The organism is Pontibacter populi (assembly GCF_040278685.1).
GTDB classification, from domain to species: Bacteria; Bacteroidota; Bacteroidia; order Cytophagales; family Hymenobacteraceae; genus Pontibacter; species Pontibacter populi.
Genome location: NZ_JBEOKT010000008.1, coordinates 115,343 through 173,013 on the forward strand (window position 1 = coordinate 115,343; position 57,671 = coordinate 173,013).

Sequence of the window (57,671 nt, forward strand, 5' to 3'; positions counted from 1 at the left end):
AACAGACTGTGAAGTGCCAAAAGGAAACGTGTTGGGTGAGATCGGTAAAGGTCACCTCATCGCTTTCAACATCCTGAACATTGGCCGTATCAAGCTTTGCGCTGCTACGCTGGGTGCATCAAAAAGTGTTGCAAGCCTGTCGGTGAAGTATGCAAACGAGCGTCACCAATTTAAACTGCCAATCTCTAAGTTCGGTGCTATCCGTTATAAATTAGCTGAGCAGGCGATCAGGATTTATGCTGTAGAGTCGGCACAGTACCGTGCCGGTATGGATATTTACCGCATGGAGCAGGAACTGATGGCAGCCGGCAAAGATGAGAACGAAGCCTTGCTTGGTGCTGCCCGCGAGTTTGCCGTAGAGTGTGCAATGTTAAAAGTAGAAGGCTCTGAAGTTCTGGATTATGTGGTAGACGAAGGGGTGCAGATCTATGGCGGTTATGGTTTCTCAGCCGATTACCCAATGGACCGTGCTTACCGTGATTCACGAATCAACCGCATTTTTGAAGGTACTAACGAGATCAACCGCATGCTTACCGTGGATATGATCCTGAAGAAAGCGATGAACGGTGAGCTTGACCTGATGGGACCTGCGCAGAACGTGCAGAATGAACTGATGGCTATTCCGGATTTCGGAGCGGAAGAAGAAGGCGGCCTTTTTGCTGCTGAGTATAAAGCGATCCGTAACCTGAAAAAGGCGATACTGCTAGTAGCCGGAACAGCGGTGCAGAAATATATGCAGTCGCTGGCGAAAGAGCAGGAAGTACTGATGAACATTGCCGATATGGCAATCAAAACTTATGTAGCAGAGTCTACTTTGCTACGTGTAGAGAAACTGGTAACCAATAAAGGCGAAGAAGCTGTAGCGAACCAGATCGATATTGCCCGTGTGGTAGTAAATGATGCGGTTGATACTTCGTTTATAGCTGGTAAAGAAGCCATTGCATCTATGGCCGAAGGCGATGAGCAGCGTCTGTTGTTCATGGGTTTAAAACGCTTCACCAAAAAAGACCTCTTTAACACAAAAGAAGCGCGCCGCCGTATAGCTGCTGCACTTATCGAGGCAAACGAATACGTTTATTAATTTCTGACCATTTATAGTTAGAAAGGCTTTCTCCTGAGGGGAAAGCCTTTTTTGTTTTATATGTTTAATTTAATATAATAAAAATAATATTTATATTGAAAAAATGTAAATACTGGAACAGGTTTTACGTATGAGTAGCAGCGCCTAAACTATTAACCTATAGTACCTAATGAAAGTAAGCTGCCTTATACCTTGTTACAACGAACGTGAGCGAATTGCGCGGGTGCTCAACATCATTGTCAGCACAAAATATATACAGCAGGTCATTTGTGTAGATGATGGATCTACAGACGGAACTGCAGAATATATTGAGAGGAATTGGCCCACCGTAGAAGTTATAAGATTGCTGCATAACCAGGGCAAAACCAAAGCTATAAAGCAGGGATTACAATATGTGGAATATGCCACACTGCTCATGATGGATGCTGACTTACAGGGTTTGCAAAAAGAAGAACTTGAAGCTGCCCTGGATGCCTACAAGGAATGCCATGAAGTGGACATGGTAATCCTGCGACGCATAAACTCCCCGTGGTTCGTAAAATGGTACCGCAGTGATGTATTGCTTTCAGGTGAACGTATTCTGCAAACAGCTGATCTGAAGCAAATATTGAAGCAACGACTAAAGTGTTACCAACTCGAGGTTGCCATTAACCGCTATATGCTGCGCCATAAAAAAGTAGTACGCTGGATGCCATGGTCTGCCATGAATACCTACAAAGTAGACAAACTGGGCGTGCTGCATGGCTCACGTAAAGAATTTAACATGTATGTGGATATCGTGAACTATGTAGGTTTCTCGCACATGTGCCTGCAGCTGACATCTTTTACCAAAAAGCTACATTACAAAGCAACCGCTACCACACCAATCAAAGAGCCACAACAACTATATCTCAGGCACTATTTCAGCTGAATATGGTATAGTTTAAGGCCTGCTTCACGCTTTTTAGGACGAACTACAACCGCAACATCTTTATCAGAGAACCAGGCCGTGAAATCTTTTACATAAGCCAGTTCTTTATCGTTAGCCACATTCAGGCGTACTCCTTTTGCCTCGCTTATCTGGCCAGTTTTAGTATCAATCTGGCGCAGGTAAAGGTCATTTTTGCCATCAAGTTCTTCCAGCGTTAGCAGGTTCAGGGTATTGCCGTTTAAATAAGCTGTGTACGATATACCCGAGAAAGCATCTTCGGCGGGTGACTGCTGGTGTTTCATTAAAACAGAGTTCCAGGCCGTATTCATGTACTCATCATAGGCGAACAGCAGCATCTCTTTGGCAAAGTATGGCGATGTTTTACCGCCCATTGTGTACTTCTTCTCTGCCAGCACGATCAGCTTATCATCCGCAGACTTCAACAGGTCTGTGATGTAGATGTCTTCGAAGCGCTTTGGCTTGTTTGTGTCTATTTTGTTTAAGCCATTTATTTTTGCCAGGTAAGTAGGCGTGAATTTAAACTCTTCGGCAAATACCATGTCCTCCGCCTCAAAGTTAAACCGGACTGCTTTCAGGCTATAGTATAAACCAGAGGCTTCCTCAGCTGTAATTACGGCTCCGTATAGTTGGCCATCGTTCATCAGCTTAAACCGGGAATCCATGATGTAAACTTTTTTGCCTCCAAACACACCGCCTACCAGCACACTCATCACTTTAGCTTTCAGGTCTTTCAAATTATACTGGCGCACTGTCAGGCGGTTCATGTTATCCGAGATCATACTCAGATACTGCTCTCCGGTATTACTTACCTGCACATCCACCGACAATATATCGCGTACATCGTTCAAGCTATAGTTGGAGTCTTTTATTTTAGCCAGTTTCTCGTCGTACAACGAGCCGCTCATACTCCTGATCTTATAGTTATTGTCGGCCTGGAAATGAAAAACAAGCAGTTTAGAACCGTCCTGTGAGTAGGCAATACCGGGCTCGCGGTTCGAAACAGGACTTTCCAGCAGCAGCTGCTTGTCTTTTATGGCACCACTTTGCAAGTCTATAAAATACCCGTGCAGCTGTTGGGTAGCGCCTGTTTTAGTGTGTGCTACAACTATAGCTGCATCTTTGTTAATGTAAAAACCATACACTGTCTGGTCTGTGGTAAGCGGGATAGTTGCATCCCACTGTTTTTCCAGGCCCGCTTCGTATTTCTGTACGCCATAGTTGCCATTTGCCTTGCGGCTGAGAATTACAAACTGTTCCGGCCCTGTAGCTATCGTTTTATTTGTGATCCGCTGGTTATACCTGTCCTCCGATAAGTTAGGATGATACTCGAAAGGCACATCTCCTTTTTTCCTGGACTGACCAAATGCGGCTACCGAAAGCGCAACAAAAACAAAAATGAATAGCAGGTTTTTCACGGGTATAAACTTTTACAGAACTCAAACTTAAGGCTTAGCACATCATTAGTCAAATTTTAATTGCGGCTTGCTTTAACAAAGTATAATCTTTAGGGATGGATAGGAAATAAATAGGATTTTGGAAAGAAGTATCGGTTGTGGAATATGCAGCTATAGTTTAATATTTTCATCTGTTAGATGTCAATTACATCCAAAAAAGTGATCATCACCTCTTGTTTTAATAACTCTACCCAATACAGATTACTTGCTGAAACTTGCAGCTTTGGTAGTAGTACACCTTATCAGGAATATTAAAATGAGGTTTATACTTAAGATACTAGCATTTACAGCACTTTTACTGATAAGCAAATTTACCAAAGAAGACAAACTGATAACTAGCCCTGCTGAAAACCCTCAGGTTATAGTTAGTGCGGCGCAAAGCAACGTAGTAAAGCCGATACCGATACTTACAAGTAGCGGTACGGAGCATCACGAAACTGACTTGCCCGTTGAGCCTGTAAAAACACTTGTAGCAACACAGGCAACTATAGAATAAAGGTTTTAACTGATACGGCTCCAGTTTACAGTATTAGCGCTCAACGACTGAATGTGCCTGCGTATGTTCTGATGTGCAGCATGTTCGAGCTGTGGGTCTTCGTGTAAAATGTTTTGAGCAGCAGCACGTGCTTCCTGAAGTATAGGAGCATCTTTGGCAAGGTCTGAAATAAGCAGATCAAGTACGCCACTTTGCTGTGTGCCCATAAGGTCGCCGGGGCCGCGCAATTTTAGGTCTATGTCAGCTATCTCAAAGCCGTTATTAGTTCGCACCATGGTTTCCAGGCGGGTTTTGCTGTCTTTGCTGAGTTTATAGCCGGTCATTAGTATACAGTAGCTTTGCTCTGCGCCACGACCAACACGCCCGCGTAGTTGGTGCAGCTGTGATAAGCCAAACCGCTCGGCACTTTCTATGATCATTACCGAAGCATTCGGTACGTTCACGCCCACTTCTATAACCGTAGTAGCTACCATTATCTGGGTCTCGTGTTTTACAAAGCGCTGCATCTCGTAATCTTTGTCCTGCGCTTTCAGTTTGCCGTGCACCATACTTACCTGGTACTCCGGGAAAGCCCGCCGTATACTTTCGTAGCCATCCATCAGATCTTTATACTGTTCCATCTGCTCCGATTCTTCAATCAGCGGATAAACTATGTATACCTGGCGGCCCAACTTTATCTGGTCTCTCACAAACTGGAAAACACGCAAACGATGAGAATCGAAACGGTGAACGGTTACGATCTCTTTACGGCCGGCCGGCATCTCATCTATCACCGATACATCCAGGTCGCCATACAAGGTCATGGCCAGGGTGCGCGGAATAGGAGTAGCCGTCATCACCAATACATGCGGAATTATGCGCGGATTTTTGCGCCATAGTTTGGAGCGCTGCTCCACGCCAAAGCGGTGCTGCTCATCCACTATACACAAGCCCAGGTTATGGAACTGTACCACATCTTCCAGCAAAGCATGTGTGCCCACAATCATCTTCATTTCGCCGGAGCGGAGTTGTTCGTGCAGTTCGCGTCGTTCTTTGGTTTTGCTGGAGCCTGTCAGTTTGCCAATCTTTATACCCAAGCGATCTGCAAATTCCTTAAGGCCAGTGTAGTGCTGGTCTGCTAAAATCTCGGTTGGCGCCATTAATACCGACTGTGCCCCGTTATCTGCAGCTATAAGCATAGTGATGAAGGCAACTATAGTTTTACCGGAGCCCACATCGCCCTGCAGCAGGCGGTTCATTTGTTTGCCCGAGGTCAGGTCTTTGTGAATCTCTTTTATAACCCGCTTCTGTGCCCCGGTCAGGTCGAAGGACATGTGGTTTTTGTAGAACTCCGTTACAGTAGGCACCTGTGTAAATACCTGCCCGGCCAGGTCGGCGCGGCGCACTACTTTCTGGCGCAACAGGCGAAGCTGTATGTAAAAAAGCTCTTCGAACTTAAGCCTGAACTTAGCTGCATTGTACTTTTCTACCGACTCGGGAAAGTGGATGTTCTGCAAAGCACTGCGTTTGTCAGTCAGTCGGTAATGATCTATCAGGTCTGGCGAAAGGGTTTCCTGTATGTTAGGTGCCGCGATTTTCAGTAACGACTCGATATACTTCGAGATTACTTTACTGTCGATGCGGTGGGCTTTAAGCTTTTCGGTAGTATGATAAACCGGCTGCAGAAAAGCTGTGGTTTGCTTTTCTTCGGCCAGTTCTTCCAGCTCCGGGTGAGCCATATTATACTTGCCATTAAACTCAGTTGGCTTCCCGAAAACAATATAGTCAGTGTGGTTCTTCAGGCTTTTCTCCATCCACTTCACCCCCTTAAACCAAACCAGCTCCATCTCGTCGCCGGCTTCATCTACTAAGGTAGCAGCCAGGCGTTGCTTACGGCCTTCGCCTAAAAGTTGCTTCCCACGCACGCGTCCGCGCACCTGCACATACGGCATGCTTTCATCGAGTTCGGCAATGCGGTAAAACTGGGTGCGGTCTAAGTAACGGAAAGGGTAATGCTGGATCAGGTCGCCGTAGGTGTACATGTTGAGCTCCTTCTGCAACAATTCGGCGCGCATCGGACCTATCCCTTTCAGAAACTCGATCTTAGTATGGAAGAAGTTGCTCAAAACCTACGGGTGAATTAAGAATTATGAATGAGATAAAGATACTGATTTTGTCTGATTGAGGATTTACAGGAGTGGAAAGTATAGACAGGATTAGGAAGAAAGTTTCACCTTTGCTTCCCATTCTTCTTTTGTAAAGCCTTTTGAGCCCATTAGTTGGCCAGCTCCATAATCACTATCCCTTACATCAATTAACTGGCCATCAAGTTTGTTACTGAATGTGAATTTTGCGGATAGGCCAAAAGATGTATTCACCTCAAGTACTTTGCTTTCTGGGTTAAAAGTGAGCTCATTGATAAAATGGTTATCTGTAAACATTTCGTCAATTCCTTCGAATTCAACTTTACTTACTCCTAATAATCTGATTAACGATGTTTTACCGCCAAAACTTGTAGTTGTCCAGAATAGAAAGTGTTTCCTGTTTACATCTTCAAGGCATCTTCGCTCTATTTCAAACTCAATAGGTTTATCTATAGTTAGCTTCTTAAGGTCATCCGATTGAACACTGGCATCGAAAACCAAATGATTTATGATATCTAAGTTTGATTCGTTGATTCTATAAATCATAAAGAAATCCTGAATGAAGAGAACCTAAAGCAATTAGCTACTATAGTTAATTAACAGATTTAAGGTTTTTATCAAGAATAATCACCTTAGGCGCTGGCTGACTGTTTTCAAAATACTTAGTAAGAACGAAAAGGACTGAGCCAATAACTAATGTGCCTATTATTAAATTTCTATGGCGTTTGTGAGAAGACAGATCATATGGGCCTACCATCTCGTCGTTGAATTTGCCTTTAAAACCTTTAAAGGCCCAGCAAATAAAAGCGCCAGTAGCAATAACTATAAATCCGAAGACAGTTGGCATCCGTTATCAACTATAGTTATAGTTCCTTAAAACAAGCGACAAGCAACACTTACTTCCCTTCCTGCCACTTAAGTGTGTTCAGCATGTGAATCACATCTCTTTTAATAAACTCGATTACAGGAGCCAATGAATCGTTCTGGGTAGCTGTACGGAAATATAAAGCGCCGCGCAGGAAATGCTTGGTAGAGTCGGTTACATAGAACTGGAACTGGCTTGGGACTTCGCCTTCGAGCTCAAAAACCGAGGCCATATCGCCGGTTGGGGTTTTTACTTCCGTCTCTTCAATAGAGTAGGCTTTTATCTGGTGTTTGCCGGTTAGTTTGCGGGCATCTTCTACCAGGTTGTTCAGTATTTTATCGCTTCCTTGTATGTCTTTGTACGTCAGCTGCACGTCGGCACCCAGGCTCGGGTAAATAATGTGTAGCCAGTGGGGCTGCGCTATCCGCGACGAATCAGGACGCACCTTGGCGTGGCTCGAATATTCAAAGCTATAAGGATGCTGCGCGTTAAGGGGCTGGTATGTTTGTGCCGGAAGATCGATTCGGTTATAGCCTTTGGGTTTAGGGGTGTATTCTGTTCCACAGGAAACAACGGCAAGCGCCAAGGCAAACCATAGGCCCATTTGTAACTTAGCTGACTTTGTGGTAACGTTTCTTTTTACTTCCGACATTTATTTTTACTCGTTTTACGCGTTTGCTGTCCGCAGATTCTATCGTGAAATGGAAATAGCCATAGTTTATAGTTTCGCCGGCCCTCGGAATTCTGGAGAAGAGCGACAGCATCAGCCCGGCCACAGATTCAGATTCACCTTTTACTTCATCAAAAGCATCAAAAGGCACTTCGGTTATTTTACAAAAGTCGTGCAGCGATGTCTTTGCATCAAAGATAAAGGTATTTTTATCTAACTGGGAGTAGATGATCTCATCGTCGTCAAACTCGTCGTTTATTTCACCTACAATCTCCTCCACTATATCTTCCAGGGTAAGCAAACCGGTGGTGGTACCAAATTCATTCAGAACGATGGCCATGTGTACATGCTTGTCCTTAAAATCCTGGAAAAGGTCTGCGATTCGTTTGCTATCCGGTACAAAAAAAGGCTCCCGTATCAGTTTTTGCCAGTCAAAGTCAGGTCCTTTGTCTATGTGCAGTAACAGGTCTTTAACGTAAAGTATACCTTCTATCTTATCCGTAGTATCACTATAAACCGGTACGCGCGAATAACCCCATTTCGTGATCTCAGGCAGCAGTTCAGGTAAGGTAAGGGTAGTTTTAAAAGCAACTATATCCACACGCGGCCGCATGATCTGCCTGACCGTGATAGAACCAAAGTTAACCACACCACGCAGAATCCGGCGTTCTTCCGGAGAGGTATCTTCGTTGGTAAGAGCTACATCAAGGCTATGTTTAAGCTCCTGCATGGTATGCTTATAGCTGCGTGTACCGTATCGGGTTTCTATAGTATTGCCAATACCCATTAGTACGCTTGCAAGTGGCTGCAAAAAAGGCTTTAAAACGGATAAACCAACAGCAGCGCGCCTGGCTATAGTTAGCGGTCTTTTGTTAGCATAAACTTTAGGCAGCACTTCGCCGAAGAAAACGATCAGGAACGTGGCAAAAAGCATACAAACTGCAAACTCAACTACATTTAACATACCGAATAGCAGCCAGGCAATATAAGCGAACAGGGTAATGATACTTACATTAATGGCATTGTTGATGATAAGTATATGCGTGAGCAGCTGGCGCGGATCCTCCAGTAAAGTGGTAATGCGCTTATCGGTAGGGTTGGTGCTTGTTTTAAGCTTTTCCAGGTCCTGGTCCTGCAAAGAAAAAAATGCTGCTTCTGCCCCTGAAGCAAGGGCAGAAAGCAGCAAAAGGATGATACAGCCAAGGATAGCTGTTATGTATTCTATCCTGAGTAAAGCAGATGTGTTTTGAAATAACTGCAGTAAACTATAACTCAGGGGGTCTCCAGGATCTATACTTCCCAAAATTCAATTGTTAGGTTAAACAAGGATTAGAACGGCAGGTCGTCTGGCTCGTCGTTCTGTGCCACACCGGCTGGGGCCGTTGCAGCTCCGGCATTATAGTTAGTACCAGCCGAAGAAGTTGAGGCACTTCCCTGGAAGCTGTTTCCACCTTCCGAAGAGCCACCCTCGCCACGCGTAAGCATGGTCATGTTATCAGCTACAATTTCTGTGGAGTAACGCTGGTTTCCTTCTTTGTCCTGGTATTGGCTTGTCCGGATCTTGCCTTCGATAAAAACAGACTGACCTTTTCGCAGATACTTTTCTGCTACCTCAGCCAGGCCACGCCATAACACGATGTTGTGCCATTCGGTTTTTTCCTGCTTTTGGCCGCTTTTGTCCTTAAAGGTTTCGGAGGTTGCTAAAGGGAAGCGGGCCACAGCCACACCGCCTTCTAAATGACGTACTTCAGGGTCTTTGCCCAGGTTTCCGATCAGGATTACTTTGTTTACACTTGCCATGTCTTTTTTAGTTTAAATAGTTAATTAATTGGGCTACTCCGGCAACCAAGCCGGAGGCAAATATGGCTTACTGAACTACAAACTTAATAAAGAAAAAGTTCAGTCTATAAATGTACTAAAATCTTAGCATCTTTCAAATAATTACTGATCAAAACCGGCTTCGGTAATTCATCTATTTTTTCGGAGCTATACAAGCCTAGTCTTGTTTCCTGTTCTACTATGTCTTTTAGCCTGTTGCTCAGCTTTATAAGGTGAAATTTGGCCGTTATTTTTTGATGGCTCAGGATGTGTTTGAACTCTTTTTTGGGGATTAAAAGCTGGTCGGGTTGCACAGGTATTCCGGCTGCATTCAGTTCATTCAGTATCGCCTCCGTTTCAAGGGTTTTGTCAGGGCTTTCGTGCAGGTAAAAGTCGTAAAGGCCCTGCCAGATGTCACCTTCCAGTCTTTTGCGCATATAATACTGTCCCTGCCACTCAAAAACCAGGTAATGGAAGTAGCGCGGGCGCGCTGCTTTGGCTTTCGATTTTACGGGTAGTTCCTGCACCAGGCCATGTGTAAAGGCAGAACAAGTCTGCTGAAACGGACAAAACAGGCAATCGGGCATAATGGGAGTGCATTGTATGGCCCCAAACTCCATTATCGCCTGGTTGTAAGTGTCCGGCTCATCAGCGGGCACCAACTGGTCGGCCTGCAGTTGGAAAACTTTGCGGGAAGAGGGAACTGCAATGTCATCAGAAATACCAAACACACGGGAAAGTACTCTGAATACGTTACCATCCAGCACGGCTACCTGTTCTTTAAAAGCAAAAGCAGCAATGGCAGCGGCCGTATAGTTGCCAACTCCCTTTAGTTTCAGTAGTTCGCTGTAGCTACCCGGAAAGTTGCCGCCATACTCCTGCACAATCTGTTTGGCCGTATGGTGCATGTTGCGTGCCCGCGAGTAGTAGCCTAGTCCCTGCCATAGTCTTAGAACTTCATCATCGGGCGCTGCGGCAAGGGTCTGTACGGTGGGGTAAGCTTCTGTAAATTTCAGGTAATAAGGTAGCCCCTGGTTTACGCGCGTCTGTTGTAGTATAACTTCTGATAACCAGATGTGATAAGGGTTAGTAGTAGCTCGCCACGGTAAATTTCTTTTGTTCCGGTTATACCAGTTTATCAGCGTCTGAGAGAAATAGGAGGGGTTATTTGACATATACAATTATGCAATGCGTGGTAAAGTAGAACTGATAAAGTTATAGTTTTGTTCTGATACCTGTGCAAATAGCTGAGGATCAGAATACCTGCAGTTGTGCAAGGCGGGTCAGGAAAAATTATGCAATGGGTTTGTAACAGGCTGAGTAGATGAGCTTAAGAATTAGGAATTTATAGTTAATAATTTAAGCATAAAACTTTTACATCTCGAAAAGTAAAATTACCTTTGTGCCCCGAAAATGACGGACTTGGTACAATTGCCGCCTCCTAATATTGGAAATTTATCATATTTTATAATTCATAAAACTTAAGAAAGTGACTAAAGCAGAAGTAATATCAGAAATTGCTGATAAAACAGGGATTGATAAGGCTGATGTTCAATCTACCATCGAGGCTTTTTTCAAAGTAGTGAAAGACTCAATGGCAGATGGTAACAACATCTACGTGAGAGGTTTTGGTAGCTTTGTAAATAAGAAGCGCGCCAAAAAAGTAGCTCGTAATATCTCTAAAAATACGTCTATTATTATTGATGAGCACTTTATTCCTAGCTTCAAGCCTTCTAAAACCTTCATCGCGAAGATTAAGAACAGCAAAAAGATCAAAGAACTGGCTCATTCTTAATTCTTTCGTATCTTTGCCGTCTGATTTTGCTATTCTTTAATTAACAGCTACTCAATTTTTAAGCATGACACGTAACCAGATTATATTAGTTATTGTGGCGATTGCCCTGGTAGCAGGTATATTCTTCCTGCCTAAAGTAGTTGTTAACGAAGATGATAAGGATAATCTGGCGAAAGGCGATACAGAAACTGCTATGCCGGAAGGCCACTCAGCTGATGATGGCCACGGGCATGGCGAAGAAGCTGCTACCAGTGCTGACCCGCATGCTACTACTGCAACACCGGAGCAAATGATGGAGCTGGCTACTGTTAGAGCCCGTTACAACAAAGCAACCGACAAGCAGCAGCGCACTTTGCTGGCAACTGAACTGGCTGAAGCCTATACAGCTGTGGCTAAATTTGACAGTGCAGGTTATTATTTCGAGACAGTAGCGGAGGCCAGACCAGGCGAGCGCATTTTCAAGAAAGCCGGCGATAGCTACTTTAGTGCTTTTACGTACGCTGCAACACAGGAACGTGCTGCTGAGATGGGTGTTAAAGCCCGTACCATGTACGAGAAAGTGCTGAAGAATAACCCATCTGATCTGGATGCGAAAACGAACGTAGCTATGACCTACATTGCAAGCGCAAGCCCAATGCAGGGAATCACGATGCTGCGTGAAGTGATTGCAGCCGACCCGGACAACGAGAAGGCGCTCTTTAACTTAGGCATCCTTTCAGTGCAGACCAAGCAGTACGATAAGGCGCTTGGCCACTTTGAGAAGCTGGTTGAAGTAAACCCTGAGCACGTGGAAGGTAACTTCTACTTGGCAGTATCGCTGGCTGAGACCGGGCAGAATGAAAGAGCAAAGGCCTTGTTTAACAAGGTAAAAACAATGAAAGATGATCCGGCGCTGGCAGCCTCAGTTGATGAGTATCTGGCCCGACTTAATTAGTATTAAAGAAATTATTCACAAATACAAAACTTCAAGACTATGCCTTGCGGAAAGAAAAGAAAAAGACATAAGATCGCTACACACAAAAGAAAGAAGCGCCTAAGAAAAAACAGACACAAGAAGAAGTAATTTCTTCTGCGTTTTAGGGAGCCCACTTTGCTACCGCATTGTGGGCTTTGGTCTATACATCCACCTAATCTTTGAGAGAAATTGAGTAATGAACTAATTATCAATTCTACTCAGGATGGAGAACGCATTGCACTCTTACAGGACAAACGCCTTGTAGAATACCACTACGAGAAGAAAGATACCAACTATATAGTTGGCGATATCTTTCTGGGTACTGTTAAGAAAGTAATGCCAGGCCTAAATGCTGCCTTTATTGATATTGGTTACCAGAAAGATGCTTTCCTGCATTATCATGATCTGGGAGCCAACATCAAAACACTTAACAAATTTGTTAAGGTAGCACAGACTCAGAAGAACGCGTCGCCTAAACTAAACCAGTTAAAATTTGAGCCTGAAATAGACAAGCTGGGCAAAATAGCTGATGTTCTTAAAAAAGGACAGCAGCTGTTAGTGCAGATTGTGAAAGAACCTATTTCAACGAAAGGTCCACGCTTATCCTGCGAAATTTCTCTTGCAGGGCGATACTTAGTACTCGTGCCGTTCTCAAACACGGTAAGTGTATCCAAAAAGATCGTGAGCAAGGATGAGCGCACCCGTTTAAAACGTTTGATCACGTCGATCAAGCCGGAAAATTTTGGTGTTATCATCCGTACAGTGGCCGAAGGGCGTGATGTGGCAGAACTCGACAGAGACATGCGCAACATGCTTACTAACTGGGACGAAGGTTTTACAACGCTGAAAACAGCGAAACCTTGCGATAAAGTTATAGGTGAACTCGGTCGTTCTTCTTCCATTTTGAGGGATTTGCTGAACGAAAGTTTTGACAACATAATAGTGGACGATGTCCAGCTATATGACGAGATCAAGACATACATCGGAAGTATTGCACCGGATAAATTAAAGATCCTGAAGCAGTACTCCGGCAAAACCAAAACCTTTGAACACTTCCACATCGAGAAACAGCTGAAGGCTGCTTTCGGCAAAACGGTAACTATACCAGGCGGCGGATACCTGGTAATTGAACACACCGAAGCGCTGCATGTAATTGATGTGAACAGTGGGAATAAATCTAATACCGAAACCGATCAGGAGGCCACGGCTCTGAACGTGAACATGATGGCAGCCCGCGAAGTGGCACGCCAGTTACGTCTCCGGGATATAGGTGGTATCATTGTAATTGACTTCATCGACATGAAGTCGCCGGAAAACCGCCAGAAAGTATACGAGGTTGTAAAAGAAGAACTAAGAACAGACCGTTCGAAGTCTACAGTTCTGCCAATCTCTAAATTCGGCCTGATGCAAATAACGCGTCAGCGTGTGAGGCCGGAGCAAAACATTATAACCGGCGAGGTTTGCCCTACCTGTGGCGGAACCGGTAAAATAACAGCCAGTATACTGGTTACCGATGAAATTGAAGCAGCTGTAGAAGACCTGCTTGTAAGCCACAACCAGAAAGGCCTGACCATTTATGTGCATCCGTTTGTGTATGATTATTACACAAAAGGCATTGTATCAAAGCAAATGAAATGGTTCTTTAAATATTTCAGGTGGGTGAGCTTAGTGAAAGATACTTCGTTAGGCATTACAGACTTTAAAGTGCTGGATGACCGTGGTGAAGACATCGAATTACGCACTGCCTTCGCAGAGGAACTGGAAGTGTCGGAAAAAGAAGATTAATTTATAAGTAAAGAGCCGCCCCGATTTTTTCGGGGCGGCTCTTTTGTTTTTATAGTTTGGTAACTATAGTTTAGAACTTCACGCCCACATCTATCGATACACCATTGTTCTTTAATGAAATGTTCTTGTCTCCAAGCTTCTCGCTATAGTATTTGTTATCTATATCGGACAAGCCGCGGTGGTAGGTTAAGCCGGCAAACAATTTAGTGCTCTCCCCAAACTGGAACTCTGTACCGCCACCCAGCATAACGTCTGCTTCAAAAACGTTAAAGCGCTTAGCTGTTTTCTCGCTGTCTATTACCTTTTTATCATTTACTTTAGCAGCCACTTTAGTATTAAGCGAACCTCCTACCTGGAAGTATAAAATAGTGGCCGGAGCAATTTCGTTGGTAAAGAGCTTTAGGGTTAGCGGTAATTCAATGTATTGTATCGCAATATCATCCTGGCCAGCTATAGTTGTAGATGTGCCGCCATTGTCGATTCGGGTATAGTTGTAGCTTATTTCGCTGCCTTTGCTGCGGTAAACCAAACCGGTACTGAAAGCATAGTTCTGAGCGAAAAAGTAGTCAGCAATAACTCCCACACCCAGGCGCAGTTTGTTGCTCTCTCTTTCAAAATTATACTTGTCTTCAGCAATAAAACGATTGCTTGATATGGTAGGTGACACCATTAATCCGATCTCGATCTGTGCGGAAGCACCGTAGCCAAAACCCAGAAAAAGCAATAAAAGTGTTAGTTTCTTCATTTGAATAAGTGGTTTGTAATATTCGTGTTACCTTAGTACGTAGGAACCTTCTATTTTTGTACAAAAATAAACAGTTATGTCATATAGATTAGTATATATAGCCATAGTTCTTTTTTTAGCCAGCTGCAGCAAGAAGGGTTGCGACTTACCAAACGAGATCGAACGCATACCAATGGAGGTGAAAATCGACCGTTTGGAGAAAGGTTTCTTTGCTTTTGATAACGAAGAACAGGTAAGAGGTTTCCTGAAAGAGCAGTCTCTTTTTGCTGATAAATTTTTGCAGCAGAACCAGTACCCGCACGATTCTATATTGGTGAACTCATTGGTAGGGCTGGCTACAAACCCTTCGTTAGACTCTTTGGCGCAGCAAGCTATCAAAAAGTTTGGTGACATGAGCGAAGAAGAGAAGCAGCTTGAATCGGCCTTTAAGGTTATTAAATTTAATTACCCGGATTTTGAGGCGCCACAGGTAAAAACGTTTGTATCGGGCCTGGGCCAGGACCTGATGGTTTCGGATAGCCTGATAGTTTTCGGGATAGATTATTTTATTGGTAAGGACGCCCTGTACCGCCCGGATACTTACGATTATATTCTGAAACGTTATGAGCGGCCTAACATGGTTCCGGCTGCTTTGCTGCTGTTATCTAACCGGTACAACAAAGCCGATTTCTTAGACAGGTCGATGCTTTCGGAGATGATAAATGCCGGCAAAGCCTATTACTTTGTAGAAACGATAATGCCCTGTACTCCTGATTCAACTATAATCGGTTACAGCGGGCAGCAGCTGGCAGACGTGCATCATAACGAAGGCCGCATCTGGGCACATTTTATAGAGAAAAGCCTGCTTTATGAAAAGAACCCGTTCCAGGTGCAAAAGTATATTGGCGAGCGCCCCAACACTCCTGAAATTGATGGAAATGCTCCTGGTCGTTTGGGTACATGGGTTGGCTGGCAGATTGTGCGCAAGTACATGGAGCGTAACCCGAAAGTAACATTGCCCGAGCTAATGGCCGACACAGACTTTAAAAAGATATTCGCCGAATCGAAATATAAACCCGAAAAGCGCTAACTGCTTTACCTGCCCTTTTAATGCACATCACCATTTTACACCAGCACCACGCCAGCCCGGATTGCCCGGCTACGTGCAGGCAATATTCTTTTATGGAGAAGCTTGCCAGGCGGCATGAAATTACGCTGGTGGCCACCAATGCCTGGCGCAAGCTGCAGGTAACGCATAGCTATAGTTGGGTGCCAAAAAGAGTGGAACTGAAAGAGTGTAAGGTACCATATGCCAACAAAATGGGCGTAGTAATGCGGATGCTCTCGTTTGTAGGGTTTGCAGCCTGTGCATTTTATAAACTGATGCGCCTGAAAAAGCCTGATGTACTATGGGCGGTCTCGGTGCCGTTGTCGGTGCCATTTGTAGTGGCGCAGGTTGCCAGGTTGCGCAATGTGCCGTGGGTTTTTGAGGTGCAGGACCTGTGGCCAAGCTTCCCGATAGAGATGGGTGCGGTGAAGTATAAATGGATGCAGCGCCTGCTCTATAAAATGGAATACAGCCTGTATAAAAGCGCTTCTCACATTATCACGCTCTCCCCGGACATGACGGCCTATGTAGTAGCGCAAGGCATAGATCCGGCAAAAGTTACCACCATACTTAACGGGACCGATATTGAGAAAGCAGATGCTGTAACCGAAGCGGATATTGAAAAGCTCAGAACCAACTATAAGCTACATGGCAAACAGGTGGTGTTGTATGCAGGTACGTATGGCCGTGCCAACGATATACCAACTATAATGCAAACTATAGAGTTACTGGCCACTGACCCAACTATAGTTTTTGTGTTAACCGGAACAGGCTATTACGAAGCGCTGTTGCAGGAACTGGCGCAGCGTGTACCAAATTTACTGTTGCTGCCACCGCAATCCCGCGACCAGGTATTCGGGTTGTTTAAATTAGCTGATCTGTCGTTGGTTACTTTTAATGATCTTCCTGTTTTAGCATCTAATTCGCCGGCCAAGTTTTATGATAGTTTAGCTTGTGGTACTCCGGTTATAGTTACCAACCCCGGCTGGACCAAAACTTTTGTTGAGAACTATAGTTGCGGCTGGTACACCCCGGCCGAACAACCTGCTAAACTCGCACAAACTATAAAACAGGTATTGAATAATAAGCAAACCTTAATCGAAGCTGGTAACAGAGGACAACAAGTTGCAGCAACATTATTTGACAGACAGCAACTGGTGAAAGACCTTGAAGCTAAATTGCTTGAAGTAGTAAGCAAGCACGAGGCTGTTACCAGGTAATTATCCCATAAAAAGAATAAAATATTCAGTTAAGTATATATTTATTTGATCTTTATCACTTAACTTGAGGTGTTAATATTATCTGTGTAAGGCACTTTGCCAAAAGCCTATGAAAACAAGCTGGGTGTGCGCTTACTTCCACCTAATCATTTACAAGTATGTTTAAATCTTTACTATGTGGCAGTTATTCCAGATACCTGCTCTTATCTCTTCTATTTTCCTTATTAGCACCTTCTCTAGCTTATTCCCAAAACAGTGCGTCGCTGGATAGTGCCTGGAAAAGCTTTTACAGCAATGACCGCCAGCAGGCAAGAGAATTGTTTACAAAAGCTACAAAGGATGTATCTACAAAGGCGGAAGCATTTCTGGGACTTTCATTGCTGGCAACTATAGATAAAACAAATTCAGAAGCATTTGCAGAGTATACCCGCTTTGTGGCTGCCAACCCGGCACATTACCCTTATACTTTCGCACTTTGGAGTACACCCGCTGTAACAGCTGGTGGTGGCAAAAAATCTCAGGCCCAACTGGCGTATCTACAGAATCTGGCGAATGATACGCGGGCTAATGGTACCTTACGGGCAATGGCACAAAGTATAACTGGCAGCCATTACGAAGCCATAAATAATCAAAAGCAGGCAGAAGCGTCTTACAGCCAAATAGGAGCCATAACAGACTGGCAGATTGTAGGTGAATTTGAGAACATATCAGCAAGCGGATTTAATAAGGCATATGGCCCTATAAAACAAGGCGGAAGTGATGCTGTTTTTACAAACAAGGCTGGTGCAAAAGTAAAATGGTTCAACCTGCCGGCTTTCCGTTCGGATAGATGGATAGATTTTACATACCATTTTTATACACACAACTCCGTAATTTATGCTCAGACGTTTGTAAACAGCCCTGCAGAACAGGAAGTTGAGCTGCGTATGGGTGTTTCAGGCTCGTTAAAAGCCTGGGTAAATGATAAGCTAGTACTTGCTGAGCAGGAGGAACGCAACAACGACCTTGATACATACCTGACAACTGTAAAACTCAACAAAGGATATAACCGCCTGCTTGTACAGGTAGCTGAAAGTTATGCAGACCGCTCTAATTTTATGGCGCGTCTCACAGATAATACTGGCAAGCCTATTACAGGTCTTGGCTTTTCGAAAGAGCCACAGGTTTATACGCCTGAGAATAGTTATGTAGCGAAAGCAGTACCTATGTTTGCTGAAGTGTACTTTGAAGATCTTGTAAAAAAGGAACCAACAAAAGCATTAAACCATATCCTGTTGGGCCACACATACCTGCGAAACGAGAAAAAGTATGAGGCACGCAAGGCATTTATGGCCGCTCAGAAACTAGCCCCTGAATCGAGCTACATCATGAGCTTACTCATTGAGCTTTACCAGCGTGAAGATAACAGAACACAGCTGGCAACAGCCTTGGAATGGCTAAAAGACAACGATCCTGAAAATCCTTTTTCTCTGAACCTGCTCTTTAATGATGAAGTTGACAAAGAGAATTACGACAATGCAGCAGCTATCTTATCAAAAATAGAAAAGGCATCTGGCATAGATGAAAATGTATATATCAAAAGACTGAAGCTTTCTTATTTAAACAAGAAAGAAGCGGATATGATAAAGATAGCAGAAGAAGCGTATGCCGCTTTTCCTGAAAATGCTGAATTTGTAAGAATAAAGTACATAATAGAGAAGTCTGTCAGAAAGAACAGTAAGTCTTCTATTGCGATACTTAAAAACTACCTGAAGGAAAATAACCATTACGAACATTCAGAACTTTTGGCAAGTGATTATTTCCAGAAAGGAAATGTGGCGGACGGACTGAAAATATACGAAGCAGCTGTTGCAAGAATACCGGTAGCAGTTGGATATCAATACAAGCTTGGAACAGTATACGCCGGACTGCAGGATTATAAAAATGCAGAAATAGCTTACCGCAAAGCCATTAACATATCGCCTTATATTGGCATGTACTGGGCGGAATTAGGAAAAACACTGAACAACGTTGGTAACAAAACAGAAGCTATTGCATCTTACAGGAAAGCTGTTGAATACGAGCCTACCGATTTCAGCAGTATTAAGGAGCTTCGCAAACTGGAGAACAAGAAAGATGTTTTCGATTACTTCCCGGCAGTAGATGTGTATGCTTTATTTAAAGCTGCTCCCGGAGTTGATGCCTATCCTGAAGACCGTAGCCTTGTTGTGCACGATGAAGTACAGCGTGTTGTTTATAAAAGCGGTGCATCTGAAGAAAAACACATTTTTGTGTTGAAGGTATTGGATGAGCAAGGTGTTGATAACTGGAAGGAGTATAACATAGGCTATAACAGTGATCAGCGTTTAGTTGTAGAGAAAGCCGAAGTAATAAAACGGAACGGCACAAAAGTACCTGCTGAAACAAATGACAACCAACTGGTATTTACCAACCTGGAAGCAGGTGATGCGATACATTTTACCTATAAGCTTGAAAACTATAACAAAGGTCGTTTAGCGTCTCATTTCTGGCATAAATATTACTTCCAGCATTCTCTGCCTTACCTTAGAACCAAGTATAGCCTGCTTATTTCTCCGGATGTAAAGTTCCAGTATAAGATGAGCCAGGAGCCCTTAGAGCCTGTTACATCTAAACCAGACGCTGATTTTGATTTTTATGTATGGGAGAAAACAAACCAGAAAGGGCTGAATTACGAGGATAAGATGCCAGCATTAGCTGACGTGGGCCAGGCACTGCATTTATCATCTATACCTGACTGGAACTATGTAAGCAACTGGTACTCTGACCTTGCATCTGAGAAAGCAAAAGCTGACTTTGAAGTAAAAGAAGTAGTAGCTGAACTGTTTAAAGATAAAACTAAGCTAACCGCAGAAGCTAAGATAAAAATCATATACGATTACATTATCAATAACATCAGGTATAGTTCTGTGTCATTCCGCCAAAGTGGTCTTATCCCACAGAAAGCTTCTACAGTTTTAAATACACGCATCGGCGATTGCAAAGACGTATCTACCTTGTTTGTATCAATGTGTAAAGAAGTTGGCGTAGAAGCAGGACTTGTACTGGTGAATACCCGTGAGAATGGTTTAAATGACCTGGATCTCCCTTCGATAGAGTTTAACCACTGTATTGCAAAAGTAGACCTGAATGGAAAAACGCATTACATGGAGCTAACATCTAACTATCTGCCGTTCGGGAGTTTGTATAGTAGCGCGCTTAACTCAAGAACTTTAGAAATTAAAGATGAAAAGCATACGCAGCCATTAGCGCTTGGCTATTTGAACCCAACTGTTCGCAAGCCAAATAACATTGACCGCAAAACAACTATAACTATAAAAGACAGAAGCCTGGAGGTAAGTGAGACGAACTATAATACTGCCTCTATGGCTGCATCCAACAAAGCGCGTTACCGCCATTTGAGCAACAAAGAACGCGAGAAAGAAATACAGGATGGCCTTAAGTCTTACTATACTAACGCCAGTATCAAGAAGCTTGAGTTTACCGGCCTGGAAGATGTAGCAGATACAGTAGGCAGTAAAATAGAGTATACCTTACAGGATATTATTACTCAGGTAGGTGGAATGTCGTTGTTCTCTTTACCGTGGAGCAGCAAAGCTTCTTCCAGCGATTTTGTTGTGAACGAAGACCGAATGTTCCCGATCGATCTTTCGCAGGTAAAATATGCGGATATGGACAGAGAGACTATCACTATCAATATTCCGACAAACAAGACGCTGGTAGAGGTGCCTAAAACTATAAACTACTCCTGTGCTTATGCAGACTATACCTTATCATGCAAAAAGGTGAATAATACGCTGCAGTTTACACGAGAGCTAAAGTATAAAGGCGACGTAATTCCGACAGCGAGTGTACCTGAGTTCAGTGCTTTCTATAAGAAAGTGATCGAGGCAGATGCTAAACAAATCGGTATTAAGTAAGCCATCATGGTTTTTAAAATAAAAAAGGGAGAAGCGATTCTCCCTTTTTTATTTATAGTTAGTGATAAGTTATAGCTCTGAGTAGGGCTACACTTACTTTCTTAACATATCTTTAAAAGTTTCTTTACCGAGTGGCAGTTGTTTCAGGTTATTGATCAGCATTAGAGCCCGATCGACGCGGAGTTGGCTGCTTTTGACCTGGGATACATAGTAGATGATATAACGCAGCTTTCCTGGCGGAAGCAATTCAAACCTGCGCTTGCCTTCATCATCCTGGCTTAGCAATTCAGTTAGTTCCTCAGGCATTTCGATGCCAAATTCACTTTCATCTTTTTGTAAACTGACCTGAACTTCACTTCCAGCTGACAAGCCAAGTTGTTTTAGCCGCACATTGTTAATACTGATATAACCGCTGCCGCCACCCAATGCCACCAAGCCACCCTGAAACGTTAGCTTGTCATTAATGGTGCACAGTAAGCGAGCTTTAAAACTACCTCCCAGCTGCTGCACTACTTCAGGAGGCACTTCTATGTAATGGCCCGGTAGGTGAGGTAGCTTATTAATGTACGTTTTATAGTTTATAGTTGACATAACCTTAAACAGCCGGCGCTATAGTTGGTGCCGAACTATAGTTTATAGTTTCACGGTTGCGGTCGGCCCAGTATGCCCAGATGATGAGCAGCCACTGCATTTGTCCGCCCCAGGCTACAGCCTCCATACTTGGCGGCACCGGCCCGAACAGGTTCATGAAATGTATAACTACTAAAAATGTGATCAGTGCCCAGAAACTATAAATGCCAGTTTTGTTCTTTGCTTTAGTAGTTCTCAGGTACAGCCACAGGCAAACTATAAACAGAAGCCCTTCCACAACTATAGTTGCTATAGTGGAAGTCCATAAACCAAGGCCCAGCTTAGGAGCATCGCCAGGGTAAAGGGGCAGGTCGGGTACATGAACGATAAGATCTAAAAGCCAGTGGCTGACAACCAGCAGACCAAGTACAACCGCCGAACGCGTATCTTTTTTGATAAGCCAGTAAACTAACCCGAACAGTAACCCCCAGCCCAGCACCAGCAGCAAACTATGGGAGATTGGATAGCTTGTAAACTTGAGCGGCACCAGTACGTCCGGGTTTGGTGAGATCATGGCCTGCTCCAGGTTCAGCATCAGCAACGTAGGCCAAAGCAGATCCAGGAACTGCGCAGCCAGGAACAAAGTGCCTAAAGATGGTTTTGGCGCTGCGGCCTTACCTGCCAGACCTACAGCAAAATGACCTAGAAACATGGGAGTGATTATAGTTTAGTTGATAATCGCTTTTATAAATGTTAGCGTGGGTTTACTTTTCGTACTATAGAGAATTTGTAATGTTAGCTAATTTATGGTCTTTCCGTGACAATAGAACCACTAGGGATACAAGTATGCCAAATGCAATAGCTCCATAAGGGTTGTACTGATCATTAAAAGTTAACAGACTGATAGCTGAACCAATCATTAGTGCGCCAGCGAGGCCAGAAAGAAAGCCTTTTTTTAGTGAAAGCACTCCTACTAATGCCCAGGAAATAATAAACGCTAAAAACCCTAACGGCATAAACGGCTCCCATCCGGTACCCTGTAAAAAAAGATGCCTGATAGCTACACCCACTGCATACGTCAGGCTACTGAACACAACTGCCAGGCAAACTGCTTTAAATAATCTGCCACCTGCTTTTTCGAAAGCTAACATTTTAAGGCCAAAAGGGGCGCCCACCAATACTAAGCCCAGCGCCAGGAAAGGAATCAGGTCTGCGCTTGTGCGGAAGAAGTGAGGTGGGTTGCCCGCAGGACGTAGCGACAAAATTAATCCTGCTGCAAGCCAAAGCATAGCACCCAAAAGGGTAACCCAATTACTATACCTATTCGAGGACATCGTTTTGTATGTGATCATATCAAATAAGGAAGGTAAAAGCTTCGCTTAATGTTAGTTAGTAATGATGTTTCCCCTGCCAGACCAACAGCAAAATGACTTGGGATCATAGGGTTGAGATTGTTTGGGTAGATGGCCGCTTTTTATATACTCGTTCGAGCTATCGTATTAGTTGTTAATTTAAAAGTTATCTAATGGTATATTTTATTTTCTCTACTATCCTGGGTCGTTTTAACTCCGTATCATCAATTGAATAAAATCTAATTTCTGAGGGTAAATAAAAATCACCGGCCTTCTCAAAATCAGCAATATAAATTTCATCATATGTATAATCTCCATCAGATAAACTGCTAGCATGAATGATTAATTTGCCTTCTATTCTATCTACTTGATTGTAGTTTTTGTTGAACCTCAAAATCAAATCTTTAAGATAATAATTGATGCGTTCATCTTGAGTGACAACTGAATAATATATGTATTGATCATTTTCAAATTTTTTTGACAATGAATCACTGGCTGAAAAAAACGGGAAAGTAGTCACACTCCAAAGCTTACTGGATTTTAAGCTTTTTTTAAAATTATCATCTATCTGCTCATAATGGAATTCACGAGTTATACTATTCAGTGAATCGTATTCAAATATGCCTTTATGAAATTCCCTTCGCTTAATGTGCTTAAGTGCATATTCCTGATAATCAAATAAAGACTTATCTATTTGAATGGGATTAACCTGAGAGAATGATTGTATATACAAACTAGCGATTAGTATAACTGTCAATAGATATTTCATGCTCAGGTTTAGTTTAAACTATTTAAAAGTTGATATAGAGAGCTAAGCTATAAGTAAAGCTATCTAATATAGCCTAAAAACTATACACCAACAAAAAAGCCAACCGCAGCTATAGTTGCAGCAGGCTTTTATAATTTACAGATTTTAGCTTCTTAAATTCCTCCCAGTTTATTTTCCGGGTCGTCTGGTATATTCGGGAAGTTTTTCTGGAAGAAGGCGCAGAAATGAGTGAGGGGGCATTCTTCGCATTTCGGTCGGCGGGCTATGCAGATGTAGCGGCCATGAAGTATAAGCCAGTGGTGTGCTTTGGCAATCAGTTCTTCGGGCAAATTACTTACCAGTTCGCGTTCAACTTCCAGTGGCGTCTTCGCTTTCTTATCTACTAACCCCAGGCGCTTACTAACCCGGAACACGTGCGTATCTACGGCCATGGCAGGCTGGTTCCAGATAACCGAAACGATGACGTTAGCTGTTTTGCGACCTACGCCGGGCAGTTTTACCAGTTCCTCTACAGTGCTGGGTACTTCGGAGTTAAATTGCTCTACCAGCATGCGGCCTAAACCTGCCAGGTGCTTTGCCTTGTTGTTCGGGTACGATATACTTCTGATGTACTCAAATATCTCTTCCGGCGCGGCAGCAGCAAGTGCCTCCGGTGTGGGGTAAGCTTCGAAAAGGGCAGGCGTAACCATGTTTACGCGCTTATCGGTGCACTGCGCACTCAGCACAACGGCAAGTATAAGCTCGTAGGGGTTAGTATAAGCCAGTTCGGTTTCAGGCTCCGGAAAGTTATTCGTGAAATAATCGATCAGGAGCTTGTAGCGTTCTTTTTTGCGCATAAAAAAAGTTTGCAGTCGGTTAAGACTGCAAACTTAAGCTTTTTGAGTAATTCAGGATGTTATTTATAGCGCGGTTGCTCGGGCTTTTCGTAGCGCCGTCTAATAGTCTTTGGATCAGCAGGAGATCGGAGCAGTCGTCGGCCAACTCGTTGTCGTGCATAAGTGCTACCTCCAGCTGCTTGCGGGCATCATCTGCCAACTCATTGTATACATACTGGATAAGCTCATTCTGAGTAGATGTTTTTATCATAAGCAATATTACCGTTTAGCATCTTCTTCCTGAGATTGATAAGCGCATAGCGCATACGGCCCAGGGCTGTGTTAATGCTCACACCGGTAGCGTCTGCTATCTCCTGAAAGCTCATGTCGGCGTAATGGCGCATCATAAGCACTTCCCGCTGCGTTTGTGGCAGCGTCTGGATAAGCTCGCGTAAACGAACGCAGGTGTCTTCTTTTATCTGCAGCGACTCGGCAGAGTCGGCGGCAAATGCAAGCGTGTTAAACACATTGCTTCCGTCTTCCAGCGTGATCATCGGGCTGCGTTTCTCTTTCCTGAAAAAGTCGATTGCCAGGTTATGGGCAATACGACATATCCAGGACGAAAACTTGCCTTCTTCATTATACCGTCCGCTCTTCATGGTGTGGATCGCTTTAATAAAAGCATCCTGCATTAGGTCTTCGGCCGTGTACGTGTCCTTAACGATCAAAACGATCGTTGTAAATACTTTGTTCTTGTGTCGGTTTACTAACTGTTCGAACGCATTCTCATTACCTGAGATGTAGAGCGAGACTAAAGCAGAGTCGCTCATCTGGGTAGTTGTATTCATCGTAAAGCTACATTAGTTTAACGTAGAGCTTTATATCATATTGTGCGTTTTAGGGTTTTTGAACAGTTTTATTTAAGAATGGTAAATCAAATATATGTAATGCTTTTTGTTTGTGCAACAGGTGCCGGAGCTTAAGTCATAAAAAACTTACCTAACCTTCCCCTGATCGTTCCTTTGCAAACAAAGGCAATCTATTTTTAGTAAAGATGTATACGTTGGTAAAGTATAAAAGAGTATGCTTTTAATTTAATTTATTTATCCACATATAGTAAATTGCTGTATAGTAACATATTAGATTTCATATAAACTATAAAAAGGAAGGGCAGCAAACTATAGTTCCTAATTGGTAGACGTATAAAAAAAGCCTGCGAAGCTATAGTGATGGTTGCAGCTTCGCAGGCTTTTTAAGTCCTGTTATTTTTCTGAAAAATTAGATCGCCTGGTAGTCCATAATCCCTAAACGCATCTGGAAAACCTGAGCTATGCTTAATGCTTTCTGTTTAATCTCTTCTGCTCTGGGGCCTTCAAAAAGTTCATCAACAGTCTTTACAAATAGCTCTATCCAGCGGGTAAAATGCTCTTTGTATATAGGTAGCTTCATGTGTTTCGGAAAAGGTTGCCCTTTGTAAGTCATGTTCCCAAAAAGCACCGTGCTCCAGAAGTTATACATCAGTGGCAAATGGTGTTCCCAGTCGATTTTGGCAAAGCCGTTAAAGATCGGATCCAGCAGGTCGTCTTTATTTACGTGACCATAAAACGTATCTACCAGCACCTTTATATCTTCTTCGTTTTCTATGTCCCGCTTCATTGCAGCTATTTTTCTATGTAAATACTTTTCTACGATGCAAGTATAGACTATAAGCTGTGCTCATAAAATGACATTGGTCAGTATCAGGAAATTAGTAAGTTATAGTTTTACAATTGTCATTTCGACGCAAGTAGAAATCTGGGTTCTATAGGTGGATATCTTCCAACTTGAACCAAGCCATCGTTTCAAATTCCCTCTAATCCTAGGAGCTTTACTTACTAATTGTTTCAAACCAGCTTTGGTGCCCTCACGGCCGGGAGGCCCCGTCTTTGGGCATCGCGCTGTGCGAATCTCTTTTGCTCGTACCTCGCAATGCCTTTCGGCACCAGATATTCACAAGGCGCTCAACCCAAAGACTGCGATCTCTCTCATAGCCACCGCCTATCTATAGTTTGAACTGATAAGCTCCGAGTTTTATCGTGGCTATATTTCCGTAGGGACAGGTCGCGACCTGTCCGCTCCATATCGTGAACTATAGAACTACAACTCCAACTATAGCAAAGGTAGAAAGTCCCCCTTTGAAGGGGGCAAAGGGGGATGTTAAACTGGACCAGATCTCTCACGCTGTTCGAGATGACAAATTGAAGAGGAATAGTAGAAAAAATCCCTCTCCTGTTTTGGGGGTAGGGGGCCCTCTTCAAAAGGAGAGGGCTGGGGTGAGGTAAACCTTAACTATAGAACAACAAAAAACCTTCGCTGAGCTTTACTGGGCCTGGCGAAGGTTTCCTGAAATAATCGGTATGTAAAAGTTTTATCCTCTGTCGTATTTCTTTAAACGGTTGAGTATAAGTAAAATGCGTCGGTTAATCTCTCGTTCTTCCACTGGTTTGCACTGCGCCGAAATATCGCATGGCTTCTGCAGTTTTTGTTCCAGGGCTTTCAGGTGGTCCAGGTAGCACTCTAAGGTGGTGCACGATACGTTCTTTAATGAGGCTTCTTTGGTGTTTGCTATGCCGTTCTTTAAGTTTATAGCTTTGGCAATCTCTGCATTTATCAGCTTAGTTACGTCTGTACTTGTCGTAATTTCCTGCTGGTACACCTTCTTCTCAATGTTTCCCAATAAACTCTTGATGTCCAGTAATTCCATAGTGTCAATATCTAATAGTAAAAAAAATCTTTAAAGCGTATGCTTCCGCGCTCCACAAGGTACCAAACCGGAGCATACCATTTAAACCGTAAAGGCAATGTTTATAATAAGATAACTTGTGTGCGCTATTCTTTACACAACTATAACAGAAATGCAGTGCAGGCGCACAGATTAAAGAACGGTGGGGATCTGCTGAGGAAAAAATACCCCGTCCTCTAAAAAGTTATACTTCTAAGCTAACTACTGTGTTGCAGTATTGTTAATAAAAAAGCAAAAAAGTAAATATATTTATTGCAAGATGCTGTAAGTCAGTGATGTGTGTTGATTTTGCGTTTCTGTATTAGCTGACAGGAGATAAAGTTGTGTGAGCTATAGTTAAAATATGGCTCGCGGAATTAATAAAACTATAGCCCGAAGTTAAATACATTGCCCTGCTGCTTACCTTTGCAGTTTGCTATAGGCCGGCAACTATAACGCTGGGTATAGTACAACGATTTTACAAGGTGCAAAATGAAAGGTAAGAAGGGGTTAGGAGCTATAAAACACGACCCGTACGCCGTGCTTCGGTTGCCGGAGTTCAGGCTATATATATCTGCGCGTTTGTGCATTACGCTGGCCATGCAGATACAGGCCGTTATAGTTGGCTGGCAGATCTACGATATCACCAAAGACCCGCTTTCGCTTGGCCTTATCGGCTTAGCCGAAGCGATACCATCTATCGTTGTGTCGTTGTATGCCGGTTATTTAGCTGATATGGTACCGCGCAAAAAGATCATCATGGTCGTGATATCGTTGCTGATGTTATGCTCTGTGGCGCTGCTTTACTTTACCCTGGATATTAGTAATACAATTGCGCTGTTTGGAGTGTTGCCAATTTACGTGATCATTTTTATAAGCGGTATTGCCCGGGGTTTTATGAACCCGGCCGTGTTTTCGTTTATGCCGCAGCTGGTATCGGGCAAGCAACTATACGCTAACGCTATAACCTGGAGCAGCACTACCTGGCAGGCAGCCTCGTTGGTTGGTCCTGCTATTGGTGGTTTGGTGTATGGTTTTTATGGCATTACGGCTGCCTACGCTACCGATGCTGTACTGGTGTTTCTGTCCCTGGTATCTTTTGCCTTGATCGGGGCGAAGCCGTTGCCGGAGAATATCAACCCGCAGAACATGAAGGAGAGTCTGAAATCAGGTGTAAGATTCGTGTTCGGAAACCAGGTTATACTTAATGCTATTTCGCTGGATATGTTTGCCGTGCTGTTTGGTGGGGCTGTAGCGCTGCTGCCTATTTTTGCTTCGGATATTTTAAAGATCGGTCCGGAAGGGTTAGGCTTTTTGCGCGCCGCGCCGGCGGTAGGCTCAGTGGTTATGGCAATCTGGATGGCTTACCACCCGATAACCGTGCAGGCGGGCAAAAAGATGCTGTGGTGCGTAGCTGGTTTTGGGGTGAGCCTGATTTTGTTCGGTTTCTCTACTAACTTCTGGTTCTCATTGGTCATGCTCATATTAAGCGGCGCTTTCGATAGTATCAGTGTCATTATCCGCTCTACGCTTATCCATACGCTTACTCCGGAATACATGAAAGGACGCGTATCATCAGTTAACAGTATTTTTGTGGGGTCTTCTAATGAGATAGGGGCTTTCAGGGCTGGTGCTATGGCCAAATTGCTGGGTGCGGTTCCGTCGGTAGTGCTAGGCGGATTAATAACGCTGGGTGTGGTAGGTGTTACAGCCTGGAAAGCAGATAAACTCAGAACCCTGGACCTGGAGCCGCAAACTGCCTGAACCTAACTATAAACTATAGTTAAACACAAACGGCACTGCTGAATTGCAGTGCCGTTTGTGTGCTACTTGCTTTCTGATTTCTGAGTTTCAGTGGTTGCAGCAGCTTTTTTGCTTTTGTGCGGGCGTCTGTTGCCATACGTGCCCTTTGTGATCTTGCCTTTTCTGGATTTTTTATCTCCTTTTCCCATAAGTGGTTTAGTTAGTTAGCTGATGCCTACTAATACGGGTAAGGCACGTCAACAGGTTATAAGTTTAAACTATAGTTTCAGATTCAGGCTGTTCCGGTTACTCGAGTAATATGCGTTGGTGGACTACCTGGCTACCAGTTGCTGCTGTCAGGAAGTATAAGCCTTTGTATTGTTTCAACTCCGCCATGGGTAATTCTAACAAATGGCTTTCGCTTCTTACGGTTTTAGAATACACCACTCTGCCTGTCATGTCTTTTAGTTGCACAAGCGTTTCGAGGTTAGCTGCGTTACTGATCGCAATATTGCAATCTCCGTTACGGCAAGGGTTTGGCACTAGCGCTAGTTTCATTGTTTCGGATGCATCCCAGTTTACGGCTATAGTCTTAGAGTAACTTGTGGTGTTATCGAAGTCGACTTGCTTTAAGCGGTAATAGTTTATGCCTTTCAGAGGAAGCTTGTCTGTTAAACTATAATTTGAGGTTACAGATGTTGTGCCGCGGCCCTGAACTATTGCTATTGCTTCATAGGTCTTACCGTTTCCGCTGCGCTCTACTGCAAAATGACTGTTGTTAATTTCGCTGGCCGTTTCCCATTTTAAATCAATTCCGCTTTCTGTTGCCTTACCTTTAAAACTGGTTAGTTCAACTGGGAGAGGGGTGATGTCGCCGCATTCAGCGTCTTCTGGAAGCCTAATAGGGATTTGTTCATTTTGCCTTCCTGCCTCAGCATATTCTATAGTCATAGTAAGTGTTCTGTCTTGCCCGGGAGAATCAAAGGAATTAGCATTAACTTCTATAATTGTAGATCCGATAATCTCTTCTTCATCTCCAATTTCTATAATTCCGCTACTAGCATGGCTTGGGTTGAATCTAATCCGATCAATTGCAGGACAGTCATTCTCACCACCTTGATTTATCTGGTAGTCAACAGAAATCAGGTACATGTCAGGATTGCCTTCTACAAATACAATCGAGACGTAACCTATAGAAATACAGGAGCCATCTGTATAGTTACATGGAATAGGTTCGGAATTCCCATTGCCCTGTGCTAATAGCTTGCTTGGTATTAAACCATAAATAAGTAAGCTGATAAGTATTAGTAAAGAAGTAAACTTTTTCATAGCGTGGGTATTTAGGTACAGTCTCACATAGCATCAGCTGCATACCCGGCGTAAATGGGTAACGAAGTGTTTTGCCTTAAGGCAGGGTGTGGCACTAAGGCCAGCGTAGAGGAAGTGTGTTGTTGCGCTTACAACCAGGAGTGTAAATTACCTGGCATTGTGGAAGCCAGGCAAACCGTGTCGGAAGAATAACTTGAGGCACAGCCTGCGGCAGCCAAACATATGCAGCGGCTATATACAGGTGTACGATTACTATACTTTCACGTTAGATTTAAACTGGTCTTTTTTGTGAAAATCAATACAAATTTGGCGAACACTGTATAGCACTGTCCCAGCAAACATCTTGGCAAAAGCTAAACCTTTTTAAGCTTGCTGCTGTTACAAAAAGATGCTTTAACCCGTTGCGATGAGCGATTTTCAGGAATTGCAGTTCGCGCCAACTATAGGATGATGCATACCGGATAAACTGCTTCTTAAAGTAGGCGGGTATTCGTAACTTTACACAATTATAAAAAGAAAGAAAATGGCTGCAGCAACGGCATTTACTGTTGCTGGTAAAAGCTGGCGCTACTATGGCAATAACTCCCGACTACAACATCGACGAACTCGACGCACGTCAGAATATTATTATTAAAGGCGCACGTGTTCATAACCTGAAAAACCTGAGTGTGGCCCTGCCGCGCAATCAATTTATAGTTGTCACGGGCCTTTCCGGTTCGGGTAAGTCCTCCCTGGCTTTCGATACCCTGTATGCCGAAGGGCAGCGCATGTACGTGGAAAGTCTTAGCTCCTACGCCCGCCAGTTTTTGGGCCGTATGGATAAGCCCGATGTGGATTATATTAAAGGGATCAGTCCGGCCATTGCTATCGAGCAGAAGGTAAGTATTAAGAATAACCGCTCTACGGTAGGTACCAGCACCGAGATCTACGATTACCTGAAACTGCTTTACGCGCGCATAGGCAAGACGATTTCGCCAATCTCAGGTGAGGTGGTGAAGAAAGACACAGTAACTGATGTGGTGAACTTTGTTTTCTCTTTAGAGGATGAAGCCCGTGTGATGATTTTGGCGCCGCTGCTGCAACATAAAGATCGTTCGCTGGCAAAAGAGCTCGATCTGCTGTTACAAAAAGGTTATTCCCGAATTTATGCCAATGGAGAAGTTTACTTTATAGAAGAGCTGCTGGAACAGAAAAAGCCCAACCTCGGCAAAGAAGTTTACATCCTGATCGACCGTGCAGTAATCTATCAATCTGATGAGGACCTGCAGTTTAGAATTGCTGACTCGGTGCAGACTGCTTTTTTCGAAGGGCATGGCGAATGTCGCGTAAAGTATGGCGATGGCGAAGAACGCGTGTTCTCAGATAAGTTTGAACTGGATGGAATGGTGTTCGAGGAGCCATCGGTTAACTTTTTTAGTTTTAACAACCCCTACGGAGCCTGCCAGACCTGCGAAGGTTTTGGCTCAGTGCTGGGTATAGATCCAGACCTGGTAATTCCGGATAAAAGCCTGACCGTTTATGAAGGAGCTATTGCGCCGTGGCGTTCCGATAAAATGAACGAGTGGTTGCAGCCGCTGGTAAAAAACGGCATCCGCTTCGATTTCCCGATACATCGCCCTTACAACGAACTAACCGAAGCCGAACAGGAATTACTTTGGAACGGTAACAAATACTTCGAAGGCCTGAACGATTTCTTTAAACACATACAGGCACAGACGCATAAAATTCAGTATCGTGTTATGTTGTCTCGTTACCGTGGCCGCACTACCTGCCCTGAGTGCCGTGGTTCGCGTTTGCGCAAAGATGCCAGCTATGTAAAAGTAAATGGCAAAAGCATAACTGACCTTGTACTGATGCCGATCACACAGGTGCTTCCGTTTTTCAGGGATATCGAGCTTACAGAGCACGAACGAAATGTAGCAGACAGGCTCGTAATTGAAGTTGCAAACAGATTAGGTTACCTGCAACGCGTAGGCCTTGGCTATCTCACCCTGAATCGTTTATCCAATACCCTTTCCGGGGGCGAAAGTCAGCGAATTAACCTGGCCACATCATTGGGCAGTGCTCTGGTAGGTTCAATGTACATTCTGGATGAGCCAAGTATAGGTTTGCACCCGAAAGACTCTGAACAGTTGATTGGCGTGTTGCGCACACTACAGCAGTTAGGAAATACGGTTATAGTTGTGGAGCACGAAGAAGAAATGATGCGCGCCGCCGATCAGCTGATAGATATTGGGCCGGAAGCTGGCTCGGGTGGTGGTAACCTTATGTTTCAGGGTACTTTTGACGAGCTGGCTCAGAAAGGCGACACCTATACGGCCAAATACCTGAGCGGCCGCATGGAAGTACCTGTGCCAAAGCAACGCCGCAAGTGGCGCAACGCGATTGAGTTGATCGGTGCCCGCGAAAATAATCTGAAGAACCTTAGCGTAAAAGTGCCTTTGGGTGTGATGACCGTGGTAACAGGTGTGAGTGGCTCGGGTAAATCTACGCTTATCAAGAAAATTCTGGCTCCTGCTATGCAAAAGCTGCATGGCGCTACTTCGGAGGCAACCGGTAAGTTCGATAAACTGGCCGGCGACTATAATAAGATCAGACACGTAGAGTTCGTAGACCAGAACCCGATCGGTAAATCATCGCGCTCGAACCCGGTAACCTATGTGAAGGCTTACGATGCGATCCGTACACTCTATGCCGATCAGCCACTAGCCAAAGCACGTGGTTTTAAGCCGTCGCATTTCTCGTTTAATATAGAGGGTGGTCGTTGTGAAGTTTGCCAGGGCGAAGGTCAGGTAAAGATAGAAATGCAGTTTATGGCTGATATTTACCTGACCTGCGAAAGCTGCCACGGAAATCGCTTTAAACAAGTTGTACTGGACATCAAGTACAAAGAAAAAAGTATAGCAGAAGTGCTGGACATGACCATTGCCGACAGTATCGATTTCTTTGCTGACCAGCCCAAGATCATCGAAAAAATGAGACCTTTGAATGATGTAGGCTTAGGTTATATCCGGTTAGGGCAGTCGAGTAACACGTTATCCGGTGGGGAGGCGCAGCGTGTAAAACTGGCATCTTTCTTAACCAAAGGCGCACAGCCACACCAAGAAGATATCCTCTTTATTTTCGATGAGCCAAGTACCGGTCTTCACTTCCACGACATCAGCAAACTGCTCACATCCATAAATGCTCTGATAGAAAATGGCAATACCGTTGTCATCATCGAGCATAACATGGACATCATTAAGTCTGCAGACTGGATCATAGACCTCGGTCCGGAAGGTGGTACAAATGGTGGGTATCTGTTATTTGAAGGAACCCCGGAAGAGATGGCGAAGCTGGATGACAACCACACGGCACGTTTCCTGAAGGATAAACTATAATTTTGAACTATAACCGATAATTATAAAAAGCCGCAGTAACTACAAAGTTGCTGCGGCTTTTTGGTATTTTATCTCACTCCAACCCTCTCCTTTTGAAGAGGAGAGAGAGTATTTATACTATACCTCTTCATTTTTTCATCTCAAACAGCGTGAGAGATCTGGTATAGTTTAACCCACCCCTGCCCCTCCCGAGAGGGGAATTTCGGCTTTTGCTATAGTTGAGGTTATAGTTCTATAGTTGCAGCCTGTGAATGGACAGGTCGCGACCTGTCCCTACGGAACTACAACCACGATAAATCTCGAAGCTTACCGGTTTGAACTATAGTTTAGCTGTTGCTACGCGAAAGATCTCAGTCTTTGGGTTGAGCGCCTTGTGAATATCTGGTGCCGTCAGGCATTGCGAGGCACGAGCAAAAGAGATTCGCACAGCGCGATGCCCGAAGACGGGGCCTCCCGGCCGTGAGGGCACCAAAGCCGAATTGAAACTATAGGTTTATAGAGCTCCCAGGAGTAGAAGTGATTTGCAACTATGACTTGGTTAAAATCAAAAGAATTCAAACTATAGAACTCAGATTTCTCCTAACGTCGAATTGACAAATGAGTAACTATAGGACAGATATGATCCCTCGGATTCGCTCGGAATGACAATTAAAAAACTATAGAACGATAGCCAACCCCTTCCTCTGTTCTTAGGGAAGGCTGGGAAGGGGTAAATCCAGAAACTATAAAACTCCTCAGCTAACGCTTGCGTTACAAATTATACATCTCATAAACCATAAATTACTAACTTGCCGTAAAGCAGCGGAAGCTGTTAATCAACTATAAATTCATCATCAAACTATAAAACATGAGAAAACGAATTGTTGCCGGAAACTGGAAAATGAATAAGACCTACGAAGAAGCGCTGTCGCTTGTGTCGGAGATCGATAACATGGTGAAAGACGAAGTAACCGGCGATGTGACTGTAATTGTGGCACCTCCTTTCCCGTTCCTGCAAAGCGTGGGCAAACTTACCCAAGGCAATGACCTGATGTACCTTGCTGCCCAGAATGTGAGCGAGCACGAAAGCGGTGCTTATACCGGCGAGGTTTCGGCAAGTATGCTGAAGTCGGTTGGTACGGAGTATGTGATCATCGGCCACAGCGAGCGCCGCATGTACCACCACGAAGATGCCCAGACACTCTACAAAAAACTAAAGGCAACTATAGCTCAGGGTTTAAAACCAATCTTTTGCTGTGGCGAACCACTGGAGGAGCGCGATGCCGAGAATCATTTTGAGTATGTAGGCAAGCAACTGCTTGACAGCCTGTCGTACCTGAGCAACGAAGAATTTGACCAGGTGGTAGTAGCGTATGAGCCGATCTGGGCCATTGGTACGGGCCGCACAGCCAGCAGCCAGCAGGCGCAGGAAATGCACGCGTATATCCGTGAGCATCTTTCTAAAATGTTTGATGCCGAAGCTGCTTTTAACTGCTCTATCCTGTATGGCGGTAGCTGCAACCCGGGCAACGCCAAAGAACTATTCTCCCAGCCGGATGTAGACGGCGGATTGATCGGTGGTGCATCACTGAAATCAAGAGATTTTGCCGATATTATTAAATCGTTCTAATATTAAAATATAAGGAACCAGAAAGGCTGCTAATACATTATGTTGGCAGCCTTTTTTGTTGCCGCAAATCGTTATCTTTGAGTAAAATGTGAGTTATGCCTATTCTTTTCACTTTCTGGCTGGCACTTTTGCCTTTTCTTACCCCCGAAGCTCCCGCTCCGGATGCTGCTATAGTTGGCAACGATTATTGTAGAATTTATGGCTCTGTTTACCTGGAGCGCGATCCAAAGTACAGGAACGACGCCTCTCATACTGTTTTTCTGGGTGAAGACGAAGCATTTGTCGACATGGTAGTGTACCGCGAGAACAACAAACTCTTTGCGGATGCTACGGCTGTTTGGTATATTACACCTAGCAAGGCGTTTGCAGACCACATTTTATATGTAACCGATAACCGAAACCTGGCAGATATAACCGTGCATTTTACAACTGTGCGCTCATTTGCCGCTTGCCGCGAATAACACATACCATGGATTTTATAGAAGTAACTTTAGAAGTAAGCGCTGATTTCGCAGACATTTTTACTGCTGAGCTGGGAGAGCTGGGCTTTAATGCCTTTGAAGAAAATGAAGAAGGCTTTAGCGCCTACATTGACGAAGACAAGTTTAGCCAGGAAGCGCTGGAGGAAGTAGTAAACCGCTATGCCGGAATGGTGCAGGTAGAATATACTACCCAAAAAATAGAGCGCCAGAACTGGAACGAAGAATGGGAGCGCAACTTCGAGCCGCTTTTTATCGGCGATAAAGTGTCTGTTCGGGCATCGTTCCACGAGAAACCTGCCAACGCGGAATACGATATCGTGATCAACCCGAAAATGTCGTTTGGCACAGGGCACCACGAAACCACCACGCTGATGATCGAAAACCAACTGACACTGGACCACAAGGGCAAACGCGTTTTGGATATGGGTTGTGGCACTGGCATACTGGCTATTATGGCCGGAGAGCTGGGCGCCTCAGAAATTGTAGCTGTCGAGATTGAAGACTGGACCGTTGAAAATACCCGCGAAAATGCCGGACTGAATGGTTACGCAACTATAGATGTACGCCTGGGCGGTGCTGAAACGATTGAAGGTGATGAACCTTATGATATCATTCTTGCCAATATAAACCGAAACGTGCTTTTAGAAGATATGCCTGCTTACGTTGCCGTGCTAAAACCACAGGGATATTTACTGCTAAGCGGATTTTATACCGAAGACCTGCCAATGCTGCAGGAGCGGGCAACTGAACTGGGACTAACCTATTTGTCTCATCGGGTAAAGAACAACTGGGTTTCCGCGATATTTAAAAACAGCTAACACATTAACAGTACTGCTATGAGGTACAGACTTTTACCCTTATTATTTTTATTAACAACGTTTGCAGCGCAGGCTCAGAGCAAGTTCTCTAAAAAGCCTGACGAGTTTATCACCGAGGCCAAAGCGCTGATGGTTGCTGGCAAGCTGCCCAATGCCGAACAACTGAATGCCGAACTGGATGCTATCTGGAATGGTGGCAAGTTGACCGATAAGCAAAAAGACCAGGTAATAGATATCTCGCAGCAGATGTATCGTAAAAAGATGCGCTCTAACCCGCATTTTTCTGATTTCTATACCATGCTGGCGGCGGGCGTAAACAAGCACAACCTAAGCGGCAGCAGCCTGAACAACATGCTCGATGTAACCGCAAAAGCTGTTGATACCGAAGACATAGCAGGTTTAGGCAACTTTCTGAACACAAGTAAATTGTACCTGACCACAGACCGCATCTTCCAGAAACCGAACTATAGATTATATGCCACAGGCGGTAATTTTAGTTTTGTATATGAAGGTGCCAGTAAAAAAGCTGATGACAAAGAAGCACAGGGTTCAAGCGAGTGGGATAATATTTCGTGGGATGATGAAGTAAGTTCTGAAGAAGAATCTATAGATGATGGTTGGGGAGCTCCTGTTGTAAAGCCAAAATCTGCAGAGCAAAAGAAAGAAGAAGCTAAAAAAGCAGCACAACGCCGCAAAGAGAGCCTGAAGCAAATGTATATCCCGGCGCAGCCTGCTATATCCGGACCAACGCTGAAGCTTGAAAATGTTGACATTGTTTTCGCAACCAACTACGATTCTACAGCTATACACAAAACAAGCGGACAGTTAATGCTGTCAAAAGGCGTTTTTGTAGGCGAAGGCGGCTCTTACGACTGGGAAGCAGGTGGCAGCAAAGCGTCGGCTATTTTCAGGAAGTACAATTTTGATATAACCTTTGCTGGTTTTAAAGCCCCGGATGTTACGCTTACTTACGATGCCGTTTTATCTGAGCCGGTAGAAGGTGCTTTTGAATTCAGAAGTACAAAGCGCGGCGCGCAGGGCGAAAAGCTTTTCCCAAGGTTCGCGTCTTTTACAAACGATGCGAAAGTCAAAAGCCTGGGCGAAAGAATACGATATATAGGTGGCTTCTCGCTGGCCGGCGACCTTATAGGAAGCCGTGCTCTGGATGAAAGCTTATCCGAAATATCGGTGGTGGATGGCGGTAAACGCAAATTCAGTTCGCAGGCCCTTAACTATACCCTCAACGACTCAGTTATAGTTGCTTCGCGAGCAGCCGTATCCATCTACCAGGAAAAAGATTCTATCTCGCACCTTGCTGTGCAATTGCGCTATTCTAAACCGCTAAACCGCCTGGTGCTTACCAAAGACAAAGGACCTTTTAGCCGCACACCATTTTATGATACCTACCATGAAATGGAGATTGTGGCCGAACGTGTTGCCTGGGATCTGAATACACCATACATCAACTTCTCGGTTCTCAATACCAAAACTATAATCCCTGTTCAGCTGGAGTCTACGGAATATTATTCTAATAACAGGTTTCAGCAAATGGTGGGTATTGCAACGTTCCATCCGCTGCTGGCGCTGGTATCTTATAGCGCTAAAACCAAAAAGAATGAGTTCTATGCGTCTGATGTAGCCAAATTTAACAAGGTAAACGAGCAGGCCATTAAGCAGGCAGCCCACAATTTATCACGTGAAGGTTACCTGGAGTATGACAACGCGACCGGTTATATCGCGCTAAAAAAGAAAGCCTGGCTGTATGTGGGGGCTTCTAAAAAAGTGCGCGACTATGACCACATCGTGATCCGCTCTGTAGTTCCATCCGGACGAAATGCTACCCTTAACATGGATAACAACCAGCTGGAAGTACGTGGGGTAAGTAAAATTGCTTTCAACAACGATACGGCCAGTGTTTACATCGTGCCGGACAGCAGTATAGTTCGCATCCTGGATAACCGTAATATTGAGTTTGGAGGTAAGATATTTGCCAGCAGCCTCGCCTTTAAAGGTTCTAAATTCAAGTTCGATTACGATGAGTTCATGATCGATATGCAGCAACTGGATACTATAGCCCTGATTACAAGCAACCGGAAAGCAACAAGAGGCGAAGTTACAAACCAGGTGCTGACAAGCCGTTCTGGTAAGCTTACCGGTAAACTATACATCAACAAGCCTAACAATAAATCAGGAAAAGAATATTACCCGGACTACCCGAAATTTGATGCCCCGGTTGGTGCGCAGGTTACTTTTAACAGGCCCGATGTATTAGGTGGCGCTTACGACAGCACGGTTTACTTTGACATGCCGCCATTTAAACTCGACAGTCTGAGCTCGGGTAAAAATAACATTGGCTTTGAAGGTACTTTCCACTCGGGAGGTATTTTTCCGGCCATAAAAACAAAGCTGATCATGATGCCCGACCAGACGCTGGGCTTCTATCATCAGCCGCCGGCAAAAGGCTTGCCTGCTTATGGCGGTAAAGGCATTGCCTACGACACTGTAATGATGAGCTCGCAGGGAATCCAAAGCAAAGGAACACTTACTTATCTTACGGCAACCTTAGAAGCTCCGGAATACACGTACTACCACGATGCAGTCAAAACACAGAAAGGAGCCACAGCAACTATAAAAGAAGAAAAACTGAACGGCACGGAGTTTCCGGTGGCAACGCTCAGCAACTTCCAGATGAACTGGCTGCCTAAGGCCGACTCGATGTACCTGACGACCAACAAAGAACCTATGCTGATCTATAAAGAGAAGTATAAGTTTAAAGGTGTGGCCAAGTTATCGCCGGGTGGTATGTATGGTAACGGAGAGCTCGATAACCCTGTGGCAAACGTTACATCTCCGGAGTTCCTGTTCATACAGCGAAGCTTCTCTGGTAATAACTCACAGATGATCGCGAAATCGGATGTGCAGGTAAGGCCGGCTATAAAAGCACAGGGTGTGCAGTTTAACTACGACATGACCAAAGGTGCCGTGGATTTCGGTATTGAAAAAGTAGGTGCTGCAAGTATTGAGTTCCCGAGAGCGCAGTACAAAACATCTATGCGCAGTGCCCGCTGGGATTTTGCCACCGAACGCATTACCCTGCAGTCGGATAAGAACGGTAAAAACTACTTCTACTCGATGCACCCGGAACAAGACTCGCTTAACTTTATGGCGGGTAGCGGCGTGTACGACCTGAAGAAAAATACAATACTGGCTGGTGGTGTGCCTTACATTGCCGTTGCCGATATGTATGTGATCCCGGACAGTGGCAGAGTAACCGTATCAGCAGACGCAACTATACGTACGCTGCGTAACTCACGTATTCTCGCCGACTCGGCACAGCAGTACCATAAACTATACAAAGGTAACCTGGATGTAAAAGCACGGAAGTTACTGAACGGTACAGCTTACCTCGATTACCTGAACGCTGCCGAAGATTCGTTTAAACTACATTTCACTAACTTCACTTTCGATAATCCGCAGGGCAAACGCAAGCCAATTTATTCGTTTGCCACGGCCACTGTAGAGGAGAAGGATAAGTTTTACATTTTCCCGAGGATCATGTTCCGGGGTAAAGTGCTGATGCATGCAACCAAACCTTACCTGGATTTTGATGGCGAACTGAAACTGAACTTTACCGGAAACGAAGCTGCATCGGACTGGTTTGCATACCAGAAAGATACCCTGAACCCGACCAATGTCCGTATCCCGATCCAGAAAGCAAAAGCTGCCGATGGAACGCCATTACGAACAGGTATTCACGTTTCAGCGTCTACTGCCACATTATACAACACCTTTGTGTCGCAGAAACAGAACGAAGATGACCTGGATCTGTTCCTGGCAGATGGTGCTATCTCTTACAACAAAGCCAATACCGAATTTAAGATAGGACGCGAAGACCGTGCATATGCCAGTTCTTATCAGGGCAATGTGCTGCGCTACAGCGAGGCTACTAACAGGCTGCACTTCGAAGGTAAAATGAACCTGCTTAAATCTAACCGTAACTTTAAAGTAGAGTCTTCAGGCAATGGATCGGCTAACGTAGACAGCAGCCGCTATAACATAGATGCTTTTATGGCTTTTGACATGGAGATGCCGGAGCAGGCACTTCTGGCTATGGCAGAGCACCTGGAAGAAAACACCCAAAGCGCACCGGAAGCGCTGGATGGCAGCGATGCGACATACTATAAACTGGGCGAATTTATCGGTGACCGTGGAGTGCGCAAGTATATCAGCGAGTCAGGTGCAGGCCACATTCCATTGCCTAAAGTTGATAAATCGCTTATCCGAAGCCTGATATTGAATAAAGTGGATCTTAAATGGTCTAACGAGCAGAAGGCATGGTATAGCACGGGTAAAATAGGTGTTGCAAGCATTCTGAAGGAAGATATAAATGCGATGGTAGATGGCTACATGGAAATTAAGCAGGACCTGAACGGCGAGCCTACTATGAATTTATACCTGCAGGCAGATCAGTACACCTGGTATTATTTCAGCTACTTTGAGAATGGTTTAACCCTTGTGGCTTCGAACGATAAGTTTAATAAAGCAGTAAGGTCAAAATCGAAGCGTGGCCGTGGTACAACTACCAATTATGGCTTTTACCCGGGTGAGACCATGGATAAAAATATCTTCCTGGAGCACATGAGCAAAAATTACCTGGATGGAAAATCTGGTTTTAAGGTAGCAACACAACAACCTGAGATCGATTCTACAGACGATATGGAAGTGATTGATGAGGAGCCGAAAAAGGAGAAAAGACGGAAAAAGAAGAAGGGCGGCGAATCTGAGGAGGGACCAGAGCCAGGGTCAGATAACCAGTAACTATAAATATAGCGTATACCATTTATCAGGTGCCGGGCTTTAGATTTAAATTAAGAATTATCTATATTTGAGCTTCTAAAGCCCTCCACGTCTGCTAAACAGGGCAAAGTGGAAGCACCAGGCTAACGTAAAACAAGAATTCAAGATTGATGAACATACTTCTTATAGCTATACTTTTTGTAGCTGCTTATCTTATTGGCTCTATATGTACGGCTGTTTGGCTGGGTAAATGGTACTATGGTATCGATATCCGCAAGCATGGCAGTGGTAACTCCGGTGCAACCAATACCTTCAGGGTGTTGGGCAAAAAGCCGGGAACTATCGTTATGCTGATCGATATTTTTAAAGGCTGGGCTGCTACCTCGCTTGCCAACGTACTGCTTTTGTTCGATGCTATTCCTGCTGATAACCTGATCATCTTTCAGTTATTGATGGGTATGCTGGCTGTGGTAGGTCATATTTTCCCGGTTTACGAGCGGTTTAAAGGAGGCAAAGGCGTCGCAACGCTGTTGGGTATGATGCTGGCCATTCAACCTGAAGCAGCGCTGGTTTGCATTGTGATCTTTGTGGTAGTGCTGTTGCTTTCAAAATACGTGTCGTTAGGGTCTATGATAGCGGCGCTGGCTTTCCCGATGCTTTTGCTGCTGCACCCGCATTTTCACCCGGATAACCCGATCCTGATCATTTTCGGATTTATACTTTTTGCCATTGTTGTTATTACGCACCGCAAGAACATTAATCGCCTAATTGCCGGCGAAGAAAGCAAAGCCAACATTACCATTGGCCGCAAAAAGTAAAACAACTATAGCTGATGATCTTAAAATGCCACTCTTTACTGTAAGGGTGGCATTTTTTATTAACTTTAAGACAAACAAAAGTAAAGCTGATGAATAACTATATCTCCGAGAACAAAGACCGTTTCCTGAACGAGCTGCTCGACATGCTCCGTATTCCGTCGGTTAGCGCCGATCCGAAATTTAAGCAGGATGTATTGCGCACTGCCGAATTTGTAAAAGACCGCCTGAGCGAAGCCGGTGCCGATAAAGTTGAACTATGCGAAACTGCCGGTTACCCTATCGTTTACGGCGAAAAGATCATCGACCCAAGTTTACCAACTGTTTTGGTTTACGGCCACTACGATGTGCAGCCTGCCGACCCGTACGAACTATGGAACTCGCCCCCTTTTGAGCCGGTAATTAAAGATGGTAAAATTTACGCCCGTGGTGCTTGCGACGACAAAGGCCAGATGTACATGCACGTAAAGGCGTTTGAAGTGATGATGCGCAACAACGCCCTGCCTTGCAACGTGAAGTTTATGATTGAAGGCGAGGAAGAAGTAGGCTCTGCTAACCTGGCTACGTTTGTAAAGAATAACAAAGCAAAACTGGCAGCGGATGTTATACTGATATCAGATACAGGCATGCTGGGCAACGATACACCATCTATCACTACCGGACTGCGTGGCATGAGTTACCTGGAAGTGGAAGTTACCGGACCAAACCGCGATCTGCACTCCGGTTTATACGGTGGGGCTGTGGCTAACCCGATCAACATCCTTTGCCAGATGATCGCGTCGATGCACGATGAGAATAACCACATAACAATACCAGGCTTTTACGATAACGTAGTTGAACTGAGTGCTGAAGAGCGTGCTGAAATGGCCCGCGCACCTTTTAGCCTGGATAAGTATAAAAAAGCACTTGACCTGAGCGACATACACGGCGAAGAAGGCTATACCACTATGGAACGAAACTCTATCCGCCCGACACTGGATGTGAACGGTATCTGGGGAGGCTACATTGGGGAAGGTGCTAAAACAGTGATCCCATCTAAAGCTTTTGCCAAGATCTCGATGCGTTTAGTACCTGACCAGACATCTGAAGAAATTACCGAGAAGTTTACAAAGCATTTTGAAAGCATTGCCCCGGCCAGCGTTAAGGTTTTGGTTAAGCCGCACCACGGTGGTGAGCCTGTTGTTACACCAACCGATTCAGTCGCCTATAAGGCAGCATCAAGAGCTTACGAAGAAACATTTGGTGTAAAACCAGTGCCTGTTCGCAGTGGTGGTTCTATTCCTATAGTTGCCATGTTCAAATCTGAACTGGGCCTTGACTCGGTACTGATGGGCTTTGGCCTTGACAGCGATGCGATACACTCGCCGAACGAGAATTTTGGTGTGTTCAACTATATGAAAGGCATCGAAACGATACCGTTGTTCTATAAATACTATGCTGAAATGAGCAGGTAACTATAGATTGCCAACTATCAAAAATGCCCGGTACTACTTTAGCACCGGGCATTTTTGATTTAGCTGACTTATAGTTTAGTAACTATAGTTCTTAAATTATCTGGCTGATGGTATAGTTAAGCCTAATGTAAACATTATAGTAGAGTGACGTGCATTGGTTACATCACCATTAAAGTTTACGTCTTCGTCTACAAAGTCAGTTAAACTGCCATTATAACGAACGCCCAAGCTTAAGCTGTTGCCAAATGCAAAACCTACACCAGCGCCATAACCGAACTCAAACTCTTTCAGACCATCTTTGTCTTTCTCGTCGCGCGAAGAAGTCTCTTCTACATTATTAATGTAAGTCTTGGTCTCATTATTAACGCCTACCAGGTAAGAAGCCTGCGGGCCAGCCTCAAAGTATAACGGACCAGCTTTGATCTTTGCCATTACCGGCAGATCCAGGTAGTTATAGTTTACTTTACCAACTCTGCGGTAGGAATTGTTCGTGATCGGATCAGTTAATGTTACGTCAGCATTTTTAAAACCTTTCTGAGAGTAAAGTAACTCTGGCTGGATAGAGAAGAAGTTATCTACGATGCCAATGTTGTAGGTGATACCACCATGGAAGCCCCACTTGTTTTCGAAGTTATCTTCGTTATCCAGGTCGCCTGATAAATTGGACATATTTGCACCACCTCTGATGCCAAAACCTGATTGTGCCTGAGTTGCTGTAGCGCCTGCTAACAGCATAGCACCTATAATAAATAGCTTTTTCATATTCTTAAATTTTAGTTTCTGTTATCACTAACGAGCCTTATACGGCGATTATGATATTTTTAGATTTAGGTTTTTTACTATTTAACACGTTTGGTGTACAACTGGCTGAGTGTTAACTATAAAAAATTTGTTCACTTACCAATTGCACTGATTGCAATCAGATGACCCAATTACAACAACAATGCCAAAATATAGTTTAGCGCTATATAGGTCGGTTTTATATAGTTAGTTTTTTTGAGATGTATGTTTGGGGAGGGGCTATAAATAGTAAAAGCCTGACCGAAGCCAGGCTTTTTCCATAGTTTTAAGTTGTACTAAGGCAAATTATCTTGTTGTGAACGTGTAACCCAGTGATAACATAAATACATCGTTATACACTTTCGCATCACCTTCATCATTTAGTTTAGAGATATCTCCATTGTAACGCAGACCTAAGCTTACACCCAATGGAGTTGCAATTCCTAAACCGGCTGCATAGCCAAGTCCGGTTCTTCTATAGTCTGGTCCGGAACCGCCATCAAAGTCTACATTATCACCAACATTTATAGATAACTGTGGACCGAACTCAAAAAACAAAGGAGCTGCGTTAAAGCGGGCCAGTACCGGAACGTCTATATAATAAAGTCTCAGGTCAGCATCAGTAGCATCATTCTTAGCACCTTTCATCGAGAAAAGTAATTCAGGCTGTACCGAGAAGAAATTATCAGATGAAATCGGGAAGTTTGCTGTTAAGCCGGCATGTCCGCCAATAATTCTTTCGTATACATCGGGGGCATCATCGCCAGTTATATTTGAGTAGTTAGCACCAACTTTCAATCCTATTCCCACCTGTGCCTGCGCCGAAACGGTAGTTACCAGTGCGAAAACAAATAATATCAAGTACTTTTTCATTTTTCTAAATCAGTTTAGTTTTATCATACAAGCCGCTCAAGCAGCCCGATGTATGCCTATTACGCAGGGTTTTGATAAAAGTATAGGAAAACTATTGTGAATTGAGGCAGGAGGGTAACTGTGTGGGCAGATGTGTACCTGTAGCACTTAAACAAAACAACGCGACACCTTTTGTAGATGTCGCGTTGCATAAAATGTTTGTAATTAGCCGTTTATAGTTAGGCCAAAAATGCCTAAGCTGCCCAGCCCTCGCGGTCTAAACTACGGTACTGAATAGCTTCTGCCAAGTGCTCAATTTTTATTTCCGGTGAGTCGGCAAGGTCAGCTATAGTTCGGCTTACTTTCAGAATGCGGTCGTAAGCCCGGGCAGAAAGACCTAGTCGTTCCATAGCAGTTTTCAGTAAGGTTCTACCGGCTTCGTTTATCTGGCAAATGTCTTTTACCATCTGCGAGGGCATCATGGCATTAGAATGGATCTGCGGAAAATCTTTGAAACGGTCCTGCTGTACATCTCTGGCTTTAACCACACGCTCACGCACCGTCGTGCTGTCTTCCGATTTGCGGGTGGCTGTCATCTCATCAAAGGTAACCGGCGTAACTTCTACATGCAGGTCGATGCGGTCTAACAATGGGCCACTTACTTTATTTAAATACCGCTGCACTACGCCGGGGCCGCACACACATTCTTTCTCGGGGTGGTTATAGAAGCCACACGGGCACGGATTCATACTGGCTACCAGCATAAAGTTAGCAGGGAATTCGATAGATGTTTTTGCCCTGGATATAGTTACTCTGCGTTCTTCCAAAGGCTGTCGCATTACTTCTAACACGGTGCGTTTAAACTCCGGCAACTCATCCAGAAACAAAACACCGTTGTGCGACAAAGATATTTCGCCAGGCTGTGGTACACCGCCACCGCCAACAAGCGCTACATCAGAGATAGTATGGTGCGGAGAACGATAAGGGCGTGTAGTTAAAAGAGAAGAAGCTTCACCTAACTTACCTGCTACCGAATGTATTTTGGTTGTTTCCAGGGCTTCGTGCATGGATAGTGGCGGTAGGATAGAAGGCAGCCTTTTTGCCAGCATCGTTTTACCAGCACCCGGAGGTCCGATCATTATTAAGTTATGGCCACCAGCTGCAGCAATTTCCAGCGCACGTTTTATATTTTCCTGGCCTTGCACATCAGCAAAGTCAGCGGCATACTGGTCTACCTGGTTCTGGAACATTTCGCGGGTGTTTACCACCATCGGCTCAATCTCCAGCCTGTTATCCAGAAAATCTATAGCTTCCTGAATTGTTCTGACAGGTATTACATCGAGGTTGTTAACTATAGCAGCTTCGTTAGCATTTTGTGCTGGCAACATAATTCCCTTAAAGCCTTCTTTTCGGGCTTGTATTGCAATGGGTAGTACTCCTTTAATTGGCCGCAACTCACCATCTAACGACAGCTCGCCCATGATCATGTACTGAGCAACCTTATCCGAAGCTATCTGGCCTGAAGCTGCCAAAATACCCATGGCTATAGTTAAGTCATAGGATGAGCCTTCTTTGCGGATATCGGCAGGTGCCATGTTGATAACTACTTTCTGGCGGGGCATTTTATAGTGGTAATGCTTTAGTGCGGCCTCTATGCGCTGTTCGCCTTCTTTCACGGCGTTATCAGGTAAACCAACCAGGAAATATTTTGTACCGGCACTTACGCTTACCTCTACGGTTATAGTATAGGCATTTACGCCCTGCACTGCACTGCCAAATGTTTTAATGAGCATACCTGCTTTTATAAAGAAGTATAAACTTTGAAATAAGATTGTAGCCGAAACAGCTATAGTATATAATTAATTCCGGATAACAACTATAAAAATGAAATCCGGAGCAAATTAAAAAAGGTACAGCTTTGGGCCATACCTTCCATTGTTTTCTAGTGTACCTTATCGTTTTAAGTCAGCTGTTTTTCAAGGAGCAATATAAGTATGTGGATTACCTTAATGTGGATCTCCTGTACGCGGTCGGCATAGCCCATGTGGGGCACACGAATCTCAACATCACAAAGCGGAGCCAGTTTGCCACCGTCTTTACCTGTAAGACCAACTACTTTCATGCCTTTGGCTTTCGCTGCTTCAGCGGCTTTAATAACATTGGCTGAGTTACCGCTGGTGCTAATTCCCAGCAATACATCATTAGCATTGCCCAGTGCCTCTACATAGCGCGAGAACACAAAGTCGTAACCATAGTCGTTGCCTACGCAGCTCATATGGCTTACATCCGAAATAGAAATAGCAGGTAAAGCTTTGCGGTTGTCGCGGTAACGGCCGGTAAGTTCTTCGGCAAAATGCATGGCATCGCACATAGACCCGCCGTTGCCACACGAAATAATTTTGCCACCTGCGTTTATAGCATCGGCCATCAGTTTAGCAGCCTGTTCTATAGCTGCTATATTATTTTTGTCGGAGATAAAGTTTGCAAGCGTTTGTTGGGCCTGCTCCAGTTCTTCCAGTATAGTTGTTGTCATGTTATGTTATTAAACCGCAGCTACCTCCAGGCGCTCTTCGGTTATAGGTGTTCTGAAGTTGTTGCTTCTGAATTCCTGGCGACGTTCGTATAGTTCTACCTTCAGGTCGTTTACCTTTAGCTGCGCAATATGATTCTCGTAGCGCAGGTTGCCGCTATATAAACTGCTAAGCACTACTTTAACCAGAAGCATACCAGCACCAGCACCGGCAAGAGCCTTGTATAGTACCAAAACCTGGGCTTCAGTTCTTACGCTTGTAAATATTGCACTCTCGGCAACTATAGCTGTCAGCAACAGGACTAAGGTGAGGGCATAAGCCACAGCAACTATGTTAAATAGAGTATTAAGTATTCTCATGCTGTAGGGTGATTTAGGTGTTTGATCAAGTCTTTTTAAATCTATAAAAAGATATTGTTATTTTAAAGCACCCTACTGTTAATTCCTTTAAAAACGCAATATTGTATGCTGTATAATGCTATTATTCCGTTATTGCACCAATTGCATCTGCGTTAATTTGGCATATAACCCGCTGGTTAGTAGCAGTTCATCGTGTGTGCCACGTTCCACCACTTTTCCTTTTTGTAGCACCAGTATCTCGTCGGCATGCTGAATGGTACTTAACCGGTGCGCTATAACGATAGATGTTCTGTTACGCATCAGGTTGGTTAATGCTTCCTGTACAAGTTTCTCAGACTCAGTGTCGAGTGCCGAAGTGGCTTCATCCAGTATAAGAATAGCCGGGTTTTTAAGTATAGCTCTGGCAATGTTCAATCGCTGGCGCTGCCCGCCTGATAACCTGCTGCCACGATCGCCAATCATGGTCTGGTAACCGTCCGGTGTTTCCATGATAAACTCGTGCGCATTGGCAACTTTGGCTGCTGCAATTACTTCTTCTTCGGTAGCGTCAGTTTTGTTAAAAGCAATGTTATTGAAGATAGTATCGTTGAAAAGTATAGACTCCTGGGTTACAATGCCCATGTGGCTGCGCAGGTCTTTCAGCTTTACATCCCGTATATCTTTTCCATCGATCAATATCTGGCCACCTACCACATCATAAAAGCGCGGCAGCAGGTCAACTATAGTTGATTTACCAGAACCCGACGGACCAACCAGCGCAATTATTTTTCCCTTGTCCAGCGAGAACGATACGCCGTCCAACACCTTGTCATCGCCATAGGTAAATTCTACATTCCGGTACTCTACACTTTCGTTAAATTCTGGTACAGGTACAGCATTCGGCTTTTCTTTTATCTCTATCGGATGATCAATGATGCCCAGCACGCGCTCGCCGGATGCTATACCACGTTGTATACTTGTAAAGGCATTGGAAATATTTTTAGCAGGTACCAGTATCTGGGAATAAAGTATGATATAGGTTATGAACTCCGTTGCATCGAGGTCCGAGCGGTTTTCGAGTACCAACTGGCCACCATACAAAAGTATACCAGCTACTACTGTCACACCCAAAAACTCTGAAACCGGCGAGGCAAGTTCTTTCTTGTTGAAAACTGACTTGAGAACCCTGCGGTACATGTTGTTCTCTTTGTCAAATTTATCCTGCACATAGGCTTCGGCGTTAAAACCTTTCACGATGCGGTTACCGGAAATGGTTTCTTCCATCGCACTCAGAATATTGCCCAGCAACGCCTGTCCACGCTTAGCATCTCGTCGCAGTTTTTTAGAGATAGTCGCAATAATAAAACCGGAAACAGGCAGCACCAGCAGGGTAAATAATGTCAGCTCTACCGACATCATAAATAGCAGCACAATATAACCTACCAGCATCAGCGGTTCCCGGAACACTACCTGAACCGAACTAACTATAGACGATTCTATCTCGATCACGTCGCTGGAAAGGCTGGAAAGCAGGTCGCCTTTGCGGCGCTTGTTAAAGAAACTGATATCCAGCTGCGTCATTTTTTCGAACAGCGAGTGGCGAATGTTACGCACTACAGCCGTCCGCATATCTGTCATTACACGCTGCGACAGGTATTTAAACAGGTTTGATAAGAAGACAGAAACGATGATAACCCCGCAGACAAACTGTAAGGCACCCTTTGGCCCATACTCTGCCCGTACGGTATAGAAATAGTAATTAAAAAGCTGCTTTGCGTAGTTAATATTTAAAGCAAATTCCGGCTCTATTGGCTGCTTTTCTGCAGACGGGTAAAACAGCACATTAAGCAGCGGGATAAGCAGTGTGAAGTTTAAAAGTCCGAAAACAACTGCAAGCAGCGCCAGCACCGCATACGACGGTACGTAGCGGCTATATGGTTTTGCGAATGCAAGTAACCTGAAAAAGATCTTCATTGGGGAATAGTAAAAAACGGCCGCAAGTTACTAATTAATTAGCGTTTAGCCCACCGTTTATTGTTGCAGCCCGTGTATATCAGGCGGTTTTACTACTTTTGTGCTTCAGATCAACTATAACCAAGCATTTATGATCAGTATCATAGTGGCGGTGCATAACCAGTTAGCCATCAATAAAATCTTCGTGGAGCACCTGCAAAAGTATACTTACCATACCTACGAGCTGATTATAGTTGACAATAATTCTACCGACGGTAGCCGCGAATATTTTAAAAGTATAGGTGCTACTGTAATCGAAAACAGCCAGAATTATTCTTACCCGTATTGCCAGAACCAGGGTATCCGAGCTGCGAAGTATGATGTGTTTGCCTTCCTGAATAACGACATTATTGTTGCCCCACATTGGGATAAGAAAATCTTGGAAGCGATGGATGCACACGGGCTTGAGATTGCCACACCCGCTGGCATAGAGCGAGCTGAAACACCTGCTGCCACTAAAAAACTACACCGCCACTGGAAAGCCATTAAGAACGTTGTTGGCTACGTTGCCAAAAATGATTTCACGTTCAGGCTGATGGTAAAACTGATGTATGGCAATTGGGAGAAATTTAACCAGCAACGCTACCAGAAATTTGGCACCGATGTAATTGAAGGCTTTTTGGGTAACTCTGTAATTATGAAGCGAAGCGCTATAGATAAAGTAGGGTTGTGGGACGAGCGCATACAGGCCGCCGACTGGGACTTATACATGCGCAGCAAAAAGCGTAATCTGGAGCATGGCGATATAAAACCGGTACATGTAGCCTTAGGTGTTTTCAACCACCATTTTATCCGGATCACCCTGGGGTCTAAAGGAGCGAAGCCACCGGTGTTTGCAGATGCCGCTAATATTATCTCTCTTAAAGAAAAATGGACAGATCAGGAGCGCAAAGTTTTACAAAAAGATCTTCCGGCCTAAAACAAAAACGGCTATACCTGATCAAACAAGTATAGCCGTTTTTGCTAACTATAGTTGGTCCTAAAACTCGTGCAGTCGCTGCGGAATGTTCCAGCGGAATGCTACCGAGGTGAAAGATGTATTCAAGTCCATCGTGTTTAACTCTGCATCCGTTCTGCGAAGTATCTGCTTCAGGTCAACAAATACATTGTGGCGCAGCTGGAAACTGGCAGTCAGATCCAAATGCAATTGGTTTGTTGTGTTTCCTTGCGCTATTTTGTTGCCGTAACCTAAAGCACGTTTCGTGTATGGGTAGTTAATGTTGTTACCCCAGTTTATAGTATCTGTAGCGGTTACTTCATCCTGACCAAACTTAGTATAGATAGCCTTAGCCGTGACATTTAATCGAGGTATTGGTTGATAGCGAACTATGCCTATAAATTCATACAGGTTTGCTCCGGCTGGGTGCGCCAATGGCTGGTTATAATGCTGGTAGTTCCTGTACTGATCCTGGTGCTGGTAAGTATATGGCCTGATAACATTTACTTCTCCCTGCAGGTCCATGTTTGGTAAGCCGAAAGCGTTGATATACTTTGCACCTATCTGGCCGGCTTGCCTGTTACCCCACCAGCCATTGCCCGATCTTACTTCATTTATTCTAAGCTCATCTAAATATACCTGGCCGTAAAGCTGGGCTCTGTTCAGGATGTTCCACTTAAAATCAATACCAACTGTTGCGTTATCCTCACTGCCAATCATTTGCTCAACAGTACGGTAAAGGATGATCGGGTTTAAATATTGAAGCTCGAACTTGCCATGGTCTCTGGCAAAGACAACAGACTCAAAAATTCCTAGGTTAAAGTTAGGAGTGAGGTTTATTCCTAACCGGTGCAAAGCCATGTATTTTTTGTCGAACAGTTCATCAACCTGGCTGCGTTTATACTGTGGGGTAAGCTCCTGGAAAAGGTTCATGTAATGGAGTTTCCAGACGCGGGTATTTAGTTTCAGGAAAAAAGCCGGTGGTGCATAGTCTGAGTAAAATAACGAACGGTAGCCATCACCTATAAAATGCCGGTCATGACCAAGTTGTATCTCCACATGTTTGGTTAAACTATAGTTCAGGTAGCCACGGGCAGTCAGAAAATCGTATCCGGTTGTTTTAAAAGGCTTCCACCAGCCTTCGTGCGGAACTACATTGTCGCGCTCAATACGATCAACTACATACTCCGGGAAGCGCGCCTGGTTTTCGCCAATAAAAGTATAAAAGCTTAACCGTTGGTCGATAGAACCTTCTACTTGAATGCCCCTGGTATTAATATAACGAATACCGTCCGACTGGTTATCATTTCCAAACTCTACATGCAGCACTGGGTTAACCCGCAGCGTAAAGTCTTCGTTTTCGAAATGGTAAAGGTCTGTTTTGTTCCGGTAAAAGTGTTTTAGTACAGGGCGGTAGCTCTCATTATCTTCCTGGTCGGTATAGTTCCAGTTGTCGTTCAGCAGGTATTCGGTGTTAAACTGGTCTACACTGGTCTGCGCATTGCGGGCACTTATTTCAGCTAATGCGGCTACGTCTTTTCGGCCGATAGGGCGCACCGCAGTGTGAAGTTCCGGAACCTCATTGCCATATAGTATCTGGTAACGGTCTATTAAACGGTAAGTATCCGGGTCGTAAGGTACGTAGGTGTCCTGCGCCTGTAAGGTTGTGCCGCTGGCAAGGCCTAGCAGCAACAGCAAACATGCTATGTGTTTCATGTTTTATTTTATCGGAGTGAGTGTAAGAAAGCGATATCCTGAAAGCCGAATTTACTGCTTTTGTATGATTTTGTTCTGTTGTTATAGAAAATATACAGGATAGCTATAGTTTGAAATCTATAGTTAATAAGCATAGAGTGCAAGCTGGGCCCTTAAACTATAAAATTGTTGTTACAGCGATTGTGAGGCGCTGGTACTTCAGTATCTTTATCCGGTAAAACGACCGGTAACTATGCAAAACGGAAAACTACACATCCTTACTGATACGCCTTCGCTGGCCAACCACTTTGTAGCCGAACTGCGCGATGTGAACATACAGCACGACAGCCTGCGCTTCAGGAGAAATCTTGAAAGATTAGGCGAACTGCTGGCCTACGAGATATCTAAAACATTGCCGTATACCACTGCCGGTATAACTACCCCGCTGGCACAAACCCAAACCCAGATGCTGCAGGCGCAACCGGTGCTGGCAACTATACTTCGGGCTGGTTTGCCGCTGTATAATGGCATGCTTAACTATTTTGATAAGGCCTATAGTACGTTTGTAGGTGCTTACCGCGTGGAAGAGGAGAATACAGAGCTGCAGATAAACATGGAATACCTGGCCTCGACTGATCTACACGATAAGATACTGATACTGGCCGACCCGATGCTGGCAACAGGCAAATCGTTGGTAAAGGCTTATAAAGGGATGCTGCGCCACGGCAAACCGGTGCAGGTGCACATTGCGGCTGTTATTGCATCGCCGGAAGGAGTGGCTTATGTGCAACAGGAAATTCCGGAAGCAACTATATGGCTTGGCGCACTGGATAGTCATCTGAACGACAAATCTTATATCGTTCCGGGGTTGGGCGATGCAGGCGACCTGGCTTTCGGGCCTAAGATCTGATCCTGAACTTATTACGTAATGGAGCGTGTTGAGCAGACGAGTTGTAACAATACTGGTTATGAGTGCGATAGCAGGTTTATAGTGCAAAATTTAGCTTTCATTTTATTGCCATACTCCTGTTGCCTGATCGGCTTTTTACGTATAAACCGTATGGAAAACTGATACTTATTTTAAAGAAGAATTTAACAGAGCGAAGTTGTGGTAGAGGTTTTAAAGTATCTGTCGGTGTATCTGGTAAGTATGGTGAAGTTTTTTGCAGGCCCTGTTACCGGCGCAACTATAGGCCTTACTTACCTGGAAACTGTATTACTGACGATAGCAGGCATGATGACCACCGTGGTCATTTTTTCTGTTATAGGCAGAGCGTTCTCGAAGTGGTGGGCAAAGCGGCAGCGGGCTAAGAACAAACCCATGTTCAGTAAAAAGAACCGTCGCATCGTGCATATCTGGAATAGGTTTGGCGTGGTTGGCGTAGCTTTTCTGACCCCTATTTTGCTGACACCTATAGTTGGGACAGTAGTAGCGGCGCTGTTTGGCGCATCTCGCAAACAAATTTTTTTACATATGCTCTGGAGTGCAGTAGCCTGGAGCTTCCTGCTGAACTTGCTGGTTTTCGAGTTTGGCGATCTGCTGGAGAAGTATATTTAAGCTATTAAGATCTGAAAACTATAAGGCCGGGCTATATAAACTATAGTCCGGCCTCTTTTTTGTTATTAGCGCCTGTTACCGCCTTTTTTCTTGGTCTTCTGCCAGCCTGAATTTTTAGGGTCGCCTTTCTTTTTGCCTTTCTCGAAATTAGACTTGTGCCTGCCTTTTTTCTCATGGAAGGCACCTTTAAAGTCAGGATTTTCGCTTCGTTTCTGGTGATCTATGTCGCGGGCGATGGCCTGTTGCTCATCAAAAGTTATATCGTGGATCTTTACTTCCGGCGGCATCGGCTGCTCCGGTATCTGCATTCTGATCAGGTTCTCGATCTTGCGAATGTGGTACATCTCAGCCGGGTTGGCAAAGGTAATAGCAGCGCCAACATTCTCAGCTCTGCCAGTTCGGCCAATGCGGTGCACATAGTCTTCGTACACAAACGGCACATCAAAGTTTATCACGTGGCTCACCATCGTTACATCAATCCCGCGCGAGGCTACATCCGTTGCAACTAAGAAACGCACGTCGCCACCTTTAAAAGCTTCCATAGAATTGATGCGCGTGTTCTGGCCTTTGTTGCCGTGTATGGCCCGCACTTCGCCGTACTCGCGTCGCTCCAGAAATTTAGCTACATCTTCCGCATTTTTCTTGCTTCGGGTAAAGATGATCACGCGGTTAAACGCTTCCTTATCCTTTATAATATGCTCAAGCATCGCAATTTTAGTGCGTAGGTTCGGTACTTGGTAAAGCACCTGGCTTACGGTCTCAACAGGTGTAGCCTGTGGCGTAACTTCTATGCGGGTCGGGAACTCCAGGAACTCCTCTGACAGCTCTACCACTTTCGGGTGCATGGTTGCCGAGAACAATAAGTTCTGGCGTTTGCGAGGTATCACTTCCAGCAGTTGGCGGATCTGCGGCATAAAGCCCATGTCCATCATCTTGTCGGCTTCGTCCAGTACCAGCGTTTTTACTTCCTTTAGTATCAGTTCACCCTTCAGGTATAGTTCCATCAGGCGTTTGGGTGTGGCCACCAGTATGTCGAGGCCTTTATTTATAGTTTCGATCTGCGTTTTAGGGCCAAGTCCACCATAAATAACGGTGTGGCGGATGTCGGTGTATTTGCCAAGGAGTGTAATGTTCTCCTCGATCTGCATCGCCAATTCGCGGGTAGGAGCCAGGATAATCGCACGTGGGTTCATGCCCTGCGCATACTTTACCTTCATCAAAATAGGCAACAGAAAGGCCGCCGTTTTTCCGGTTCCGGTCTGAGCAATACCCATCACATCGTGGCCACCCATAATTATCGGGATCGCCTTTAATTGGATAGGGGTTGGTTTTTCGTAGCCAGCTTCTTCAATGGCATTCAGCAACTGCCTGTTCAGTTTAAAATCCTCGAACGTGGTTACTTCTTTCTCTGCTTCTTCTGCCATGGGGATAATGAATTACTATAGTTTGTAGTACAAAAGTACGGTAATTTTATGGGAGAGAGGTAAGGTGATTGGAAAGGAGTATTAATAATCATTATATTGACTACATTTAAGCATTAGATATGAAAGTCTTAATAGCTACTTTAAGTATTATATTATTAATACTGTTATGTTCATCTCAATCAGAAATACCTGATCGTGTCTCATTCATTAAATTATTGGCGAACCCTGAAGACTATCATGGGAAAAGAGTTATGGTAACAGGTTTTCTTCATTTAGATTTTGAAGATTACGGGCTATATTTTTCAGATGAACACGGTAATTATCTTAATTCTGAGAGTGCTTTTTGGGTAGATTTTGCGAAAACAGTCGCTGTGCAAGATGATAAAGGTAAAGAAGTATCTATTGATGCTCTTAATAGAAGATATGTTATGATAATAGGAGTTTTCAATAAGGATAGTAATGGGCACCTTGGAGCCTTCGCAGGCGAGATCCATAGTATTGAAAAAGTATACCAACTAAAGAAATGGTATAATGATTAGGGGTAAAGCTTACACACTTTCTCTTCTTCCCGTATCTTAGCATCATGAAATCAATCCTCATAAAAAACGCCCAACTCGTAAACGAAGGAACTGTAACCACTGCCGATGTGCTGGTGAAAGACGGACGCATTGCGCAGATCGGGCAAACTATAACTACCGAAGCTGACCAAACTATAGATGCTACTGGCTTGCACTTATTGCCGGGTGTAATTGATGACCAGGTACACTTCCGGGAGCCGGGGCTTACGCATAAGGCAAACATCGAAACAGAAGCAAGAGCAGCCGTAGCTGGTGGCACTACTTCTTTTATGGAGATGCCGAACACGGTACCTAATGCTACAACGCAGGAATTGCTGGAGGATAAGTATAAGATTGCAGCCGAGACCTCGCTGGCGAATTACTCTTTTTACATGGGTGCCACCAACGATAACCTGGCCGAAGTGCTGTTGACTAACCCTAACACCGTTTGCGGTATCAAGATATTTATGGGTTCTTCCACGGGGAACATGCTGGTGGATAATGCCGAAACGCTGGAAGAGATCTTCTCGAAAGCCAAACTGCCTATTGCCGTGCACTGCGAAGACGAGCAGACTATACGGGATAACATGGCTATTTATGAAGAAAAGTATGGAGATGATATTCCGGTAAAGTGCCACCCTGAGATCCGCAACGAAGCAGCTTGTTTTAAATCATCTTTCCTGGCAGTTAAGCTTGCTGAGAAGCACAACACACGCCTGCACATTCTGCACATCTCTACCGAAGAAGAACTGAAACTTTTCCGCAACGACATTCCGCTGGAGCAGAAGCGTATTACCGCAGAAGTTTGCGTGCATCATCTGTGGTTTGATAAGGAAGATTACGATAAGTTTGGCACCCAGATAAAGTGTAACCCTGCCATTAAAGAACACCGCCACAAAGAAGGTTTGTTGAAAGGATTGCTGGAAGATAAACTCGATGTAATTGCCACCGACCACGCGCCGCACCTTTGGGAAGAGAAACAAGGAAAGTATAAACAAGCACCATCTGGTGTACCACTGGTACAACATTCGTTGCAGATGATGCTGGAGTTTGTGAAGCAGGGCAAGCTGAAACTGGAGAAAATGGTAGAGAAAATGAGCCATGCACCGGCTATACTTTTTAACGTGCGCGAGCGTGGCTACATACGCGAAGGATACTGGGCTGATTTGGTTTTAGTAGACCTGAACAAACCCTACACCGTTACCAAAGAGAATACCTACTATAAATGCGGCTGGTCTTCTTTCGAGGGCCATACTTTCAGTTCAACTATAATGCATACTATAGTTTCCGGGCATCTGGCTTATAGTAACGGTGCTTTTGATGAGAGTA

General features: G+C 44.4%; 50 protein-coding genes (2 of these 50 running past the window's edge). 23 read left to right on the forward strand and 27 right to left on the reverse strand.

Going from position 1 to position 57,671, the window contains the following annotated elements; genetic code table 11:
* Positions 1–1,081, forward strand: partial view of an acyl-CoA dehydrogenase FadE gene (locus ABS362_RS11050; protein WP_350412539.1) — the 3' portion only. It extends 713 nt beyond the left edge of the window; 1,081 of the gene's 1,794 nt are visible here — the last part of the coding sequence; its start codon lies off the left edge, out of view; it ends in the stop codon at positions 1,079–1,081.
* A 169-nt stretch (positions 1,082–1,250) separates the two neighbouring features.
* The gene (locus ABS362_RS11055; protein ID WP_350412540.1) at positions 1,251–1,991 is read left to right on the forward strand and encodes a glycosyltransferase family 2 protein; all 741 of its coding nucleotides are present in this window, start codon (positions 1,251–1,253) and stop codon (positions 1,989–1,991) included.
* Here the strand turns inward: ABS362_RS11055 and ABS362_RS11060 are convergent.
* Positions 1,979–3,427, reverse strand: coding sequence for a hypothetical protein (locus ABS362_RS11060; protein WP_350412541.1), 1,449 nt, complete (start codon positions 3,425–3,427; stop codon positions 1,979–1,981). The two genes, ABS362_RS11055 and ABS362_RS11060, sit on opposite strands and share 13 nt — an antisense overlap.
* Positions 3,428–3,671: 244 nt before the next feature.
* Here ABS362_RS11060 and ABS362_RS11065 point away from each other — a divergent pair, with 244 nt between their 5' ends.
* Positions 3,672–3,962 carry a hypothetical protein gene (locus tag ABS362_RS11065; RefSeq protein WP_350412542.1) on the forward strand — a complete coding sequence of 97 codons (291 nt, stop codon included), beginning with the start codon at positions 3,672–3,674 and terminating at the stop codon, positions 3,960–3,962.
* A 5-nt stretch (positions 3,963–3,967) separates the two neighbouring features.
* Here ABS362_RS11065 and recG read toward each other — a convergent pair whose 3' ends face one another.
* From recG to mutY, 6 genes are all read right to left on the reverse strand, one after another.
* Positions 3,968–6,067, reverse strand: a complete 2,100-nt coding sequence (gene recG / locus ABS362_RS11070) for an ATP-dependent DNA helicase RecG (RefSeq protein WP_350412543.1) — start codon at positions 6,065–6,067, stop codon at positions 3,968–3,970.
* Positions 6,068–6,157: 90 nt separating this feature from the next.
* Positions 6,158–6,631, reverse strand: a complete 474-nt coding sequence (locus tag ABS362_RS11075) for a hypothetical protein (RefSeq protein WP_350412544.1) — start codon at positions 6,629–6,631, stop codon at positions 6,158–6,160.
* 350 nt (positions 6,632–6,981) lie between these two features.
* The gene (gene gldD, locus ABS362_RS11080) at positions 6,982–7,554 is read right to left on the reverse strand and encodes a gliding motility lipoprotein GldD (protein WP_491568581.1); all 573 of its coding nucleotides are present in this window, start codon (positions 7,552–7,554) and stop codon (positions 6,982–6,984) included.
* A gap of 7 nt (positions 7,555–7,561) precedes the next feature.
* Positions 7,562–8,923 carry a gliding motility-associated protein GldE gene (gldE, locus tag ABS362_RS11085; RefSeq protein WP_350412546.1) on the reverse strand — a complete coding sequence of 454 codons (1,362 nt, stop codon included), beginning with the start codon at positions 8,921–8,923 and terminating at the stop codon, positions 7,562–7,564.
* A gap of 26 nt (positions 8,924–8,949) precedes the next feature.
* Complete coding sequence (locus tag ABS362_RS11090; protein ID WP_350412547.1) at positions 8,950–9,420, reverse strand: single-stranded DNA-binding protein; 471 nt, start codon at positions 9,418–9,420, stop codon at positions 8,950–8,952.
* A 104-nt stretch (positions 9,421–9,524) separates the two neighbouring features.
* A complete protein-coding gene (mutY, locus tag ABS362_RS11095; RefSeq protein ID WP_350412548.1) occupies positions 9,525–10,613 on the reverse strand; it encodes an A/G-specific adenine glycosylase in 1,089 nt (362 codons plus the stop codon).
* A gap of 314 nt (positions 10,614–10,927) precedes the next feature.
* Between mutY and ABS362_RS11100 the strand changes: the two genes are divergently transcribed.
* The 3 genes from ABS362_RS11100 (at position 10,928) to ABS362_RS11110 (ending at position 13,973) form a co-directional block, all read left to right on the forward strand.
* Positions 10,928–11,233, forward strand: a complete 306-nt coding sequence (locus ABS362_RS11100; RefSeq protein WP_007655567.1) for an HU family DNA-binding protein — start codon at positions 10,928–10,930, stop codon at positions 11,231–11,233.
* Between the two features lie 64 nt (positions 11,234–11,297).
* Complete coding sequence (locus tag ABS362_RS11105) at positions 11,298–12,167, forward strand: tetratricopeptide repeat protein (protein ID WP_350412549.1); 870 nt, start codon at positions 11,298–11,300, stop codon at positions 12,165–12,167.
* Positions 12,168–12,377: 210 nt separating this feature from the next.
* Entirely contained in the window at positions 12,378–13,973 is a 1,596-nt protein-coding gene (locus ABS362_RS11110; protein WP_350412550.1) for an Rne/Rng family ribonuclease, read from the forward strand.
* 70 nt (positions 13,974–14,043) lie between these two features.
* Here the strand turns inward: ABS362_RS11110 and ABS362_RS11115 are convergent, their stop codons facing one another.
* On the reverse strand, positions 14,044–14,718 hold the full coding sequence (locus tag ABS362_RS11115) for a porin family protein (RefSeq protein WP_350412551.1): 675 nt from the start codon (positions 14,716–14,718) through the stop codon (positions 14,044–14,046).
* A gap of 76 nt (positions 14,719–14,794) precedes the next feature.
* Here ABS362_RS11115 and gldB point away from each other — a divergent pair, with 76 nt between their 5' ends.
* The 3 genes from gldB to ABS362_RS11130 all read left to right on the forward strand — a co-directional run bounded on the left by gldB (position 14,795) and on the right by ABS362_RS11130 (position 20,963).
* The gene (gene gldB / locus ABS362_RS11120) at positions 14,795–15,787 is read left to right on the forward strand and encodes a gliding motility lipoprotein GldB (protein ID WP_350412552.1); all 993 of its coding nucleotides are present in this window, start codon (positions 14,795–14,797) and stop codon (positions 15,785–15,787) included.
* 20 nt (positions 15,788–15,807) lie between these two features.
* Positions 15,808–17,025, forward strand: coding sequence for a glycosyltransferase family 4 protein (locus ABS362_RS11125; RefSeq protein ID WP_350412553.1), 1,218 nt, complete (start codon positions 15,808–15,810; stop codon positions 17,023–17,025).
* A 158-nt stretch (positions 17,026–17,183) separates the two neighbouring features.
* On the forward strand, positions 17,184–20,963 hold the full coding sequence (locus ABS362_RS11130) for a DUF3857 domain-containing protein (RefSeq protein ID WP_350412554.1): 3,780 nt from the start codon (positions 17,184–17,186) through the stop codon (positions 20,961–20,963).
* 93 nt (positions 20,964–21,056) lie between these two features.
* Here ABS362_RS11130 and ABS362_RS11135 read toward each other — a convergent pair whose 3' ends face one another.
* The 9 genes from ABS362_RS11135 to ABS362_RS11175 all read right to left on the reverse strand — a co-directional run bounded on the left by ABS362_RS11135 (position 21,057) and on the right by ABS362_RS11175 (position 27,212).
* On the reverse strand, positions 21,057–21,554 hold the full coding sequence (locus ABS362_RS11135) for a YdeI/OmpD-associated family protein (RefSeq protein WP_350412555.1): 498 nt from the start codon (positions 21,552–21,554) through the stop codon (positions 21,057–21,059).
* 4 nt (positions 21,555–21,558) lie between these two features.
* Positions 21,559–22,245: a hypothetical protein gene (locus tag ABS362_RS11140; RefSeq protein ID WP_350412556.1), complete on the reverse strand. Its 687-nt coding sequence runs from the start codon at positions 22,243–22,245 to the stop codon at positions 21,559–21,561.
* Positions 22,246–22,309: 64 nt separating this feature from the next.
* Positions 22,310–22,885 carry a hypothetical protein gene (locus tag ABS362_RS11145; RefSeq protein WP_350412557.1) on the reverse strand — a complete coding sequence of 192 codons (576 nt, stop codon included), beginning with the start codon at positions 22,883–22,885 and terminating at the stop codon, positions 22,310–22,312.
* A gap of 166 nt (positions 22,886–23,051) precedes the next feature.
* Complete coding sequence (locus ABS362_RS11150; RefSeq protein ID WP_350412558.1) at positions 23,052–23,654, reverse strand: hypothetical protein; 603 nt, start codon at positions 23,652–23,654, stop codon at positions 23,052–23,054.
* 152 nt (positions 23,655–23,806) lie between these two features.
* A complete protein-coding gene (nth, locus tag ABS362_RS11155; protein WP_187033989.1) occupies positions 23,807–24,490 on the reverse strand; it encodes an endonuclease III in 684 nt (227 codons plus the stop codon).
* Positions 24,491–24,509: 19 nt separating this feature from the next.
* A complete protein-coding gene (locus ABS362_RS11160; RefSeq protein ID WP_350412559.1) occupies positions 24,510–24,740 on the reverse strand; it encodes a hypothetical protein in 231 nt (76 codons plus the stop codon).
* Positions 24,715–25,317 carry an RNA polymerase sigma factor gene (locus tag ABS362_RS11165; RefSeq protein ID WP_350412560.1) on the reverse strand — a complete coding sequence of 201 codons (603 nt, stop codon included), beginning with the start codon at positions 25,315–25,317 and terminating at the stop codon, positions 24,715–24,717. The genes ABS362_RS11160 and ABS362_RS11165 overlap by 26 nt, the downstream gene beginning before the upstream one ends.
* Before the next feature lie 430 nt (positions 25,318–25,747).
* On the reverse strand, positions 25,748–26,125 hold the full coding sequence (locus ABS362_RS11170) for a group III truncated hemoglobin (RefSeq protein ID WP_350412561.1): 378 nt from the start codon (positions 26,123–26,125) through the stop codon (positions 25,748–25,750).
* Between the two features lie 751 nt (positions 26,126–26,876).
* On the reverse strand, positions 26,877–27,212 hold the full coding sequence (locus tag ABS362_RS11175; RefSeq protein WP_350412562.1) for a hypothetical protein: 336 nt from the start codon (positions 27,210–27,212) through the stop codon (positions 26,877–26,879).
* A 510-nt stretch (positions 27,213–27,722) separates the two neighbouring features.
* Between ABS362_RS11175 and ABS362_RS11180 the strand changes: the two genes are divergently transcribed.
* Complete coding sequence (locus ABS362_RS11180; RefSeq protein WP_350412563.1) at positions 27,723–28,994, forward strand: MFS transporter; 1,272 nt, start codon at positions 27,723–27,725, stop codon at positions 28,992–28,994.
* A 62-nt stretch (positions 28,995–29,056) separates the two neighbouring features.
* Here ABS362_RS11180 and ABS362_RS11185 read toward each other — a convergent pair whose 3' ends face one another.
* Entirely contained in the window at positions 29,057–29,182 is a 126-nt protein-coding gene (locus tag ABS362_RS11185; RefSeq protein ID WP_162428455.1) for a 30S ribosomal protein THX, read from the reverse strand.
* Positions 29,183–29,279: 97 nt separating this feature from the next.
* Positions 29,280–30,302 carry a T9SS type A sorting domain-containing protein gene (locus ABS362_RS11190; RefSeq protein ID WP_350412565.1) on the reverse strand — a complete coding sequence of 341 codons (1,023 nt, stop codon included), beginning with the start codon at positions 30,300–30,302 and terminating at the stop codon, positions 29,280–29,282.
* A 54-nt stretch (positions 30,303–30,356) separates the two neighbouring features.
* Between ABS362_RS11190 and ABS362_RS11195 the strand changes: the two genes are divergently transcribed.
* The 8 genes from ABS362_RS11195 (at position 30,357) to ABS362_RS11230 (ending at position 43,657) form a co-directional block, all read left to right on the forward strand.
* The gene (locus tag ABS362_RS11195; RefSeq protein WP_350412566.1) at positions 30,357–30,494 is read left to right on the forward strand and encodes a hypothetical protein; all 138 of its coding nucleotides are present in this window, start codon (positions 30,357–30,359) and stop codon (positions 30,492–30,494) included.
* Positions 30,495–30,874: 380 nt separating this feature from the next.
* The gene (gene uvrA / locus ABS362_RS11200) at positions 30,875–33,682 is read left to right on the forward strand and encodes an excinuclease ABC subunit UvrA (RefSeq protein WP_350412567.1); all 2,808 of its coding nucleotides are present in this window, start codon (positions 30,875–30,877) and stop codon (positions 33,680–33,682) included.
* A gap of 847 nt (positions 33,683–34,529) precedes the next feature.
* Positions 34,530–35,291, forward strand: a complete 762-nt coding sequence (gene tpiA / locus ABS362_RS11205) for a triose-phosphate isomerase (RefSeq protein WP_350412568.1) — start codon at positions 34,530–34,532, stop codon at positions 35,289–35,291.
* Positions 35,292–35,386: 95 nt separating this feature from the next.
* Complete coding sequence (locus ABS362_RS11210; RefSeq protein WP_350412569.1) at positions 35,387–35,752, forward strand: 7(1) septoil knot domain-containing protein; 366 nt, start codon at positions 35,387–35,389, stop codon at positions 35,750–35,752.
* Between the two features lie 8 nt (positions 35,753–35,760).
* On the forward strand, positions 35,761–36,591 hold the full coding sequence (gene prmA / locus ABS362_RS11215) for a 50S ribosomal protein L11 methyltransferase (protein ID WP_350412570.1): 831 nt from the start codon (positions 35,761–35,763) through the stop codon (positions 36,589–36,591).
* An 18-nt stretch (positions 36,592–36,609) separates the two neighbouring features.
* Positions 36,610–41,409: a hypothetical protein gene (locus ABS362_RS11220; RefSeq protein WP_350412572.1), complete on the forward strand. Its 4,800-nt coding sequence runs from the start codon at positions 36,610–36,612 to the stop codon at positions 41,407–41,409.
* Between the two features lie 149 nt (positions 41,410–41,558).
* The gene (gene plsY, locus ABS362_RS11225; protein ID WP_350412595.1) at positions 41,559–42,206 is read left to right on the forward strand and encodes a glycerol-3-phosphate 1-O-acyltransferase PlsY; all 648 of its coding nucleotides are present in this window, start codon (positions 41,559–41,561) and stop codon (positions 42,204–42,206) included.
* 89 nt (positions 42,207–42,295) lie between these two features.
* The gene (locus ABS362_RS11230) at positions 42,296–43,657 is read left to right on the forward strand and encodes a dipeptidase (RefSeq protein ID WP_350412574.1); all 1,362 of its coding nucleotides are present in this window, start codon (positions 42,296–42,298) and stop codon (positions 43,655–43,657) included.
* A 96-nt stretch (positions 43,658–43,753) separates the two neighbouring features.
* Here the strand turns inward: ABS362_RS11230 and ABS362_RS11235 are convergent, their stop codons facing one another.
* From ABS362_RS11235 to ABS362_RS11260, 6 genes are all read right to left on the reverse strand, one after another.
* Positions 43,754–44,419 (reverse strand): porin family protein, encoded by a 666-nt coding sequence (locus ABS362_RS11235; RefSeq protein WP_350412575.1) that lies wholly within the window; start codon positions 44,417–44,419, stop codon positions 43,754–43,756.
* Between the two features lie 324 nt (positions 44,420–44,743).
* On the reverse strand, positions 44,744–45,310 hold the full coding sequence (locus ABS362_RS11240; protein ID WP_350412577.1) for a porin family protein: 567 nt from the start codon (positions 45,308–45,310) through the stop codon (positions 44,744–44,746).
* Between the two features lie 233 nt (positions 45,311–45,543).
* Positions 45,544–47,082 carry a YifB family Mg chelatase-like AAA ATPase gene (locus tag ABS362_RS11245; protein ID WP_350412579.1) on the reverse strand — a complete coding sequence of 513 codons (1,539 nt, stop codon included), beginning with the start codon at positions 47,080–47,082 and terminating at the stop codon, positions 45,544–45,546.
* Between the two features lie 167 nt (positions 47,083–47,249).
* Positions 47,250–47,822, reverse strand: coding sequence for a D-sedoheptulose 7-phosphate isomerase (lpcA, locus tag ABS362_RS11250; protein ID WP_350412580.1), 573 nt, complete (start codon positions 47,820–47,822; stop codon positions 47,250–47,252).
* Positions 47,823–47,831: 9 nt separating this feature from the next.
* Complete coding sequence (locus tag ABS362_RS11255; RefSeq protein ID WP_350412581.1) at positions 47,832–48,179, reverse strand: hypothetical protein; 348 nt, start codon at positions 48,177–48,179, stop codon at positions 47,832–47,834.
* A gap of 129 nt (positions 48,180–48,308) precedes the next feature.
* Positions 48,309–50,132, reverse strand: a complete 1,824-nt coding sequence (locus tag ABS362_RS11260) for an ABC transporter ATP-binding protein (RefSeq protein ID WP_350412582.1) — start codon at positions 50,130–50,132, stop codon at positions 48,309–48,311.
* 130 nt (positions 50,133–50,262) lie between these two features.
* On the opposite strand from ABS362_RS11260, the gene ABS362_RS11265 reads away from it, so the two are divergent.
* Positions 50,263–51,090 (forward strand): glycosyltransferase family 2 protein, encoded by an 828-nt coding sequence (locus ABS362_RS11265; RefSeq protein ID WP_350412583.1) that lies wholly within the window; start codon positions 50,263–50,265, stop codon positions 51,088–51,090.
* A 60-nt stretch (positions 51,091–51,150) separates the two neighbouring features.
* Here the strand turns inward: ABS362_RS11265 and ABS362_RS11270 are convergent, their stop codons facing one another.
* A complete protein-coding gene (locus tag ABS362_RS11270; RefSeq protein WP_350412584.1) occupies positions 51,151–52,824 on the reverse strand; it encodes a hypothetical protein in 1,674 nt (557 codons plus the stop codon).
* 232 nt (positions 52,825–53,056) lie between these two features.
* On the opposite strand from ABS362_RS11270, the gene upp reads away from it, so the two are divergent.
* The gene (upp, locus tag ABS362_RS11275) at positions 53,057–53,713 is read left to right on the forward strand and encodes a uracil phosphoribosyltransferase (RefSeq protein WP_350412585.1); all 657 of its coding nucleotides are present in this window, start codon (positions 53,057–53,059) and stop codon (positions 53,711–53,713) included.
* A 198-nt stretch (positions 53,714–53,911) separates the two neighbouring features.
* The gene (locus tag ABS362_RS11280) at positions 53,912–54,361 is read left to right on the forward strand and encodes a hypothetical protein (protein WP_350412586.1); all 450 of its coding nucleotides are present in this window, start codon (positions 53,912–53,914) and stop codon (positions 54,359–54,361) included.
* Positions 54,362–54,426: 65 nt separating this feature from the next.
* On the opposite strand, the gene ABS362_RS11285 is transcribed toward ABS362_RS11280, so the two are convergent.
* On the reverse strand, positions 54,427–55,785 hold the full coding sequence (locus tag ABS362_RS11285; protein WP_350412587.1) for a DEAD/DEAH box helicase: 1,359 nt from the start codon (positions 55,783–55,785) through the stop codon (positions 54,427–54,429).
* Positions 55,786–55,904: 119 nt separating this feature from the next.
* Between ABS362_RS11285 and ABS362_RS11290 the strand changes: the two genes are divergently transcribed.
* On the forward strand, positions 55,905–56,324 hold the full coding sequence (locus tag ABS362_RS11290; RefSeq protein WP_350412588.1) for a hypothetical protein: 420 nt from the start codon (positions 55,905–55,907) through the stop codon (positions 56,322–56,324).
* Between the two features lie 44 nt (positions 56,325–56,368).
* On the forward strand, positions 56,369–57,671 hold the 5' portion of the coding sequence (locus tag ABS362_RS11295; protein ID WP_350412589.1) for a dihydroorotase. It continues 32 nt past the right edge of the window; the window shows 1,303 of its 1,335 coding nt (coding positions 1–1,303); its start codon is at positions 56,369–56,371; the stop codon falls past the right edge of the window.

Bases quoted from the DNA above. Each gene is read 5' to 3' on its own strand.
- tpiA (WP_350412568.1), top strand. From the start codon at position 34,530: ATGAGAAAACGAATTGTTGCCGGAAACTGGAAAATGAATAAGACCTAC.
- ABS362_RS11170 (WP_350412561.1), bottom strand. From the start codon at position 26,125: ATGAAGCGGGACATAGAAAACGAAGAAGATATAAAGGTGCTGGTAGAT.
- ABS362_RS11220 (WP_350412572.1), top strand. From the start codon at position 36,610: ATGAGGTACAGACTTTTACCCTTATTATTTTTATTAACAACGTTTGCA.
- ABS362_RS11285 (WP_350412587.1), bottom strand. From the start codon at position 55,785: ATGGCAGAAGAAGCAGAGAAAGAAGTAACCACGTTCGAGGATTTTAAA.
- gldD (WP_491568581.1), bottom strand. From the start codon at position 7,554: ATGGGCCTATGGTTTGCCTTGGCGCTTGCCGTTGTTTCCTGTGGAACA.
- nth (WP_187033989.1), bottom strand. From the start codon at position 24,490: ATGCGCAAAAAAGAACGCTACAAGCTCCTGATCGATTATTTCACGAAT.
- ABS362_RS11230 (WP_350412574.1), top strand. From the start codon at position 42,296: ATGAATAACTATATCTCCGAGAACAAAGACCGTTTCCTGAACGAGCTG.
- ABS362_RS11290 (WP_350412588.1), top strand. From the start codon at position 55,905: ATGAAAGTCTTAATAGCTACTTTAAGTATTATATTATTAATACTGTTA.
- upp (WP_350412585.1), top strand. From the start codon at position 53,057: ATGCAAAACGGAAAACTACACATCCTTACTGATACGCCTTCGCTGGCC.
- prmA (WP_350412570.1), top strand. From the start codon at position 35,761: ATGGATTTTATAGAAGTAACTTTAGAAGTAAGCGCTGATTTCGCAGAC.
- ABS362_RS11265 (WP_350412583.1), top strand. From the start codon at position 50,263: ATGATCAGTATCATAGTGGCGGTGCATAACCAGTTAGCCATCAATAAA.
- ABS362_RS11185 (WP_162428455.1), bottom strand. From the start codon at position 29,182: ATGGGAAAAGGAGATAAAAAATCCAGAAAAGGCAAGATCACAAAGGGC.
- ABS362_RS11135 (WP_350412555.1), bottom strand. From the start codon at position 21,554: ATGTCAACTATAAACTATAAAACGTACATTAATAAGCTACCTCACCTA.
- ABS362_RS11210 (WP_350412569.1), top strand. From the start codon at position 35,387: ATGCCTATTCTTTTCACTTTCTGGCTGGCACTTTTGCCTTTTCTTACC.
- ABS362_RS11195 (WP_350412566.1), top strand. From the start codon at position 30,357: ATGGGTAACGAAGTGTTTTGCCTTAAGGCAGGGTGTGGCACTAAGGCC.
- ABS362_RS11175 (WP_350412562.1), bottom strand. From the start codon at position 27,212: ATGGAATTACTGGACATCAAGAGTTTATTGGGAAACATTGAGAAGAAG.
- plsY (WP_350412595.1), top strand. From the start codon at position 41,559: ATGAACATACTTCTTATAGCTATACTTTTTGTAGCTGCTTATCTTATT.
- ABS362_RS11090 (WP_350412547.1), bottom strand. From the start codon at position 9,420: ATGGCAAGTGTAAACAAAGTAATCCTGATCGGAAACCTGGGCAAAGAC.
- ABS362_RS11105 (WP_350412549.1), top strand. From the start codon at position 11,298: ATGACACGTAACCAGATTATATTAGTTATTGTGGCGATTGCCCTGGTA.
- ABS362_RS11165 (WP_350412560.1), bottom strand. From the start codon at position 25,317: ATGAATACAACTACCCAGATGAGCGACTCTGCTTTAGTCTCGCTCTAC.
- ABS362_RS11140 (WP_350412556.1), bottom strand. From the start codon at position 22,245: ATGTTTCTAGGTCATTTTGCTGTAGGTCTGGCAGGTAAGGCCGCAGCG.
- mutY (WP_350412548.1), bottom strand. From the start codon at position 10,613: ATGTCAAATAACCCCTCCTATTTCTCTCAGACGCTGATAAACTGGTAT.
- ABS362_RS11255 (WP_350412581.1), bottom strand. From the start codon at position 48,179: ATGAGAATACTTAATACTCTATTTAACATAGTTGCTGTGGCTTATGCC.
- ABS362_RS11125 (WP_350412553.1), top strand. From the start codon at position 15,808: ATGCACATCACCATTTTACACCAGCACCACGCCAGCCCGGATTGCCCG.
- gldB (WP_350412552.1), top strand. From the start codon at position 14,795: ATGTCATATAGATTAGTATATATAGCCATAGTTCTTTTTTTAGCCAGC.
- ABS362_RS11235 (WP_350412575.1), bottom strand. From the start codon at position 44,419: ATGAAAAAGCTATTTATTATAGGTGCTATGCTGTTAGCAGGCGCTACA.
- lpcA (WP_350412580.1), bottom strand. From the start codon at position 47,822: ATGACAACAACTATACTGGAAGAACTGGAGCAGGCCCAACAAACGCTT.
- ABS362_RS11145 (WP_350412557.1), bottom strand. From the start codon at position 22,885: ATGATCACATACAAAACGATGTCCTCGAATAGGTATAGTAATTGGGTT.
- ABS362_RS11270 (WP_350412584.1), bottom strand. From the start codon at position 52,824: ATGAAACACATAGCATGTTTGCTGTTGCTGCTAGGCCTTGCCAGCGGC.
- ABS362_RS11245 (WP_350412579.1), bottom strand. From the start codon at position 47,082: ATGCTCATTAAAACATTTGGCAGTGCAGTGCAGGGCGTAAATGCCTAT.
- ABS362_RS11150 (WP_350412558.1), bottom strand. From the start codon at position 23,654: ATGAAATATCTATTGACAGTTATACTAATCGCTAGTTTGTATATACAA.
- ABS362_RS11260 (WP_350412582.1), bottom strand. From the start codon at position 50,132: ATGAAGATCTTTTTCAGGTTACTTGCATTCGCAAAACCATATAGCCGC.
- ABS362_RS11180 (WP_350412563.1), top strand. From the start codon at position 27,723: ATGAAAGGTAAGAAGGGGTTAGGAGCTATAAAACACGACCCGTACGCC.
- ABS362_RS11055 (WP_350412540.1), top strand. From the start codon at position 1,251: ATGAAAGTAAGCTGCCTTATACCTTGTTACAACGAACGTGAGCGAATT.
- ABS362_RS11160 (WP_350412559.1), bottom strand. From the start codon at position 24,740: ATGATAAAAACATCTACTCAGAATGAGCTTATCCAGTATGTATACAAT.
- ABS362_RS11240 (WP_350412577.1), bottom strand. From the start codon at position 45,310: ATGAAAAAGTACTTGATATTATTTGTTTTCGCACTGGTAACTACCGTT.
- uvrA (WP_350412567.1), top strand. From the start codon at position 30,875: ATGGCAATAACTCCCGACTACAACATCGACGAACTCGACGCACGTCAG.
- ABS362_RS11115 (WP_350412551.1), bottom strand. From the start codon at position 14,718: ATGAAGAAACTAACACTTTTATTGCTTTTTCTGGGTTTTGGCTACGGT.
- ABS362_RS11130 (WP_350412554.1), top strand. From the start codon at position 17,184: ATGTTTAAATCTTTACTATGTGGCAGTTATTCCAGATACCTGCTCTTA.
- ABS362_RS11075 (WP_350412544.1), bottom strand. From the start codon at position 6,631: ATGATTTATAGAATCAACGAATCAAACTTAGATATCATAAATCATTTG.
- ABS362_RS11190 (WP_350412565.1), bottom strand. From the start codon at position 30,302: ATGAAAAAGTTTACTTCTTTACTAATACTTATCAGCTTACTTATTTAT.